We start from the raw sequence: 57671 nt of genomic DNA, 5'->3' as shown, positions 1-57671 counted from the left end.
GGAGTGCTTCGGGGACCCTACGGAGTGCATGACAGATGAGTCGAGAACCGTCCGGCAAGGCGGAAGACGCTGACACGGACCCCTTCGAGCGCGCCCAGGCGGGAACGACGGATCCGTCGAAACACCCGCTTCTCACCGCGTCGAAACCCTTGGTCGTACCGCCCAAACCGGTCCCTGCCCGACCGGCGTACCGGGCTCGCTATGGTCCTCACGTGACCAACCCGACCTCACGCGACTACAACAAGGCATCAGTCCTCGACGTGGTCGTCTCCCACGCGCCCTTGACGCGGAACAAGCTCATCGAGCTGACCGGCCTGAGCAAGGCCACGGTGTCCAGAGCGGTGGAGGAGCTCCGTGCCGACGGCTTCGTCGTCGACGGCGGCATCGACGACATCACCGGCCGCGGTCGCCGCTCCACCTATCTGGACCTGCCCGGCACGACCGGACACGTCGCCGGTGTCAGCTTCGGCGCCCAGACCACCGGTGTACTGGTGACCGACCTGAGGGGGCGTGAGATCCAGCAGCTGACGGTTCCCACCGCCGATCACCAGGAGATCGAGGACGCCGCGCGATGGCTGGTCGATCTGATCGCGCAGGCCGCACAGTCTGCGCAGGGGCCTCTGCGTCAGATCGTCGCCGCCGTGCCAGGCCGGGTCCGGGGCGGCACGGAGATCTTCGGCCCCGCGGAGTCGATGAAAATCTTCGCGGGCTCAGGCCTCCAGCAAGCCGTCGAGAACCTGATCGAGTCCCCCGTGCTCCTCGACAGCGATGCCAACGCGTCCCTGCTCGGAATCCTCACCGACGACGCAACCATCAGGAACGCCGCGCTCTTCAGCGTCAGCACCATACTGAACTTCGCCAGCTGCACGAATCACGAGCTCGCCCGCGGCAGTACGCCCACCTTCGGCGACATCGGTGTGCTCTCCTCCGGCGTCGGCGACGAGAACCTCGACGAGCTGCTGAGCACCAGAGGTCTCCTCCAGTTCGCTCGCAAACGGGGTCTCGACCTGGAGCGCATCGAGGATCTCTGGCTGCGACCGCACACCGAGGCGCCGCACGCCGAAGTGGTGCAGGCGTTCACCACGGCGATCGTGACCGCTGTCAGCGTCGTCGCGGTGACGCTCGACCCGGCGTCGGTCTACTTCGTGGGCCGGCTGCGCCCGCTCGTCGACGTCGTCCTTCCCCAGGTGCGCGAGCGGCTCGACCAGAGCCTTTCGGCGGTGCCAGAGATCAGGACGGGTCCGCATCAGATCGGTCTGTCGACGGCACAAGGAGCGGTCTACGCATGTCTGACGATCGCTCGAGAACGGCTGCGTGACGCCGTGCTCGGAGCACGGCAGCAGAACCGGCTCACGGAGCAGTCCGCACCCGCCTTCTGAGCCGACCGCGTCACGGTGGCGAGCGGGCTTGGGCACTTCACGCAGGCGGCATGACCTTCATGCGTGCCGGGGCGCGCGTTCCCCTTGATCTCCCGTCGGTCCTCGCAGCGCCGATTGGAAATGGGCAGCCAGTTCCTGGCGGAACGCGTCGGTGTCGCCTTCCAGGGCAACCGCGGCCAACCTCTCGTGCTCGACGACCAATTGATGCGGGTCGTCGCTGTAAGTGCGGTGATCGACGCTGAGGTAGAGGCGCAGCTTGGTCTCCCAGCCGTTCCAGAGACTCTGCAGGACGCCGTGCCCCGAGAGCTCGTAGAAGAGCCCGTGGAAGCGAAGGTGTGCGTCGATGCCGGCCGGGATGTCGTTCTTCTCAGTCGCCCGGTGAAGATCCTCGACGGTTTGCATCAACCGTGGCCGCTCAGGACCGCGCAGTGCTTCGGCCGAGAGTTCAGCGGCGTACGGCTCGACTCGTAGGCGGATCGAGGCGATTTCGGCGACGTCACGAGCGCTCACCTCTACGACGAACGCCCCACGGAAGGGGATCTTTACGACGAGCCCTTCCTCCTCCAGCTTGGTCAGCGCCTCGCGCAGCGGGGACCGGCTGATCCCGAGATCTGCGGCGATGTGTGCCTCACGCAGCTGGCCACCAGGAGGTACGGTCCCGTCGAGGATGGCGGCACGCAGTGTGCGGTAGACGCCGTCCGGCGTCGTCGTCCGTTGCTCCTGCCACTCGAACTTGTGGTCCAACCCGTCGCCCTCCCTGGCCATTGTCGACCACTTGGTCGTTTGTCGACTATACCTCCGCTGATTTTGCATCGACCTCATCCGTCTCGCCGGATCGCACCCGGTCTGCGGGGGGAGACCGGCCAGCGATCGACGGGCCCTTACGCCACGACGCCTCCAACTACCGTCTGCTGCCCGGGCCGTGGCCTTCCCGCGCACCACCGACCACGTGGTCGGCACCTTGGGAAGCAACGGTATCGGCAGCGTGCGAGGCGAAAGGCCGTGACAGGACTACGAGTTCACGAGGCAGCAGTGTTATGGCGCCATGCTGTCCATGCTGAAGTCGATCCCGTCCTGGCCCAGTTCCGCGAGCCATTCCTCGGAGCGCTCCGGTGTCTCGGCAGCGCGGCTCAGCCCGGGCGGGAGAGTTCCGGCAAGGACCTTGCGGATGCCCAGCGCCAGCGTGCGCGATACACACCGGGCCATCGCGCTCTCCTGTGCGTCGCCCTGCATGTCCAGCAGGTAGCGGCCCGACCAGCTGCGGCCCGCGTCCGTGCGTACGTCGAGGGAGACGGCCAGGACGACGCGGTCGCGGTCGGCGTCCGTGGTGGGGTAGCGGGCGGCCAGCTCCTGGGCGAGCTCGGCGATGCGCTCGTCGTCGCCGCGCCGGAGTTCCTCGAAGACGGGTTGCCAGGCGTCGAGCCAGCCGGAGAGGCGGAGGGTGCCGCGGATGAAGGTCTGGGGTTTCCACGCCGGAGGCAGGGCGTACTGGTCGACGAACGGGATGCTGTCGCGGTTCGGGTAGACCTCGAAGGGTTCGTCGTCCACCAGGTGGGTGCGCGTGGCTTCCCAGGGGCGGGCGGCCGTCGTCTCCGCGCCGTTCTCGATGTAGCGGGCGGGTGAGCGCAGGGCGTTGAGAACGCCTGCCGGGGCCCAACTGAAGCGGTATTTGAAGTCGTTGGGGATGGCGGGGATGCCGCCGCAGTACGAGGTGAGGCCGGCCTCGGCGGCCGTGTCGGCGCCGATCTCCGTCTGCGCGCGGGCGATGAGGCTGTGGGCGAAGAGGTGGTCGATGCCCGGGTCCAGGCCCGACTCGGTGAGGACGACGATGCCTGCCGCGGTGGCCGCGGGGACATGGTCCAGGACCGCATCGGATACGTAGCTCGAGCAGGCGAAGTGGGCCTGGTGGGCCACGCAGGTGGCCAGCAGCGGGCCGTGTTCCGGGGCCGGGAGCATGGAGACCACGATGTCGCCGGGTGCCAGTTCGGCGGCGAGTGCGGGGAGCGTGTACGCGCGGGGTTCGGCGCGGCCGGTGAGGCCGAGGGCCGAGAGGCTCTGAGCCGCCCGTTCCTCGGTGCGGTGCCACAGGCGTACGCGGTCGGCGGTGTCGCACAGCGCGGTGAGGCCGCTGCCTGTGGACAGGCCCGCGCCGATCCAGTGGACGGTGCCGGACGCGGGCACGACGGCGTTCGCATGCTCAGCCATGGTTGAACTCCCCATTCTCCAGGCCCAGTTCACGGCATGTCTCGTGGAAGCGGTCCAGGCAACGCCCCCAAGCCCCGGCCACCCCGAACTCCATCAGCTGTGGCGTCAGCAAGGCCGAGAAGTCCGTGCTCGCCTCCTCGGGCAGCAGGGACGGCAGGTTGTCGATGGCGATGAGGTCGAGGGCGGGCCGCTCGTAGAGGCGGCGTACGGGGTCCGTCCAGTCGGTGACCGTGTCGTACACCGGAAGAACGTTGTACGGGGAGCCGACGTCGCAGGTCACATCGCACACCGTGCGCAGGCTCCGGCGCGGCTCGTCCAGGTCCTTGTCGGTGAGGAAGGGGGTGACGGGGCCGGTGCTGAGCACGCAGTTGACCATCAACTCGTGGTCCAGCAGGGCCTGTCGGTCCAGTTCGCGGGTCTCGGCGAGGTCCCAGCACGTGGGGTCGAGCCGGGCCTCCATCAGCGCGGCCCGCGCGCCGCGACCGGAGCGGCCCAGTGCGCCGATCACGAGGGAGCCGAACTGGGCGTCGTCCGGGCGGGGTTGGAGGAGGGCGTCCAGTTCGTCCTTCGACGTCGGCCGCAGCGGGGCCGTCAGCCTGCCCCGGTGGTGGAGTACGGCGAGGGCGGCGCCGACATAGCCGGCCCAGTAGCCGAAGGCGGCGAGCCGGCGGCCGTTGTCGTCCACCAGGTACTCGAGGTCGAACAGCGCCCCTCCCCCGGCGACGAACCGGCGCAACAGCGTCTCGGCTCCGGGCTGCCCCTTGTAGGCGTGCCCGAAGAAGACATGCCGGTGCCGCAACTCGCCCGGTTCCTCGGGGAGTTCCTTGAGACCGACGACGACCGCGTCGAGCGGTGCGACGGTCCAGGAGTGCGGCTCGACGACACGGCACCCGGCCGCCTCGTACGCCTCGACGGGGAAGATCCGCTGCGGGGACCGCTCGACGGTCACCGTCACGCCGTTCTCGACGAGCCGCCGCGCGTCGGACGGCACGATCAGGGTGCGCCGCTCGGTCGTACGGGTCTCGTGGCGCAGCCACAGGTGGAGCTCGGTCATACGCGGTTGACCTCCGGTCGCGGGGCGTCGGCGGCGAACCCTTCGGCACGCAGCGGGGTGATGTCCACGAAGGGATCATGCCTCAGGAAGAGTTCGCGTACGACCTGGGGGCGGCGGCCCTGGTGTCCGGGATCCCGGGCCGCCGTACCCGTCAGGACCAGTGGATCACCGTGTCCAGATGCGGCAGGTGGTGGTCCATGCGCTCCCGCTTGGTGCGCAGGTAGCTGATGTTGTGCTCGCGCGGCGGTATCAACAGCGGGACGTGCTCGCTGACTTCGATGCCGTGATGCCGCAGGGCCTCGCTCTTGCGCGGGTTGTTGGAGAGCAGGCGTACGGAGGGCACGCCGAGGTCGTGCAGCATGTCCGCGGCGACGCCGTAGTCGCGGGCGTCGACCGGGAGACCGAGGGCGAGGTTCGCCTCGACCGTGTCCAGGCCCTCCGACTGGAGCTTCATGGCCTGGAGTTTGGCGAGGAGACCGATTCCTCTGCCCTCGTGGCCACGGAGGTAGAGGAGGATGCCGCGGCCCTCCGCCACAATGGTGCGCAGGGCGGTCGACAGCTGGTCGCCGCACTCGCAGTGCGTGGAGCCGAAGGCGTCTCCGGTGAGGCACTCCGAATGCAGTCGGGTGAGCGTGTCCTCCGTTCCGTCGATATCGCCGTATATGAGGGCCACTTGTTCATCCCCGCGTTCGAGGTCCAAATAGCCGACGGCGTAGAAATCTCCGTACACGGTGTGCAGTTGGAGATCCACCACACGCTGGACACCCGACTGAACGTCTGCTGCCTTGGGGCGGGCACTTCGACCGAGCACGCCTTTGCTTTCCTTCATTTTCTCCTGCATCCAATCTGCCGTTGCCGCGTTAGCCTGCTCTCGTCGGTGCCTACGGAACGAAAGGCCTCAACACCATGACCGGTTCGGGAACACAGCTGACCACCCCCGGCTTGTTGCCGCTGGACACCACGGAGGACGTGAGGGCCCGTCGGCCCGGCGTCGCCGTCCTTCCCATCGGCAGCTTCGAACAGCACGGCCCCTTTCTACCGCTGGCCACTGACACCGTCATCGCCTGCACCATCGCCCGCGAGGTCGCCGCCGCGTACCCGGTGCATCTCCTCCCTCCGCTGACCATCGCCTGCTCGCACGAACATGCCGCCTGGCCGGGGACGGTCAGTATTTCCGCGGTGACACTCCACGCGGTGGTACGGGACATAGCCGACTCGCTTCGTCGCTCGGGCATCGACGCCCTGGTACTGGTCAACGGACATGGCGGGAACTACGTGCTGGGCAATGTGGTGCAGGAGTCCGCGGGTTGCGGCACGCGCATGGCGCTGTTCCCGGCACCGGAGGACTGGGAGGAGGCGCGGCAGCGGGCCGGTGTGCGGACCTCGCTGCTCAGCGATATGCATGCCGGGGAATTGGAGACGTCCGTCCTGCTGCACGCTCATCCGGAAATGGTGCGTCCCGGATATGAGTCCTCCGACTTCCTCGCCGACGACCGACGGCATCTTCTCACCCTCGATATGTCCGCTTACACGGAGTCCGGTGTCATCGGCCGTCCTTCGCTGGCTACCGCCGAAAAAGGCAAGGAGCTGCTCGCGGGCCTGGTGGACTGCTTCGGTTCGTATTTCTCGATCCTCAGTCCGGAAGCGGCGAATTCCGCTCCGGGCGCCGAGGACGCCATGCAGAAGGGGGCCGGGCAGGACGGCACGGAGAGCAGCAAGCCCTGACCGTGGGCTGTGTCCTCCGCGTATCCCGCGTTCGCCGGTGGTGAGCGCGGGACATGGCCGTTGTGGCGCTGCGGTACGCCCTTCTCGTACGCGGGTTGAGGGCGCCGCAGGCCCATGGCCCACCTGGCGACGAGTACGCCGACGCCGGGCAGGCTCGCCACCATGCTGAGCACTCCGTAGACGACGGCGACCGAGAGGCCGGTGCTCGCGCCGAGTCCGGCGGCGCCGAAGGCCCAGGCGGTGGCGCCTTCGCGGGGGCCCCAGCCGCCCACGTTCAGCGGCAGTCCCATGGCCAGGAGGGCGAGCACCGCCAGGGGCAGCAACACGACTGGGGACGCGTCGGATCCCGCGACCCTGGCGGCGAGCAGGAACATCACGAGGTGGCCCGCCAGCACGACGGCCGACGAGACGACGACACCTGGCCAGGTGTGGCGGGCCACCAGTCCTTCACGCGCCTCGGCGAGCGCGTTGCGCAGGCGGGGCATGCGTCGCGACGAGGGCGACGAGCCCTTCAGCCGGACCGCGACCACGGCCGCGATCATCGCGGCGACCGCCAGCGCGATGGCGGACGCCTCGACGAGGTGCTGTGTCTGTGCCTGAACCGGCGAGGGCAGCGTCAGCAGGACGACCCCGCCGGCGGCCATCAGCGCCACCTGGCCCGCGACCCGTTCGAGGACGACGGCGCGTACGCCCCGGCCGAGGTCACCGGCGCTCTGCCCGTGGCGTACGGCGCGGTGCACGTCGCCGAGTACTCCGCCGGGCAGCGCCGCGTTGAGGAAAAGCGAGCGGTAGTAGTCCGCGACGGCCGGACCCAGCGGCAGCCGGATCTTCAGCCCGCGGGCCACCAGGCACCAGCGCCAGGCGCTGAACACCGTGGTGACCACGCCGATGCCGAGGGCCGCCAGCACGGTGGGCCCGTCGACCCGGCGCAGTCCGTCCACGAAGACGCCGGTGCCCATCCGCCAGACGAGGACGCTGAGAATGGCGACGCCCGCGACGGTGCCGAAGTGGGTGCGCACGGCGCGGGAGTTGATACGAGCCCAGAGCGTACGAAGAGTGCGGCGCGCGTCCGTGACCGGCTTGGGAGCCCGGGCCGCCCGTGCGCCCCGTATCGCCTGCTCGTCGCCACCGTCCAGGACCGGCCTCGGTTTCGGCTCGGCCCGGACGGCGCGTGGCTGCGCGTCGGCTGCCACCGCCTGCGCACTCATGCCGCTCCTCCCGTCGGACGGGCGAGGGCGAGGAGATCGCTGTGGTGCACGACCACCCTCAGCTCCCCCGCCGCGCACTGCGCGAGCCGCTCCCGCAGATAGGCGCCCGCGCGCTCGGCGAGTTCGGGTCGCTCCTCGACGGCCGCGCCGACCCAGCCGCGCAGCCACTCGGCCGTCAGCGCGGATTCGTCGGGGCCGAGCCGCCAGGCACTGGGGTGCACTCGTACGGTCGCGCCGTGCCGGGCGAAGGCGTCGCAGGCGATGGTGACCGCGTCGGGTCCGAGCAGGTCGCCGCGGCGCTGGTGGGCGTTGAACGCCTCGGTGATCTCGTCGTCCAGCGGATGGGCGGGCGTGAGTTCGACGCGCCCCACCACCGACAGCGTCAGCAGGGCCGGGCAGCCGGCTCCGGCACAGGCCGCCGCGAGCGCCTCGATCTGCTCGGCCGTGAGTACGTCGAGCAGGGCGGAGGCGGTCACCAGCGAGGCACCGGCCAGCGCGTCCGCCGTCAGCCGGGAGACATCGCCGCGCTGTGTCTCGACGGTGACACGGCTGCCGTCGGCGGCCGTACGGGGCGAGCCGACGGCCGCGAAGTGCAGCAGGTACGGGTCGTGGTCGTTCAGCACCCAGTGCTGGGGGCCGTCGAGCCGCGGGGCGAGCCAGCGGCCCATGGAGCCGGTGCCGCAGCCGAGGTCGTGGATGATCAGGCCGTTGGACCGGCGCTGCGGCAGGTTCGCGAGCCGGATCCGCAGCGGATCGAGGAGCTCGACCGACCGCGCGGCGGCGTCGGCGGGCTCGCGCAGCTCCAGCCACTCGGGGGCGTACCGCGTCACCTCGTCGTCGGCTTCCGTGTCGGCGCCGCGCCTGCGGTCACCCAGCCGGATCGTTCCCACCTCGGGCGCCGGGACCTTCGTCGTCGCGCGTCCGGGCGGCGTCATGCTCGTACTCACGCTGCCCCCTTCCTTTCGTCCCGCCCAAGTCGCCCCAGCACACCGGCCAGGCTCCGGGCCGTGGCGGCCCAGCCGTCCAGTGCTGCCCTGCGTCCGCGGGCGGAGGCCCGCAGCCGGCGTCGTACATCGGTGTCCGTGAACCAGCCGCGCAGTTCCGCCGCGAGTGCCGCCGCGTTCTCCGGCGGTACGAGGACGCCGGGCATCCCGCCGTCGGGCGCGCGCCCGACCGCCTCGGGGAGCCCGCCGACGTCGGTGGCCAGGACGGGGATGCCCCGGGCCAGCGCTTCGGTGACGGCCATGCCGTACGTCTCCGCGTACGAGGTCAGCACCATGAGGTCCGCGGAGGAGTAGCTCGCGTCGAGTTCGGCTCCGGCCTGCGGGCCGACGAGTTGCAGCCGGTCGCCGATGCCGTGGAGGTCGATGAGCTCCCTCAGTTCGGCGACGTAGCCGGGGTCCTGGCCCAGGCCGCCGACGCAGACGCAGCTCCAGTTCAGGTCGGTGAGGGTCGCGAGGGCCTCGACGAGGACGTGCTGCGCCTTGCGCGGGGTGACCGAGGCGACGCACAGCAGCCGCGAGACGCCGTCGGTGCCGGCGGCCAGGGGCGCGATGTCGGCGCCGGGCGCGGCGACGTGGACCCGGTCGGGGGCCAGCCCGTGGTGGGCGACCAGCCTGCGGGCCGCCCACTCGCTGGTGGCCACGATCGCGGGCACGGAGCGCAGCGTGCGGCGCTCGCGGGCGTCGAGTTCCGCCGCGAGGCCGGGGTCGAGGCCCGTCTCGTCGCCGAGCGGCAGATGGACGAGGACGACCAGGCGCAGCCGCTCGGTCTCGGCGGCGATGATCTCGGGGGCGGCGCAGGCGACGAGTCCGTCGAGGAGTACGCGGCTGCCGTCCGGGATCTCACCGAGGGTGCGGGCCAGTTCCGCGCGGGCCGCGGCTCCGGGCCGGGGCCAGCTGCCGTCGATCGCGTGCTTGTGCACCTGCCAGCCGAAGGCGGGGAGGTCGAGGCAGACCCGGGCGTCGTAGGTGTTGCCGCCGCTGGGCTTGCTCGGGTCGTCCACTGTGCCGGGCATCACGAAGTGCATGGCGCGCAGGGACATGGGGATGATGTCGGCGTGCTTGTTCACAGGGCACGCTCGTAACTCGCCCAGGCGATGTGCGACTCGTGCAGGGTGACCGTGATGCCGGACAGTCCGCGGGCGCCCTCGCCCAGCGCTCCCTTGTGCACCTTCTCCGCGAGGCGGTCGGCGATGACCTTGGCCAGGAACTCCGTGGAGGTGTTCGTGTTGGCGAAGTCGGGCTCGTTGTCGAGGTTGCGGTAGTTCAACTCGCTCACCACCCCGCCCAGTTCCTGTGTGGCCAGTCCGATGTCGACGACGATGTTGTCGTCGTCCAGCTCTGCGCGCCGGAAGGTGGCGTCCACGAGGAACGTCGCACCGTGCAGGCGCTGCGCGGGTCCGAAGACCTCCCCGCGGAAGCTGTGGGCGATCATGAGGTGATCGCGGACGGTGATGCTGAACAACGGACGACCCTCCAGGTGCGGCGCGTCTGATCCCTCTGCCGGGCGTGCCGTGTAGTACGGCAGGTCCGTTCTCCGTGTTCAGGCGGTACGGGAGGAAGTTTCGGCGGGTTTTCGTTTCTGGTTTTCGATTCTGGCGCGCCTCGGACGCGTCGTTCGGTGGACCGGTCGCCGAGCGTGGTTCCGAACCGATCCGGGGCGGTCAGACCCCTCAGTCGCCTCCTCAGTCCCCTTCAGTGTCGTACTGAACCAGGTGGCACAGCGCCTGCGTCTCACCCGCGGCGAGCGCGGCCATCGCCTCCGGCAGTTCCTCGAAGGCGCACGAGCCGGTGATCAGCGCGTCCAGGGCGGGGTCGGCGAGCAGTTCGAGCGAGAGGGCGAGCCGGTCGGCGTACGTACGGCGCCCGCTCCTGGCCGGGGACACGGTACCCACCTGGCTGCTGCGGACGACCAGGCGGCGGGAGTGGAAGGCCTCACCCAGCGGCAGGCTGACCCGCCGGTCGCCGTACCAGCTCAGCTCGAGGACGGTGCCCTCCGGGGCGAGGAGTTCGAGAGAGCGGGTGAGTCCGGCCTCGGTGGCGCTGGCGTGCACGACCAGGTCGCAGTCGCCGGCGGCGTCCGCCGGGAGCGCGAAGTCGACGCCGAGTGCTCGCGCGAGTTCGGCGCGCGCCGGGTTGGCGTCCACGAGCTGGACGCGGACGGCGGGGTACCGGGCGAGAAGGGCGGCGACACTCGCGCCGACCATCCCGGCGCCGACCACCGCGATCCGGTCGCCGATGAGCGGGGCGGCGTCCCACAGGGCGTTGACCGCGGTCTCCACGGTGCCGGCGAGGACGGCGCGCGAGGCGGGCACGGACTCGGGTAGGGGGGTCACGGCGGCGGCCGGGACCACATACCGCGTCTGATGCGGATAGAGACAGAAGACGGTCCGCCCGACGAGCGACGCCGGGCCCTCCTCCACCAGGCCCACGTTCAAGTACCCGTACTTGACCGGCCCCGGGAACTCACCCTCCTGGAACGGCGCCCGCATCGAGCCGTACTGGCTCTCGGGCACGCCGCCGCGGAAGACGAGGGTCTCGGTCCCCCGGCTCACTCCGGAGAAGAGGGTGCGCACCTGCACCTCGCCCTCGACGGGACTCGGGAGATCGACGTTCCGTATCCCTCCCTGCCCCGGAGACTCCAGCCAGAAGGCGCGCGCTGCGCGGTCCATCGGCATCTCATCCTCCTGAAATTTCGTGCTGCAATTGTGCCGCTCAGTCGTGCCCGAGCTGTGAACCTGCTGAGTCCCGCTGAACGATCCGGCGACCGTGCACGTACCGACCGTTGCGAAGCCGCGGACAACGTAAGCGGCAGTGATCGACTTTGTCATCTGGCCGGAGGATGTGCGGTGGCCCTGAACAACACGTACGACGCGAGGCTCATGCAGGTGCAGCAGGAGACGGCGGTGGGAGCGGGCGCGATGCTGCTCCTGCTGACCGTCCTCGGCACGGCGATAGGCATGGGTCCTGCGGGCTGGCTCACGGGCCTGGCCTTCGCGTTCGCCACCTGGGCCGTGCTCGCCCGCGCCCTGCACCGCACCCGCCCCCGCTCCTTCGGCCCCGCGAACCGCGTCACCCTCGGCCGCGCCACGCTCGTCGCAGGCGTCACGGCCCTGGTCGCGGACTCCTTCCAGAGCCCGCCGCCGGTCACGCTCCTGGTCGCCCTGACCGCGGTCGCGTTGATCCTCGACGCGGTCGACGGCAAGGTCGCCCGCCGCACCGGTTCCTCGACCGCGCTGGGCGCCCGCTTCGACATGGAGGTCGACGCGTTCCTGATCCTGGTGCTGAGCGTGTACGTCTCCACGCAGCTCGGCCCGTGGGTGTTGCTGATCGGCGGAATGCGGTACGCCTTCGTCGCCGCGGCCCGGTTCTTCCCTTGGCTGAACGCCGCCCTGCCCCCGAGCACAGGCCGCAAGACGGTGGCAGCACTCCAGGGCGTGGCTCTGCTGATCGCAGGCGCGCAGATCCTCCCGTACGTGGCGACCCTCGCGACGGTCGTCCTGGCACTGGGCTCGCTGGTGTGGTCGTTCGGCCGGGACATCGGGTGGCTGTGGCGGAACCGCGAGGGCCGGACGACGCCTCGCGAGACGAGCGAGCCCACCGGCGCCGAGGCCTACGCCTCCGTGTCCTCTCCGCGTCCCGTACTCGCCACGTCGGGCAAGGCAGCCGGTTCATCGCGGCTCTGACACCGCAGGGCCGTGGTCAGCCCCGGTCCTTCAGACGTCGCCGGTCCTCCTCGTCCCACTTGCGGGTGTCGCGTGGTTCGACGTACGGCTCCTCCTGTTCGGGATGGCCGCCGGCCACGGCCCGCTGCCGCGAGGTCTCGGCATCGAATTCCAGGCCCAGGAGGATCGCCAGGTTGGTGATCCAGAGCCACACCAGGAAGACGATGACGCCGGCGAACGTGCCGTAGGTCTTGTTGTACGAGGCGAAGTTGGCCACGTAGACCGCGAAGCCGCCCGAGGCGATCAGCCAGATCAGCAGGGCCAGGAAGCTGCCCGGAGTAACCCAGCGGAAGCCTCGGACCCGTGCGTTCGGAGTTGCCCAGTACAAGATCGCGATCATGATCGTGACCAGCACCACCAACACCGGCCACTTGGCGATCGACCATACAGCCAGGGCGGTGTCCCCGATGCCCAGCGCGGTGCCCACCTGACGCGCCAGACCGCCGGTGAAGACCACGATCAGCGCGCTGACCACCGCCAGGAACATCAGCACAACGGTCACACCGATGCGGACCGGCAGCACCTTCCACACCGGGCGGCCCTCGGGGATGTCATAGACGGCGTTGGAGGTACGGATGAACGCCGCGACGTAACCGGAGGCCGACCACACGGCCAGGACCAGACCGACGATCGCCATCACCGAGCCGATCCCGGCGTTGCCCTGCAGTTGCTGCACCGCACTCGTGATCACATCGCGTGCGGCCCCGGGCGCGAACTGGCGGGTGTTGTCCAGTACGGCGTCCGTCGCCGACCTGCCGACGATGCCGAGCAACGAGATCAGGACCAGCAGCGCCGGGAACAGCGCCAGAATCGCGTAGTAGGTCAGTGCCGCCGCCCGGTCGGTGAGCTCGTCCTTCTTGAACTCGGTCACCGTCCGGCGCAGCACCGCCCACCAGGACTTCTTCGGCAACTCCGTCGGAGCGTCCGGCGCCCGGCGCTCCACCTCCGGCGCAGGACCGTACTCTTCCGCATCCTGCGCCTGTTCCTTGTACCGGTGTTTCAGTAGCCGTGGCATAGACGCACGAGTACCCGAACCCCACGAACCAGACATCGCCCAGGTGTCAGTGCCCGTGTCCGTCCGAACCATGCTCCTCCGCGGTCGTCGGCTCCGCCGCCGGCGCACCCCCCGCGTAGACCGTGAAGGCCGCCGTACGGACCTTGCCCTCGTGCTTGAAGTCGAGGAAGAGGCGGTACGCGCCCTTGCTGGGGGCCGTTGCCGTGAAGGACACCTGAGGGCCGGGCTGCGTCTTGCCGTCGCCGGGCTCGCCGTTGGGGTGGACGTGGAGGTAGGCGAGGTCTCCTGAGCGGAGGGCGACGAGGTGGCCGTATGCGCCGAGGTAGGGCTGGAGGTTGCGTACGGGCTTGCCGTCCTTCGTGACGTTCAGCTGCAGTTCGCTGCCCGCCCCGGGGCGGAGTTCGCCGTTGAGGGTGACCTTGTAGTCGTCGACGATCGCGGTAGGGGCGGGCTTCGGCAGTTCAGCCGGCTTGTACGGGCCCGACACCGCGAGGTCGGAGCCGAGGGTCAGGCCCTCCGCGGCACCCTTGGGCTTGAAGTCGGCGAAGACGCGGTAGCCGCCCGCCTTCGGCAGCTCGACCGGGATGGACCAGGTGCCGTCGGCTGCACGGGCGGGGTGCAGGTGGCGATAGACCGTGAGGTCGCGTGAGGCGACGATGAGGTGCAGTTCCTTCTCGTGTTCGCGCTGGTACGCGGTTACGTTCCGTCCGGTGCTGTCCTTGACGATGGCGAAGCTCAGCTCGGTGGCCGCGCCGGCCTCGATGCGCGAGGTCTTCAGGTCGAGCGTGTAGCCGCCCTCGGAGGTCTGCAGCCCGCCGGGCAGTTCCGCGGCGTGCCCGCCGGCCGCTTCCCCGCCTTCGCCATGGCCGCCTCCCCCGCCCTTCTCCGCGCCCGCCGCGTGGCCGCCGTGCTGCGCGGCCTCGGCCGTCTTGTCGTCGTCGGACACCACGGGGTCGATGGCGTTGCCCACTCCGTAGGCCGTGCCGAAGGTGGCGGCGAGCGCGGCGGCGAAGGTCGTGAGCTTCAGTGCGGTGTGCATGGCGTGGTCCCTTCTGCAGGGCCGCCGCGTGCGGGCGACCGACGCTTTTCAAGATACCCCCAGGGGGTACACAGTCAAGTCGAATCAGACCTTGAATCGAATACGGGCCGGGGGTATACATGGAGACGCAGAACCTCATACCCCCTAGGGGTACTATGGAATCCACCCGACACGCCACGAGGAGCGGACATGGCCACCACCACCCCCGGCGCCGCCGAGGTCGAACTCGCCATCGGCGGCATGACCTGCGCCTCGTGCGCGGCCAGGATCGAGAAGAAGCTCAACCGCATGGACGGTGTCGAGGCGACCGTCAACTACGCCACGGAGAAGGCCAAGGTCACGTACCGGGACGAGGACGTCTCCGTCCAGGACCTGATCGCCAAGGTCGAGGCCACCGGCTACACCGCTCACGAGCCCGCACCCGTACGCCCCGAGTCCACACCCGGCGGCGAGGACGGGCCCGGCTCCGGTGCGTACGACGAACTGCGGCCGCTCCGCGAGCGCCTGATCACCGCCGTCACCCTCGCCGTGCCGGTCGTCGCGATGGCGATGATCCCGGCCCTCCAGTTCGAGTACTGGCAGTGGCTGTCCCTGACGCTGGCGGCGCCGGTCGTCACGTATGCCGCCTGGCCCTTCCATCGCGCAGCCTGGACCAATGCCCGGCACGGTGCGGCCACCATGGACACGCTGATCTCGGTCGGTACGTCGGCCGCGTTCCTGTGGTCGGTATGGGCCCTCTTCTTCGGCACGGCCGGCACGCCCGGCATGACGCACCCCTTCGAGCTGACCATCGCCCGCGGTGACGGCGCCGGGAACATCTACCTCGAAGCCGCCGCCGGAGTTACCGCCTTCATCCTCGCGGGCCGCTACTTCGAGGCCCGGTCCAAGCGGAAGGCGGGCGCGGCCCTCAGGGCGCTGCTGGAGCTCGGCGCGAAGGAGGTGACGGTGCTGCGGGCCGACGGTCGCGAACTGACCGTCTCCATCGCCGAGTTGAAGGTCGGCGACCGCTTCCTGGTGCGCCCCGGCGAGAAGATCGCCACCGACGGTGTCGTCGTCCAGGGCTCCTCCGCCGTGGACGCCTCCATGCTGACCGGCGAGTCCGTACCGGTCGAGGTCGAGGCCGGCGAAGGCGTCACCGGTGCCACGCTGAACGTCGGCGGACGGCTTGTCGTCGAGGCCACTCGTGTCGGCTCGGACACCCAGCTCGCCCGTATGGCCAAGCTGGTGGAGGACGCGCAGAACGGCAAGGCCGCCGCCCAGCGGCTCGCCGACCGGATCTCCGCGGTCTTCGTACCGGTCGTGATCGGCCTCGCCCTGGCCACCCTCGGCTTCTGGCTCGGCAACGGTTCCGGGCTGACCGCCGCCTTCACCGCCGCGGTCGCCGTCCTGATCATCGCCTGCCCGTGCGCCCTGGGGCTCGCGACACCGACGGCGCTGATGGTCGGCACCGGGCGCGGCGCGCAGCTCGGCATCCTGATCAAGGGCCCCGAGGTACTGGAGAACACGCGCAAGGTCGACACGATCGTCCTCGACAAGACCGGCACGGTGACCACCGGACGGATGACCCTGCTGGCCGTGCACGCCGCCGACGGCACCCCCGAGGACGAAGTGCTGCGGCTGGCCGGTGCGTTGGAGCACTCCTCGGAGCACCCCATCGCTAAGGCGGTGGCCGCGGGCGCCGCGCAGAAGGTCGGCGAGCTGCCCACCCCGGAGGACTTCGCGAACGTCGCGGGTCTCGGCGTTCAGGGCATCGTCGAGGGGCACGCGGTTCTGGTCGGCCGCGAGAAGTTGCTGGCCGAGTGGGAGATCCGGTTGCCCGTGAACCTGGAGCGCGCCAAGGCGGAGGCCGAGGCGGCCGGACGTACGGCGATCGCGGTCGCCTGGGACGGCGAGGCCCGTGCGGTTCTCGAGGTGGCCGACGCCGTCAAGGACACCAGCCCCGAGGCGATCACCCGGCTGCGGGCGCTCGGCCTGACCCCGATCCTGCTGACCGGCGACAACGAGGCGGTCGCGCGGTCGGTCGCCGCCGAGGTCGGCATCGACGAGGTCATCGCCGAGGTCCTCCCCCAGGACAAGGTGGACGTGGTCAAGCGCCTTCAGACAGAGGGCCGTTCGGTGGCGATGGTCGGCGACGGCGTCAACGACGCGGCCGCGCTGGCGCAGGCGGACCTGGGCCTGGCCATGGGTACGGGCACGGACGCGGCCATCGAGGCCGGCGACCTCACTCTCGTACGGGGCGATCTGCGGGCCGCGCCCGACGCGATCCGCCTCGCACGCCGCACCCTCGGCACCATCAGGTCCAACCTGTTCTGGGCCTTCGCCTACAACCTCGCCGCCCTCCCCCTCGCAGCGGCCGGCCTGCTCAACCCGATGATCGCGGGAGCGGCGATGGCGTTCTCGTCGGTCTTCGTGGTGGGCAACAGCCTGCGCCTGCGGGGGTTTCAGGCGGCGAGCTGAGACAGATACGGCTCGCTAGACCGCCATCAGCAGGAGCATCGCCGCCATCGTGCCGCCCATGCCGACATGGGCGGCCAGCGCGGCCTCGGGTGCGGCGCCGGGGCGGCGGCGGTGGGTGCCGCCCTTCACGGTCCGGGCCCGGTCCCGGACCGCGAGCGTCAGCGAGGCCAGGAAGACGACGACCGTGTCCGGCATGGCGAGCAGCCAGCGGCTCCAGTTGTGGCGGCGGCTGCCTGCGCGGCCCTCGGCGAGGCGGTGACTCGGGTTCGCGTCCCGGACCTGCGCCCACATGGACGCGGCGATCGACAACAGGAAGCAGACCGCGAGCACGACGACCACGAGACGCCAGACGGCGGCACCCGATGACGCCGATGCGCCGACATCGCCGGCAGCGGCCAGGTCGGACGACTCCGTCCCGTGACCGTGCCCCTCTACGACACTCCCGTGCCCGTGACCGTCCATGGCCTCCGTATGCGAGTGCCCTGCCGACTCCGAGCCCGCCGCCATGTGCTCCATCCCCGGCATGTGCGCCATGTGAGAGCCGCCCAGAGCGAGCACCGGCCCGGAGGACGTACTCGTCATGGCGAGCGTCATGATCACCACGCCCGCGCTGCCGACGATCAGACGCACCCAGTGCCCACCGTGCCTCCACCCGCCCTCACGCGTGTGCTTCACGGCCAGCGCGACCCCGGCGAGCCCCAGCAGCGCGAACACCACCGCCCATCCCATGCCGTACTCCGCGTACCAACTCACCGTCAGCGGCAGGGACATGGCGGCCATGCACACGCTCATCAGCAGATCGCCGCCCGCCGCGAACCGGGCCCCGCCTCTGCTGGTCACCATCCGCACCGAGCTGACCGCGGCCACAAGCCCGGCGAGCACCGCGATGGACCAGGTCAAGGCCAGGATTCCCATCGACACCTCCGCATCGACCGACTGCGGCACGTACTGGTGCCCTTAGTACGTGCCGGGGAAGCGGGCCGTCAGCCCTTGCAAGCCCTTGACAACACTTATACCCCCTAGGGGTATGATGGGCTCCATCAGGAACAAGCAGGAAAGCCAAGCAGCCAGAGGAGCAGAGTCATGGTGCAGGACATTTACGAGGTCAAGGGCATGACGTGCGACCACTGCGTCAAGGCCGTCTCCTCCGAGGTCGGCGCCCTCGACGGCGTCACGGGCGTAGAGGTCGATCTGAAGACCGGCCACGTGACCGTGTCCAGTGGCGAGCGCCTGGCCTACGACGCGGTCGCCGAGGCCGTGGACGAGGCCGGCTACGACCTGATAGGCCGCCGCGAGCAGTGAGCGGCAGGGCACGCGGCCATGCGCAGCAGCCCGGAACGGTCCCGCCCGTGTACTTCGCGTACGGGCGGGACCGTCTTTGTTGCCGGCTGCCCTCGAACCACCGTCCTTGAAGCTGCCAGCGGCCTTGGAGCCACGGGCCGGAACCCTGTCGGATACCGCGCTCGGTGCGGGATCTCCCGGCAGCGATGCCCGGCCCGGGGCATGAAGCGCGTCAGTCGTGGGCGACGACGGCGACGGGTGAGGTGGCGTGGTGCAGCACCGCGTGGGTGACGGCACCGATGTGGGCGCCGAAGGGGTTACGGCGCACGCGCCGGCCGACAACGACCAGGGAGGCGTCACGGGAGGCGTCGATCAGGAGGCCGGCGGCGCTGCCGGGGCGGGACACCTCGACGACCTCGACGTCCGGGTACTTCTGCCTCCAGGCACGCAACGCCTCGGTGAGTACGGCAGCCTTCTCGCGGGCGAACTCCTCGTGGGGCTCGAATCCGGATCCCATGGTGTAGACGGAATAGGGCGACTGGTTCCAGGCCTGGAGGACGTGCAGCTCGGTGTCGCGGTGCCGTGCCTCCTCAAAGGCGAAGGCGACCACAGCCTCGTCGGGGCTGCCTGCGGCGAGGCCGAGGACGACGGGCCGGAACGCGGTGGCGGCCGACGGGACGCCGGCGGGATCCATGGCGTGTTCGTCGGCAGACTGTTCACCGGCGCGCACGAGGACCACGGGCACCTCGGTCCGGGCGACCACGCCCTGGCCGACGGAACCGACCAGGAAGCCACCGAGCCCGCTCAGCGCGCGGGAGCCGATGACCAGCAGCTCCGCATCACGGGCGGCTTCCGCGAGTACGTCGGAGCGCGTGCCGGTACGTTGCTCGGTGCTCACCTCGACTCCGGGGTGACGCAGTCTCAGGCCCTCGGCGGCCTCGCGGGGAATCCGCTCGGTCCAGTATTGGTGGGTCTCGGCTCCGAGGAGCGACGCCTGAGCCATGCGCTCCGGCACCGGCTGCCACACATGGACCAGCTTGACCGGCAGGCCGCGCAGCTTCGCCTCGCGGGCCGCCCACTCAGCGGCTGCCAGGCTCTCGGCAGAGCCGTCGAGTCCTACGGTGATCGTGCGGGCCATGGTGTCCTCCTCTTGTGTCGGGTGATGCGGTTTCAGCGTCTCGTTCAGCGGGTTTCCGGGGCAGGGGCCACTGGTCCCGGGCACGGTCCGACCGGCCCCATCGCGGACCGGTGCGGCGGGCCCGCCGCACCGGTGGTGTTCAGCGCAGCCATCCGTTGCCGCGGACGAACGGCAGCCGGGCCCGCATCCAGTCGGCCGGGGCGCCTCCGGTCACCTTCTTGAGCCTCGCGAGCCGGCGAAGTCGTGGTGTCTCCCAGGCTCAGTTCTCGTGCTTCACGTCGGCCGGGTGGCTGAACCGTGCCTGTGCGGCCCGCCAGACATGCTCGGTCAGCAGCACGGTCGAGGCGGTGGCGAGGCAGATCGCCCACTGGGCCGGGCTGAGGGAGACGGTGTCGAAGACTCCCTGGGCGAAGGGCACCTGTACGGCGATGACCTGGAGGGTGAGGACGGCGGCCAGGCAGATCCACAGGACGCGGTTGTGCAGTTGGTGACGACCTAGGACGGGGCCGTCCTCGTTGCGCGCGGCCAGGGCGTTGCAGAGCTGGAAGAGGACGAACGTGGTGAAGGCCATGGTGGCGGCTGTCGCGGTGTCGGTGAGGTGGCGGGCGCCGGTGAAGACGGCCAGGGTGCCGGCGGCCATGACCGTGCCGGAGCGGGTGATGGCGGCCAGGCGGCGGGCGTTCAGGATGCGTTCGCCGGGTGGGCGGGGCGGACGCCGCATCACGTTGTCCCGCGGGGCATCGATGGCCAGGGCCATGGCGGGCGGCCCGTCCATGATGATGTTGACCCACAGCAGCTGGATCGCGGACATGGGGGCGGGCAGTCCGGCCAGCACGGTGGCGAGCAGGGTGAGGATGGCGCCGATGTTGGTGGACAGCTGGAAGCGGACGAACGTGACGATGTTGTCGTAGATGGAGCGGCCCTCGCGGACCGCGCGGACGATGGTGGAGAAGTCGTCGTCGGTGAGCACCATGTCGGCGGCCTCTTTGGCCACGTCAGTGCCGGTGACGCCCATCGCGACGCCGATGTGGGCGGCGCGCAGGGCAGCGGCGTCGTTGACGCCGTCCCCGGTCATGGCCACGATGTGGCCGCGCCGCGCCAGGGCGTGGACGATGGTCACCTTGTGTTCGGGGGCGACGCGGGCGAAGACGCCGATGTCGTCGATCCGGTCCGCGAGCTCCTGGTCGCTCATCCGGGCCAGTTCGGTGCCGGAGACGACGTCTCCGGTGAAGCCGAGTTCGCGGGCGATGGCGGCTGCGGTGTCAGCATGGTCCCCGGTGATCATCTTGACGGTCATACCGGCCGCCTGCGCCAAGGCAACCGCCTCGCGCGCCTGGGGGCGGGGCGGGTCGGCGATCCCGGCGATGGCGGTCAAGGTCAGCCCTGTCACCTCTTCCGGGTGGGGCCGGCCGGTGGTGGCGGTGGTGGCAGTGGCGGCGCCGAGGACGCGCAAGCCCTGGCTGCCCATCCGCCGGGCGGCGTCGGCGACCTCCCGGCGGCGCTCGGCGTCGAGGGGCGCCGGCCCGTGTTCGGTCAGGACATGGGTGCAGCGGTCCAGCAGGACGTCGACGGCTCCCTTGGCGTGGACGCGGACGCGGCCGTCGGCGTCACCGTGGAAGGTGGCCATGTACTTGGCGGCCGGATCGAAGGGCACCTCACCCGTACGCGTCATGTGCGTGCGCAGTTCGGCGTGGAGACCGGCTTTGTGGGCGAGCACGATCAGGGCGGCCTCGGTGGGGTCTCCGATGACGCCGTCCGGAGTGAGGCGGGCGTCGTTGCACAGCGCGAACGGCAACACCGCGTCGCGCACGTCCACGCCGCTCTCCCCGTTCGCGGGGAGCACGGTGCCGGTGGTGTCGTAGCCTTCGCCGGTCACCTCGTAGTCGCGTCCGGCGGCCCACAGAGCGCGGGCCGTCATCTCGTTCATGGTCAGGGTGCCGGTCTTGTCGCTGCACACCACGGTCGCGGAGCCGAGCGCCTCGACGGAGGCCAGGCGCTTGACGATGGCACCGCGGCGGGCCATGCGGTAGACGCCCAGGGCCAGGGTGAGCGCGAGGACGGCGGGCAGCCCTTCGGGGATCGCGGCGACCGCCAGGGCCACTGCCCGCAGGGCGAGGTCTGCGAGTTCCTCACCGCGCAGGAGGGACACGAGCACGTAGGCGGCCACGGCGACGCCGCTGACCAGGGCCAGACGTCGGCCCAGGCTGTCCATCTGGACCTGGAGCGGGCTGGACGGTTCCGCGCCGGTGCGCAGCGCCTCGGCGATCGCACCGACCTCGGTGCGCATCCCGGTCGCTGTGACGATCACCTCGGCGCGGCCGCGGGTCAGCGCGGTGTTCATGAAGAGCATGCCGGAGCGCTCGGCGACGGGTACGGGCTCGTCGCCGTCGGCCGCGGCGGGCGCGGTCGTCTTGGCCACGGGGTGGGACTCGCCGGTCAGCGCGGCCTCGGCGGCCTCGACCGACTCGGCGACCACCAGACGCCCGTCCGCCGGGACACGGTCGCCGGCTTCCAGAAGGACGACATCCCCGGGCACCAGTGTGCCGGCCGGGATCACCCTCACCTGACCGTCGCGGCGCACGCGCGCGGTGGGGACCAGCATCTGGCGCAGAGCCTCCAGGCTGCGCTCGGCACGGCGTTCCTGCAGGTAGCCGATGGTGGCGTTGATGAGCAGGACGACGGCGATGACGAGGGCGTCCTTGATCTCGCCGATGATTCCGGCGATGACGGCGGCGGCGAGCAGGATGCCGATCAGCCAGCTGCGGAACTGGTCCAGCAGGCGCAGCCACTGCGGCCGGCGGGCCGGTTCGGCCAGTTCGTTGGCTCCCCAGGCGGCGGCCCGCCGCTCGGCGTCCGCCGTGGCCAGGCCCGTGGCCGGGACCACGGCGAGCAAGTCCGCCACCTCGGCCGCGTCGCGTCGGTAGGCGTCGGGCTGCGAGGGCGTCTGTACCGGCAGGGGGTGGTTCCCTGCCATGGTCTGCTGAGGCACGGTCACTCCTTGCCGCGGACGACGGTGACGGGGCAGTGGGCGTGGTGCAGCAGGGCCTGGCTTACGGAGCCGAGCAGCAGGCCGGTGAAGCCGCCGCGTCCCCGGGCGCCGGCCACCACCAGCTGGGACCCCCGACTCGCGTCGATCAGAGCCGGACGGATCCGGGAGCGCACCAGGCGCCGCTCCACCGCGACCTGTGGAAAGACTTCCTGCCAGGCGGTGACCGTCTCGTCCAGCAGGTGCTGCTCGGCCTCACGGAGGTGGTCGACGTCCGCCACCATGGCGTTCAGGGGGTCGCCGGGGCCTTCGTAGGCGCGCTCGCTCCACGTGTTCCACACGTGCAGGGCCACCAGCGGCGCCTTGCGCAGTGCCGCCTCGGAAAACGCGAACTCCACCGCCGCCTCGCCGGCTTCGGAGCCGTCCACGGCCATGACCACCGCACCGGCCGGATCGGGACGGCCGCGCACCACCATCAACGGGCAGCGGCCGTGCGTTGCCAGACGCACCGCCGTCGAGCCCAGCAGCAGCCCCGAAAAGCCGCTCAGGCCCCGGCTGCCGACCACGGCCAGCGATGCCGACCGCGACTCGATCTCCAGTACCTGGAGCGCCTCCCCGGCCACCACCGACCGGGTGATGGCCGTGCCCGGCGCGACCCCGTACGCCCGTTCCTCGGCGCGGGCCAGGACTCCCTGTGTCATCGGCTCCAGACCGTGGTCGGCCGGGCTCCACGTCGGCCCACCGGTCGGCAGGTGTCCGGGGGCTTGGCCGAAGGCATGCACGATCCGCAGCGGGGCGCCACGCAGGTGCGCCTCACGGGCCGCGACGTCGACCGCCTCAAGACTGGAGGCGGAGCCGTCCACACCTACGATCACCGGATCAGTCACTGGGTTCTCCGTCCCGGAACGCCGCCGATGCGCGGCTCTTCGGCTCCTCAGCCTCGGCGCAGCCACCCTTTTGCGCCTAGGGGCCACCGGGCCGTCGCGTGGGCCACTCGGCCCTTCCGGGTCCTCCCGGGCGGTCAGGACACTGGCCGCAACCGAGCGGGTCGTACACCCGCTGTACGGGAACTTGAGCCCCCCGCGACGCCTGCCGAAGACATGGGCACGGCGGGCCGCGACCACGGGTCCGCGCGGGAGATCCGAATTGATGACTGGCGGGGAGATCCACATGGACGTCAACGAGGTGCTGCTGCCCGGCGTGGGGCTGCGGTACGAGTTCGTCAACCACGAGGGCGACCGGATCGGGGTCATCGCCCAGCGCTCGGGCGACTTCGAGCTGGTGGTCTACCCCGGTGACGACCCCGACGAGGCCCGGCCGGTGGTCCGGCTCACCCATCAGGAGGCCGACACTCTCGCCGAGATTCTCGGCGCCCCGCGCATCGCGGAGCGGTTCGCCGACCTGACTCGCGAGGTGCCCGGCCTGAGCTCCGGTCAGGTCACCGTGGGTCCGGGCAGCCCGTTCGCCGGACGCGTCCTGGGCGACACCCGGGCCCGGACCCGCACCGGCGCGTCGATCGTGGCCGTCGTCCGCGGCGAGGAGGTGATCGCCTCACCCGGGCCCGGCCAGGCCCTCCGCGCCGGTGACGTCTTGGTGGTGATCGGCACCCGCGAGGGCATCGCCGGCGTCCAGCGCATCGTCCAGGGCTGACCGGTGCACACACCCATCGCCCTGCTGCTGGAGCTGGGGGTCATCCTGACCGCGCTGAGTCTGCTCGGCACGGTCGCACGGCGCTTCGCCCTCTCTCCGGTGCCGCTGTACCTGGTGGCGGGGCTGGCGCTGGGCGACGGCGGCATCGCCCCGGTTCCCGCCGCCCGGGACTTCGTCGACGCGGGCGCCTCGATCGGCGTGATCCTCCTGCTGCTCGTCCTCGGCCTGGACTTCACCGTCCGCGAGTTCACCGTCAGCGTCCGACGTCACCGCGCTTCCGCCGTCGTCGATCTCGCCCTCAACGCCACCCCCGGCGCCGTGGCCGGCTGGCTGCTCGGTCTGGACGCGACCGGCATCCTCGCGCTCGCCGGCGCCACCTATATCTCCTCCTCCGGCATCATCGCCCGCCTGCTCGGCGACCTGCGCCGACTGGGCAACCGGGAGACCCCGGCGGTGCTGTCCGTGCTGGTGGTGGAGGACTTCGTGATGGCCGCCTACCTGCCACTGCTCGCCGTCGTCGTCTCCGGAGGTACCTGGTGGCAGGCTCTGCTAGCCGTCGCGGCCGCCATGGCGGCCGTCGTCGCGGCCATCGCCGTGTCCTGGCGCTGGGGCCACCATGTGAGCCGGATCCTGTCCCACCCCGATGCCGAGCAGGTACTGCTCCGGATCCTCGGCATCACCCTGATCGTCGCCGCGCTGGCCGAGATCATCCACGTCTCCGCCGCCGTCGGCGCCTTCCTGATCGGGCTCGCACTGACCGGAGCCGCCGCCGACCGGGCCAGAACTGTGCTCAGCCCGCTGCGCGATCTTTTCGCCGCCGTGTTCTTCCTGGCCCTCGGCATGTCCGTCGATCCGGGCGACCTGCTGCCGATGCTGCCCGCCGCCGTGGCGCTGGCGGTGGTCACCGGAGCCACCAAGCTGGCCACCGGCTGGTACGCGGCCCGCCGCGACGGCGCGGGCCGCCGCGGCGGACTGCGGGCCGGAACCGCGCTCATCGCCCGCGGCGAGTTCTCCGTCGTCATCATCGGCCTGGCCGCCCCCACGCAGGGCCGCCTCGCAGCGCTGGTCACCACCTACGTGATGCTCCTCGCCATCTGCGGCCCCGTCCTCACCCGCTTCGCCCCCACCCGGCCCGGGGCCCTCCGCCCGCCCGCACCGCGGAACAGGGCGGCGGGCCCCGGGCCGGGTGCGGTCAGTGATGCGTGCCCGCGGCCCGCACCACCGCGACAGGACAGTGGGCGTGGTGAAGCAGGGCCTGGCTGACCGAACCGAGCAACAACCCGGCGAAACCGCCGCGCCCCCGGGCACCCACCACCATCAGCTGCGCGGACCGGCTCGCGTCGATCAACGCCTCCCGCGTCCGACCGTGCACCACCCTGTGCTCCACCACCACACCCGGGTAGCGCGCCCGGTGGCCGGCGAGCGCCTCGGACAGCAAGCGCTCCTCCGCCTCGGCGAGAGCACCCGGCGGGTTCGCGTACGGCTCCGACGCGTCCTGCGGCGCGGGCAGCGGCGCATTCCACGTGGTCCAGGCATGCAGGGCCACCAGCGGTGCCTTCCGCAGCTCGGCCTCGGCGAAGGCGAACTCCACCGCCCGCTCTCCCCCGGCCGAACCGTCCACGCCCAGCACGACCGGCCCGTCCGCACTCGGCTGCTCACGGACCACCAGCACCGGACACCGGCTGTGCGCCGCAAGATGCGCCGCCGTCGACCCCACCAGCAGCCCGACGAACCCACCCATGCCCCGCGACCCCACCACCACCAGCTCGGCAGAACGCGACTGCGCCTCCAGGACCGTCAAAGGCTCACCGGTCACCACCGCGTGACTGACATCGACATCCGGCGCCGTCGCCCGCGCCCGCTCCACCGCCTCGGCCACCAGACGTTCCACCATGTTCCGGATCCCGCCCCCGGGCGGGCCCAGCGGCGATGGCTCCAATGCCACATGCATGGCCGGCCAGAGGAACGCATGCACCACGCGCAGCCCCGCTCCACGCGCCTGCGCCTCCCGTGCCGCCGCCTCCGCTGCGGCGAGACCCGACGCCGACCCGTCCACACCAACGACCACCAGACCACTCATCGTGCCTCCTACGTCCAGACGCTTTGCTCTCCCCTCCACTCCACCCCGGACACACCCTCGTTGTCATGGGGCCTAAGGGCCACTGTCAGGGCCGACCGGTCCTGTGACCGCTGTCCGGCCACCCCGGCCCTGGACATCACGGGTCGGACCGTGCCCTGTTCGGTCCGGCGCCGACCGCGCCTTGCTTTGTCCGAACATTCCCGGTGTGGCGGATACCTCAAGCCCCCGGGCGGCGCAGCGGTCGCCGGCCCGCTCGAAACACGGCCTGAGGCAACACAGCGTGTGTCCACAGAACACTGCTACGGCAGACCGGCAGGTCCGGGCCGGTCGCTCTCGTCCGGCCACACCCCCACATGGTCCGCCTCCGCCGTCAGGCGGGACCCGGCCGCGCAGTCCGTAGCGTTCCGCGTAGTCGCGTGGGCAGTCGGAGACGGCCCGTGCGGCCGAGGACCGTGTACTCCTCCGCGTCCGTGCCGTCGGGTGTGCGGAGTGTCTCCGTCGACGTACGGCCGTCGCGGATGCGGACCGTGCGGCGGACCTGGCCGGAGACGAGCGGGTCGTGGGTGACGACGAGGAGCGTTGGCCACGGGGCGGAATGCATGAGGCACGGGGCGGAACCGGAGGAATCCGGTTCCGCCCCGTGCCGTTCCGCGCTCAGCCCTGCTTCTCGCTGATGTTCACCATCCACGGGACGCCGAACCGGTCCGTACACATACCGAATACGTCGCCCCACATCTGCTTCTCCAGCGGCACGGACACCGAGCCGTCGGCGGACAGCTTCTCCCAGTAGCCGCGCAGCTCGGCGTCGTCGTCGCCGGTCAGAGCCACCGAGAAGTTGCCGCCAGGCTGCGCCTCCTGCCCCGGAGCACCGTCGGCACCCATCAGGGTAAAGCCGCTCGGAGTCTCCAGCATCCCGTGCATGATCTTGTCGGCGTCCGGCGTGTCCCCCTGCCCGAACTCGCCGTAGGTGTTCATCGCCAGCGTGCCGCCGAACACCTCCTTGTAGAACTCCAACGCCTGCCGGGCGTCACCGTTGAAGCTGAGATACGGATTGAGCTTCGAGGCCATCAAAACCTCCCTGATCGGGGAAATCGGTCAGATGCGCGCAGACTAACGCGAGGCACTGACAACGGCCCGCCAACGGCGACAGGGCTGGATGAAGCGCTGGTGACGACTGGGCGCGTACCGGCCTCAGTGCCTGCGCGGCCAGGCCACCCCTGAGATCCGAGGCCGGTCCACGATCAGCACCACCGAACGGCCTCTCGGTCAGTCCTCCAGGCGGACCGGCATCAGCATCGAGAACGTGTCCCGGGTGTCGGGACGGCGGATCGCCAAGGGCGCTGTGGGAGCGCCGAACTCCAGGACCAGTTGGTCCCTGGCTCCGGCGGCGAGCGCGTCCAGCAGGAACTCGCGGTTGACGGCGACCTGGTCCTGGCCGTCGTCACCGTCTTCGCAGATGGTCACCGTGCCGTCGTCGGTCACCTTGAGCACGCTCAGTTCGCATGACACGTCATCCGGCTTGCGCACCTCGCTCGCCCGGACGGGACCGGTCCGTACCGCCTCCTGGAAAGCCGGCACATCGACAAGGGCGCGGCGCCCAGCCGGCACGTGAACGAGGCGACGGTAGTCAGGAAAGTCGTGATCAAGGCACTGCCCGGCCGCCTGACGGCCCCCGTCCTCGGTCTCCAGCGTCACGCGGTCACCGTCCACGGCGAGTTGGACGGGCTCCTCGTCACTCAGCAGCGCTCGCATCGCATCGGCGAGCGGGGCAGGAACGATGACCTGCACACGGGTACCGCCGTGCCCGGCGGTATCCGCCCGCGCCACGGCCATCCGGTACCGGTCGGTGGCCACGACGTCGAGTGCCTCGCCCTCGATGTCGAAGAGGACACCACCGAGCATCGGCAACTCCGGGTCGGTACTGACGGCGAAACGAACGGCGTCCAACGCGGCGGCCAGCTCAAGCGCGGAGACGGACAGCTTGACGGTGGCGGTGCGGAGCGAAGTCATAGGGTTGTTCTCCCTGTGGTCGAGTAGTGCTCGGAGCGTGGAGAACTCACCGCGGGCATCGGACAGCCCCTGCTCAAGACGCCGCAGATGCGTCTGAAGGAGCTTGCGCACCAGGTCGGTGTCCGCACTGGACCAGCCGGCCAGCACCAGCCTGACGTCCGCCAACGGCATACCCGCCCGCCGCAACCGAGCCAGCAACCGAGCCTCTTCAAGCTGCTCGGGGCCATACCAGCGATAGCCACTCACCGGATCCACCCAGGCGGGCACAAGCACACCGGCACGGTCGTAAAACCGCAGGGCGCTCACGCCCAGTCCACTGTCCCGGGCCATCTCACCAATGCTGCGCATCTCGCTCTCCACACCCGGAACTCTGAGCCCTACACAAGGTCGAGGGTCAACAGACGGGCAGGCGACCCGTTTCAGGCCGTCGAGACAGATCCCACGAACCCCACGAACTGCGCCCACCCCTCACGCCCGACGGCGAAGTGAGGCCGCGCCGCGTCCTTGGAGTCCCGTACGTGGATGGCCTGTTCGGTGACGGCGACCTCTACGCAGTCGTCACCCTGGCTCCCGCTGTAACTGGACTTGAACCAGGCAAGTTCCGACGTGCTCATAGCTCTCCCCGCAGTCGCTCCAACAGGCCCCGGGAGTCTTTGGGGTTGAGGGCCTGCGAGCGCAGTGTGTCATAGCGCTGCTGGAGGAGGCTCACCTCTTTCACGTCAGCGATCAAGCGCCCGTTCTGCTGTCCCTCGCAGTACGCGAACCGCCGCCCTTCCGCCGTCTCGGCGAGCCGCACGGGGCCATCCAGACACGAGTGCAACCCACCTTCCAGCGGCACGATTTGAAGCGTCACGTTGCGCGGAGCACTGTGCTCAAGTACGTGGTCCAACGTGCCCCGCATCTGCTCCGCGTCCCCGTACCGACGCCGAAAGACATGCTCCTCGACGATGAAGCTGAAGGGGACGGTCGGCCGCTCGTACAGCATCCTCTGCCGCTCCGTCCTCACCGCGAGCAGAGCCTCCAGCCGCTCGTCCGAGACCACCGGAATCGTGCCCTCGAACACCGCCCGCGCGTACTCCTCCGACTGCAACAGCCCGGGCACCAGCCTGCACTCATACGTACACAAGCTGACCGCCAGCCTCTCCAGCCGAGCCCACCGCCGGAACCACGCCGCCAGCCCCGCCTCCCTCCGCGTAAGAAATCTCGCCGACTTCCGCAAAATGAGCTTCATTGGGCTCGCCAGCGTGCGAGGGCTGTACTTGGGGCGCGGCCGCCCTTGTACGGGCTTGGGACATCGGTACAGCCGTTGGCGCTGAGAATGATCATGGGCTTGGCCAGCAGCTTGGCGCCGGAGGGGAGGAGGACCCTCTCGGCCGATTCTGCTAGTCGCCCAGGCCCCTGGCCCAGAACTCGCTCGGGCCGTGGACGGCCTGGAGGTCGATCCCGACGCGGAGCGTGGTGCCGATGCCGGCCTGGACGGCCTGGACGACCTGGACGACCTGGTTGTAGTTCATCGCGAAGTCCTCGCGCGGCAGTTCCACGGTGGCCCGGAACGCGGCCCGTGGGCCGCCCCACGGGTCGGGACCTGTGCCGAGGTAGGCCAGGTCCAGGTCAACGACCCGGGCCGTGTTTGTTTCCTGACCGCCGACGCCGGCGCGGAGGCCGACGGCCCGGCGCGCACGCCACGGGTGGGTGGCGTTGTTGCCGGGCCGTCAGTCACTCACGCGGTCTCACTTCCCGTGCAAACCCCTGCGGCGACGTCCGCGAAGCACCAGCGCGCCGCCGGCAGCGATGACCAGCAGGCCACCGAGGGCGCTGTACGTGACAACAGCGTTGTTCGCCCCGGTGGAAGCCAGGTCGCCGGACGTGCTGTTCGGGGTCGGCTGGCCGACGCGTGCGCCGATCTCCCCCTGCGCACGGGTGCCGGTCGTGCCGGGGGCGGAGACAACCGGCGTGGGGGCGGTCGGCGTGGGGGCGGGCGTCGGCTTGTCAGCGCCAGCGGTCCCCGGCGCGGGCTTCAGCTGAAGAGTCGTGATCGAGTACGGCGGCAGCGTCTGTGCGACCGCCGTGCCCCGCTTCGCCGTCGTCAGGGCAGTGTCTCCCTTGGCATACGAAACGGTCGTGACCGCCCCTGCGGCCGGGGTGAATCCGGCGTACGAGAGCGACACCGGCGCCGCGTCCTTCGGGCTCTTGTTGATCAGCATGACGTTCAGACCGCCCTTGCTGCTCCGCACCGCGTGCACGGCGACCGACGAGTTGCGCGAGGACGACTTGACCATGGTGTCGCCAGGCTTCGCCAGTGCGGTCAGCGAGCGGATGCCCCAGTAGGTGGGGAAGGGCGTGTCGCGCGGCGGTTGGCACTTCCCCCCGGCGCAGGTTCCAGCGGAGAGCACACCCCCGTCCTGGTAGTCGGTCTGGCCGTGGACGGTGGTGGGTGCTTGGTCCGTGCCGTTGTGCAGGTTCCACCAGTCCACGTGGGTGGCGCCTTGCTCGAACCAGGTCATGTAGGTGTCCGGCGCGAACAGGGCTGCGGCCTGGCTGGTCTGGGCGGGCGAGCCGACGGCGCCGTTCTCGGTGACCGCGATCTCCACCGAAGCGGCGCGCGAGCCCGTGTACTTGGCGATCAGCGAGCGCAGCGAGGACCTGACACCGGCGATCCGGGAGGGGGTGTTCAGCAGGTCGGCAGTGGTGGTGCCGCCCGGATACCAGTGGACGATGACGAAGTCGATCGAGCGTCCCGCGATGGAGAGGACCGTGTTGTTCCAGTCGGCGGTGTCACCGGGAGCCTTCTCCGCATCCGGCCAGAAGCCGGGGGTGGTGAGCACCGCTCCGATCTTCACCTTCGGATCCACGGCCTTCATCGCCTTCGAGTAGGCGACGAGGTTCTTCCCGTACTCCTTCGGGCTCTTGTCGGCGTGGTTGTCGGTTTCCCAGCCCTTGCCGTCGCCGTAGTGCCCGTTGCCGTAGACCTCGTTGCCGATCTCCCAGTACTTCACGCCGTAACCCTTGTCGACGTTGGCGTACTTGACCCAGTCGGCGGCCTCCTGGGGGGTGCCGGAACCGTAGTTCGCGGTCAGGATCGGCTGGGCGCCGACCTTCTTCGCGGTGGCCATGAAGCGGTCGAAGTTGGTGTTGGAGGGGATCCAGCCGCTGCCGTCGCCGTAGGTGTGGGTCTTCCAGTGGTAGTCGTCCGCGCCGGAGCCGCCGGGATAGCGCAGCTGCCGAACGCCCGCGGCCTTCATCAGCGATGTCACCTTGGCGGTCCCCATGTGCTCGTCGCCGTAGCCCGTGTTGAGGCCGACACCACTGCTGGGCACCGTGCCCAGGGAGGTACCGGCATCCACACTGATGTCGACGGTCGGCGCTGCGCCCGCGCTGGGCGCCAGGGCGCCGACACCGGCCGAGGCGGCGAGCACCGCCACCGCCCCCGCGACAAAGCGCCGGCGCATCCGGCTACGGCGGGGCGTGCGACCCCAAGGCATCGGCTGCCATGCGGATCTCGGGTCGTCTGGTGACACGTGGGGCTCCGATCGGGTGTTGACACAGAGGGCGTAGCGCCGCTGACCACGGCTCGCCCTCGTCGGTACACCCCTGAGTGGCCACTCAGAGCGGAAAGGTTGCCAACTCAATCGTTTTTTTCGCCGAGACGCGGTCGCACCGTCTCACCGGACCCGGTGACCCCGTGACCCGGTGCCCCGGTGACACGCCCGGGCTCCCTTTCCACCTCGAGGCGCGGACCATCACATGCTTCCGGCCGCACACCGTCCCGCGGTGGCCGAGCGGCTGAAGCCGCACAGGAAGCACAGGAAAAGACAGACGGCGGCCGCCGCCACCGCGACGGCCCTGTTCTCGTACAGCTACCGCCAGGTGGTGTGTAGCGCTGAGTAACTACTTGGGGCTGCGGTCGCGCTGAAGTCCTGGTGCCGATCGAGGCATCGATACCGGCGTCGAGGAGGTGCGCGGTGAACGCGAACGACGTGTACTGCTCAGGTCTCCAGCGTCGATCCGGGTCTGCAGCGAGCCCAACTCCTCCGGGGCACGGGAGAACGCGATGCTCCGTTGCCGTCCGGTGACATTCGTTGCATATATGCAGCAAGAGCGCAGGGCAACGGAAGAGCACCTTGATGAGTCTTACGAGACGTCATGACCGGAAGGTTCTTGGCGGGCCGCACGAGCGCGTCCCCTCCTTCCGCATCCGGTCGTCTCGACACACAACGCATGGGGGAATCATGAACGTCCGCATCCGCGGTACCCGGCTCGCACTGACCGCGCTGGCCACCGGGGCCGCACTCACCCTGGCTGCCGCCCCGGCGATGGCTGCGGGCTCTCCCCGGTTCCTGGAACCGGGTGAGCTGCCGCCGCACCCGAAGTCGCCCTGGTACGCCGGTCCGGTCGTCGCCGGGCAGCCCGAGCACCCGCCGGTCTGCGTCGGGGAGGCGCTGCCGTCCATCTCCAGCCACCGTGAGTACTGGACCGAGTACGACACCAACGCGTTCCAGGTCACCGTGGTGGAGCGCAGTGAGCAGCGGGCCAAGGCGTTCGCCGCCCTGCTGCGCCAGAAGATCGCCGACTGTGCCGAGCGGCTCATGGAGGAGACTCCCGACCTCACGGCGACCGAGAAGAACTACGGCAAAATCGACGTCGAGGAGGGCGCGACCGTCCACGGCCTGCACACCGTCTCCGACTGGGGCTCCTCCGACGTCAGCCTGTTCTCGGTGGGCCGGGACGGCAGGACCGTGACCTACGTCCGGTGGGCCCAGATAGGCACCTTCGAACATGCGCAGGTCGCGGACTTCAAGGCGACCACGGTGACGGCTGTCAACAAGCTCTACTGAGCCCTGCCCGAGCCGCCCGTCCCGCAGAGGCGGGGCGGGCGGCTCCACCCGGCCGTCCCGAGCACCAGTCGATGCCGAGTTCCAGCGTGGAGGTGGAGACGATGACGCAGTCCCGCGCTTCGGCGAACGCGAGGGGGTGCACAGCCCTCTTCGCATGGGGGACACACGGCGGTTCAGGCCACAACTCACGCGTCAGGTCTTCGCCATTGTGCGAGGTAGCGCGTGACCGCGTCAGGCTCGGCGGCAGCGATATCGAAGCTCGGAGATGACGGCTTTCTCGCGCGCAGCGCGCTGCCGGTGGCGCGGCGCCGCGTGGTGTGGGACACCGTGCGGGAGTTCACGGCACGCCTGGCCGCCGACGGCCTGCGCACCTACCTCGACACTTGTGCGGAGGCCGCCGACCTGTTGGAGGCGGAGGGGCCGCGCTACCGGCACGTGGTGGTCGACGAGGCGCAGGACCTCCACCCGGCGCAGTGGCGCCTGCTGCGGGCCGCGGTCCCGGAACGCCCGGACGACCTGTTCATCGCGGGCGACCCGCACCAGCGCATCTATGACTCGAAGGTGTCGCTGAAGGCGGTCGGGATCAAAGTCACGGGCCGCTCGACGAAGATGCGCAAGAACTACCGCTCGACGCACGAGATCCTCAGCTGGGCCACCGGGCTCCTCATCGGCCGCCCCTTCGCGGAACTCGCCGACGACTCCCGCAACGACACCCTCCTCGGCTACCGCTCGACCCTGCACGGCAGCAGGCCGGAAACGTACGGCGCGACCGCGGAGGATGCCGAACTCGACGCCCTGGTCGCGCGGGTGCGCGGCTGGCTCGACGGCGGGGTTGCACCCGGCGAGATCGGCGTGTGCGCACGCCTCAACAGGACGTGCGAGCGGGTGGTGGAGCGGCTGAAGGCGGCGGGCGTTCCGGGGGCCCGGTTGAAGGGCGCGTCCACGGGGCGCGCGGACAAGGTGAGTGTGGGCACGATGCACGCGTTCAAGGGGCTGGAGTACCGGTGCGTCGCGGTGGTGGGGTTGCGCGACGAGGTGCTGCCGTTCCCCAAGGCGGTGACACCCGTGGAGGTGGACCGGCTGCAGCACGAGGCGGACCTGGCGGCGGAGCGGTGCCTGGTGTTCGTGGCCTGTACGCGCGCCAGGGACGGGTTGTACGTGTCGTGGTGGGGGGAACCGAGCGAGTTCCTGGTGGGAGCGGGGGTGTAGCGGCAGCAGGTACGGCCGTCTCCGCGTCCCTGTTACTGATCTCGATCATCAGGGCGCTGACCCGTGGATCGTTCGGAGATCAGTCGGTGCTGAGGCATCGGCGTGCGCTTCACCGCTTGCGGGAGCGCGGGTGCGGGTGCGGGTGCGGAATGTGGTGCGGTTCGTGGAGGTACCAGTAGCGGCCGACCAGGGCGCCGCCGAAGACGACGAAGCCGACGCCTACCAGCCAGGACGTCACTATCAGGACGGTACCGACCGCGCCGTACGAGACCGCGTTGCTCACGATGAGTGGGGAGAAGACCAGGGAGGAGAACACCCGTAGGCCGCCCAGGCCCGCCATCGTGGCGATGGCGCCCGGCAGGAGGGCGCGCCAGGAGACGCGTCCGCCCAGCAGGAAGCGCTGGCCCCACCAGAAGAAGAGCGCGCCCAGCAGCGAGGACAGTCCGATGCGGGCCCATGTGCCCAGGGCTCCCGACCCCAGGATGGTCTCGCTGTGCGCTACGGCGAAGAGGTAGGCCGTCAGCGCGACGAGCCACGCCACGCGTCTCCATACGGTGTGCCAGCGTCCGGCCGCCAGGCCCCACACCTTCTCGTAACCGGTCTGGACGCTGCCCGCGAACGGCACGCCGAAGAGCGCGAGCAGCACCACGCTCAGGACGCTGATCGTGCTGAGGACCTTGCCGGGTGCGGAGAAGAGCTCCTGTACGGCGTCGGAGGAACGCCCGGACAGTCCCATGCCGTCCACGACCCACGTGGAGAAGCCGCGCTCCTGGATAGGGGCGGCCGCCGCGACCACGATCAGCAGCGGGGCGATCGTCACCAGTCCCAGGGCCGCGAAGCCCATGGCCCGGTGCATCAGCTCCACTTCCCTGCCGCGCTGCCAGACGCGCGTACTCCTGACGTGGACGAAGCGGCCCAGTTCGCGCCTGCGGTGCCCGCGGCTGCGCACGGGCTCTACGGGTGGCACGGGTGCTGCGGGCTCCGCGGGTTCTGCAGGTTCCACAGGTTCTGCGGGTTCCACGGGCGCGCCAGGCCGGTCATGCCCGCCAGGCCCGTCGTGCCCGCCGCTCCGCTCCTCTCCGGACGGGACGCGGCCCCGCCGAACCAGGCGCAGTGGTGACACGACCCCGTGGCGCATCCGTGGTCACCTCGTCCTGTTCCCTCTGTTCCCTTGCACCGGCGTATGGGCTCGTCCCCGCACGGGCGGGCCCGTGTGCAGCGTGAGTGGCTGATTCCAGCGTGCCCCGCCCGCTCCGGATGTGCGACCGGCCCCAGGACACAGTGCTGCTCTCGTCCTCTCAGGCGTCCCGCTTGGTGAACAGGGCCCCCACAGGGCGAGCGCAGGGCGGCGCCGGAGGCGGTGAAGACCAGGCCGCCCGGGCGCGCCCCGGCTCGTACGGCTTCTCACGGCCTGCCGGCTCTTATTGCCTGCCGGCGCGTAACGGGCGTCGAGTTTCTGTTATCGGCCGTCGCTCTCTCACGTCTCCTGTGCGTCCCCCCAACCGCGACGACAAGGAATGCGCACGTGAACGTGACACCCCCCATCAGCCGCCGGAGCGTGCTGAAAGCCACGGGCACGGCAGTCGGGGCCGTCGCCATCGGTGCGACCCTCGCCCCGACTCCCGCCGGCGCGGCGGGCGCCGCCTTCGCCCACCCGGGCCTGCTGCACACCCGCGCCGACCTGGACCGTATGGCCGCCAAGGTGAAGGCGGGCGCCGAACCGTACACGGCCGGCTTCGCCAAGCTGACCGCCAACCGGCATGCGCAGAGCAGCTGGGGGGCCAACCCCCAGACCATCGTGTACCGGGGGCTGAACAGCCCCAGCCCCCAGAACTACACGATCCTCTACAACGACATCCACGCCGCCTACCAGAACGCCCTGCGCTACCACGTCAGCGGCGACACCGCGCACGCCGACACCGCCGTGGCGATCCTCAACGCCTGGTCGGCGAAGCTGACGAAAATCGACGGCGACGCCGACCGGTTCCTGGCTGCCGGAATTTACGGCTATCAGGCCGCCAACGCCGCTGAACTCGTTCGCGACCACGACGACTTCGAACTCGAGAGATTCCAGAAGACGATGCTCGACGTCTTCTGCAAGGTGAGTCAGGCATTCATCGTCGACCACAACGGCACCTACCCCAAGCACTACTGGGCCAACTGGGACCTCTGCAACCTCGCCTGCGTGATGGCCACCGGCATCTTCTGCGACGACCGGGCCAGGTTCGAGCAGGCCGTCGAGTACTTCAAGAACGGCGATGGTCTGGCCGCGGTCAAGAACGCCATCCCGGTCGTGCACGATGACGGGCTCGCCGAGTGGCATGAGGCCGGGCGCGACCAGGCGCACTCGCTGATGGGCGTCGGGCTGATGGCCACCGTCTGCGAGATGGCCTGGAACCAGGGCATCGACCTGTACGGCTACGACGACAACCGCTTCCTCAAGGGCGCTCAGTACGTGGCCAAGTGGAGCCTGGGGGGTGATGTGCCGTACACGCCCAGCACCCGCGAGAGGGGCCCGATGATCCGCCGGTCGGTGCCCGAGACCACCGCAAGGGTCGCCCCCGCCGACCCGGCCATGACGCGGCCGGTCTGGGCCATGATCGCCAACCACTACACCAAGCGGCGGGGGTTGTCCGCCACGTACCTCACCCAGGCCGCCGCCAAGGTCGCGCCCGAGGGCGGGGGCGGGGACTACGGAGGGAACAGCGGAGGATTCGACCAACTGGGCTTCGGCACACTGGCGTTCACGCGGGACAGGGCGGCGGATACGGCGGCTTCGCCCGGGTCGGCTGCGGCTGCCTCCGGCGGGGCGGGCGAGGGGGCCGGCTCAGGCTCCGGAGCGTCCCCTCAGGGTGGGACGCCGTCCACTTCCGCCTCCCCGGCGGCGGACGGCGATCTCGCCGCGACCGGGTCCGACGACATAGTCGGCTGGACCGCTGCGGCGGGTGTCACGGCGATCGCCGGCGGACTGCTGTTCCTGCGCCGCCGCGACCGGATACGGCGCGACGGCACGCAGTAGTCGGCCGACCGGGCCCGAGCGGCACCACTGCCTGCGGCCGGGCAGCCGGTGCCGCCTGCCCGGCCGTACGCAGTACCGGTCGCTGTGCGTGTCAGCCCCGGGGACCGACCACGAGGAAGGAGCGGCTGGCTCGGTATGCGGCGGTGTTCTCGGAGGGGTCGATCCAGAGTTGGAGGTTTTCCCGGTGGCGGAGGTAGCGGCCTGGGTAGTTGTACGACTCCAGGGAGAGTGACCCGGTGGCGGTACCGGAGCGGGGGCAGAAGGTGGCGTCCTTCTGGAAGAGGGCGGATCCGTCGCTGGTGTCCACCTTGATGCGGAAGGCGTAGTGCCGCAGGTATCGGCCCTTGGCGTCCCTGAGTGAGTAGCAGTCCGAGTCTGCGAGACCGGGGACGAACCTGAAAGTGGCGTCCTGTCGGGCGGCTGTGGAGCTGGTGGAGCCGACCGGAGTCAGGACACCGAAGCGGGCGGCGGCCTGGCTGACGTAGTGGCCGGGGACGTCGACCGACCGCAGGGCATGGCGCCCCGACAACCGCGCCGTGGCCGATGGGGTCGGGGTGGGCGAGGCCGACAGCGTAGGAGAGGCGGACGCGCTCGGGGCCGACCGGGCAGGAGGGGACTGCGGGGCCGCTGCGGCGGGTCGCGGGGCCGGCTCGTCCGATCGCGTGCCGGCGTACCAGGCCACTGCGGCGGCCGTGACCACCACCGCACCCGCGGTCACCGCAGCCACCGGCTTGGCGGCCAGCCGGCCGAGATGGCGCGCCACCCGCCCGGCACCGCCCGCCGCCTGCGCGCCCGCGCCCGCACCCGCTGTCGCCCCGCTCGAGCCCGCCGTTAGCGCCTTTGTCAGCACCAGCCCCGTCAGGCCGATCGGTACGGGCACCAGTGCGAAGCCGCTCAGCAGTCTCTGCGCCGGTATCAGGTCGGAGCCACGGGACGAGCACTGCGGGCAGTCGCGGACGTGGCGGGCCAGCCGCTTGCGCCACAGTGCGGCCGGCCGGCCGTCCCACGAGGTGAGCACGGCGGCCAGTTCCGGGCAGCGTGGCGCGGCGGCCACGGCCCGTACCACGGCGCGGGCGGTCTCCAGCCGTTCCTTGACCCGTTGGACGCGCACCGCGGCATGCTGGGGGGTGAGGCCGCAGGCCGCCGCCAGTTCGCCGCGGGTCAGTTCACCGGCGGCCTCCATCCACCACAGCGCGAGCACCTCGCGTTCCTCGTCCTCCAGCCAGCGGGTCGCCTCCACCACTTCGCGACGCTGGCCCGACAGCGTCAGCCGGAGGATCGCCAGATCGGCGAAGTCGGCCTGCGGATCCGCCTCATGGACGGTCTCCTCCAGTGGTGCCGCGACCGGCCGGCTCTGCCGGCTGCGCCACCGGTCGCGGACCTGCCGTATGGCGATCGCGACCAGCCACGAGCGGAAACGGTCCGGTTGTTCCAAGCCGGGCAACCCGTCCAGGACGCGCAGCATCGTCTCCTGGACCACGTCGTCGACGTCGCTGTGTCCGTCCAGCGCTCGCCCGACGATGTTGTAAACCAGCGGCAGGCTGTCCCGTATCAGCTGTTCCGACGCCTGCCGGTCCCCGGCGCGCGCAGCCACGACGACGGCCACGTCCGGCCGCTGCTGCACGTCCTGCGAAGGCACCCGTCCCCCTGTCTCATCGCCGCGCCGATGTGTCCAGAGGCGACAGTGTGCCAGGAGCGAATCCGGAGGACTCCCGTGGGTCGCACGTGGGTCGTTCGTGCGGTTGCCCCTGGCCCGCAAGAACCGGCACGCCGGGCCGACGTCTTCGCCGGTTCCTCCGCCCTTCGGGCTGCCGCACACGCCCCGGCCAACAGGCCACTGTTCTGGCGCCGCCCGCTCGGGCACACACTTCTGCGGTCGCGGTGCCCCTCCGGCCGGGTGTCCACGGTTCCGGCTCCAGAAGTGGCCGATCGGACGATGCGGACGCGTCCCGGGCCAGGGAGAAGTGTCCATTCGCCCGAGGCGGTCCTCACCCCTCGGGCGAAAGGGTCGGGGAGGGCGGACGGCACAAGTGCCGGCCGCCGTCCCCGAGCCCGGCCGGCCAGCAGTGTGCCGGCTTTCCCTTCCCGGAGGCCGCGATCACCACCGCACAGCCGCAGGTGCGCCGACGCCTGCACTCCGCCCGTCCTTCCTCCGCACTCCGCTGGTCCGCGGTCCGCCGGGGGCTGACGGCAGTCCTGTCGGCGATGGCGCTGACGCTCGCCCTGGGCCTGTGGGGCATACGCCGGCAGAACAGCATGTGGGGCGACGAGGCCGTCACGTACGAACTCGCGCAGCGCAGCCTGGCGGACATCTGGCGCACCGCACTGCACATAGACCTGGTGCACGCCCTGTACTACAGCCTCATGCACGGGCTGTTCGCCTTGTTCGGCGACGGACTGCTCACCCTGCGGCTGCCATCCGTGCCGGCGATGGCCCTCGCGGCAGCGGGCGTCGCTGTGCTGGGGCTCCGCCTGGCCGGACCGCGGGCCGGGCTGCTGGCCGGGCTGGTCTTCGCGCTGATCCCCCAGGTGCAGCTGTACGAGCAGGAGGGGCGCTCGTACGCCATGGTCTGCGCCCTGGCCACCTGGTCTACGGTCCTGCTGCTCGCGGCCGTCTCCCGCCGCACCCGGCGGTGGTGGTGGGCCGGTTATGGGGTGGTGATGCTGACCGCCTGCCTGCTCCATGAGTTCGCGGTCCTGGTCCTGCCCGCCCACGGCGTCACCCTGATCCTGTCCGGCGTCGAGCGCCGGGTGATCCGGAGGTGGGCCGGGGCCGCGGGGTGCGTGGTGGCCGGGACGCTGCCGCTCGTGGTGCTCAGTGCCTGCCAGTCGGGGCAGGTGGCGTGGATCGGCTTTCCCGACCCGACGCAGTTGCTCGGCCTGGCCGCCATGGCCCTGGTGGGCGTGTGGTGCGCCCGGCACCTTGTCCGGGGCGGACGCGGGCCGGTCCCGCTGCCCGCCCTCGCGCTGCCGATCCTCCTCCTGCCCGGCCTGCTGCTGCTCCTGTTCTCCCCGGTCAAGCCGCTGTTCGTCGACCGGTACGTCCTGTACAGCACGATCGGGTTCGCCCTGCTGCTGGGCGCCGGGCTCGCCCGGGCCCGGACCCTGCCATCACCGACGTGGCCCGCCTGGCTGGCACTGACGGCGGTGCTGGCTGCCCTGGTCCCGGTGAGCATCCACCTGCGCACCCCGGAGAGCCGCCGCGACGACGTCATCGCCATCGGCCGCGCCGTACGCGAGGCGGCAGAGCCCGGCGACGGACTGCTGTACGTTCCCGAACGCCGCCGGGTGTGGACCCAGACCCGCCCCCAGGACACCCGGAACCTGACCGACCTCGCGCTGGCGCAGGACCCCGTCTCCGCCGACAACCTGGCGGGCACCGAACTCCCCACGCGCGACATCCCCGACCGCATACGGTCCTTCCGCCGGATCATCGTGGTGCACGAGGCCAGGGCGAGCCACTGGACATGAGCCGCGGGGGACGCGCGAAACGCCGGACCCTCGACCGCTACTTCCACGAGTGCGGCACCACCACCGTGAACGGCGCACGCGTCACCGTCCACGTGCGCGACGAGGCGCCTTGCTGGGGGTGACGTGACTCTGCTTGCGGGATTGCCCGGTCTGATGCGGAGGCCGAAGCGGAGGCGGAGGCGGAGGTTCACACTACATATGTGCAAATTCTCTTGATTGCTCGTTCCCTCGGAACAGTCCTGCGTGCCCGGGCGTCTTATGGGTCAAGAGTGCAATTCACGCACAACTCACGGGGAATACGGGGGTATTCGCATGAGTGATCGTCGTTTTGCCGCGCGCGACGCGCGGATCCGGGCCGCCGAGGCGGAGTTCCAGCGCCACGTACCGGCCCACACCGCCAACGGGGAAGAGACGGACCACCCGTTCGTCGCCACCTACTCCAAGGCGTTACCGCACAACAAGTACGGAGAGGTCGACCCGGCCGCCTACCACCTGCTGCGCCGGGCACTGGCCACCGGCAGCTACGAGGACTTCGAGCGCATCCCACTCGGAGACACCCGCAAGCTGACCAACCCGCAGTCCGGACTGGCCTTCGACCCGCAGGGCCCGGACGCCCAGGCCCTGGCCATCGCTCCCGCGCCGCGTATCGACAGCGCGCGGAACTCCGCCGAGGCGGTCGAGCTGTACTGGATGGCGCTGTGCCGCGACGTGCTGTTCACCCGGTTCGGCGACAGCGAACTGGTCGCCGAGGCGGCCGTCGAACTGAGCGGTCTTTCGGACTTCCGGGCGCCCAAGCAGAACGGGCAGGTCACGCCGCAGACCCTCTTCCGCGGCGACACCCGCGGCGATCTGGTCGGGCCGTATCTCTCGCAGTTCCTGCTCAAGGACATCCCGTACGGCACGCTGCTGATCCCGCAGCGGCAGGACACCCTGGTCCGCCCGGTCGACCACATGACCACCTGGGGCGACTGGCTGGAGGTGCAGAACGGCTCCGAACCCGAGCCGGACGAGCGGGACTACGCGACGCGGCGGTACATCCAGACGCCGCGCGATCTGGCCCACTACGTGCACTTCGACGCGCTGTACGAGGCCTACCTCAACGCCACCCTCATCCTGCTGGGCCAGAACGCGCCTGCGGACGCGGGCAACCCGTACAACTTCTCCCGCAACCAGATCGGCTTCGGGACGTACGGCGGCCCGCACATCCTCTCGCTCGTCACCGAGGTGGCCACGCGGGCCCTGAAGGCGGTGTGGTTCCAGAAGTGGTACGTGCACCGTCGGCTGCGGCCGGAGGAGTTCGGCGGCCGGGTGCACCAGCAGCTGCGCGGGCAGCGCGAGTACCCGATCGACGGCGAAGTGCTGGACTCCGTCGCCGTCAAGCGGGTCTTCGAGAAGTACGGCAGCTACCTGCTTCCGCAGGCGTTCCCCGAGGGCAGCCCGACGCACCCCTCCTACGGCTCCGGACACGCCACGGTGGCGGGAGCATGCGTGACGATCCTCAAGGCGTGGTTCGACGAGTCGCACATCCTGGCCGACCCGGTGGTGCCGAGCACCGATGGCACCGCTCTGGAGCCGTACACCGGCCCGGACGCCGACGGGCTCACCGTCGGCGGCGAGCTCAACAAGGTCGCCGCCAACATCGCCACCGGCCGGAACATGGCCGGCGTGCACTGGCGTACCGACTACACCGAGGCGGTCCGGCTGGGCGAGGAGATCGCCATCGGCGTGCTGCGCGAGGCCAAGGAGTCGACGCTGGAGGACGCCGTCTTCACCCTCAGCCGCTTCGACGGCACCACCATGACCGTCTGACCTCTGCTGCCCCCAACTCAGGGGATGGTGCTGGGAGTTGACCGCGTACCGGTGTCCGCACCGGGTGACCGGCGGGCCCCTCGGGCCCGCCGGAAGCGGACGAGCACCAATGCCGTGACGACCAGGGCCGCGAGGACGAGGGCGATCACCGCGGGGCCGGCGGCGTCCAGCGGCTCGGCGATGCCGCGCTGGACGGCTCCGGCCGCGTCGATGACCGGGTCCTGGTGGGTGGGGTCGCGCTGGACGCGGATCTCGTACCAGCCGTAGTACGCGACGTACCCGCCCACGCCCAGGAGCAGTGCGCCGCCGAGCCGGGGCGCGACCGCGCCGAGGCGGCGCAGGCGGGTTACGGCCGTGGCGCGGGTGAGGGCGACGGTCAGTGAGGCGGCGCCGACGATCAGGCCCATCCCGGCGGCGTACGCGGCGAACAGGGCGATGCCTTCGCCGGTCGAGCCGCTGCGGAAGGCGGAGACGACGATGGCGAGGAACGGGGCGATGGTGCAGCCGAGGGAGGCGGTCGCGTACGCCATGCCGAAGAGCGCCATCGAGGGGAGGGAGCGGGTGACGGTCGGCGCGCGGCGCAGTTTCGGGGCCAGGGTGGGGAGTTGGCGCCCGGCGAGCAGCCAGGTGCCGGCCAGCGCCATGAGGAGCCCGAAGGCGATGGTGAACCAGGGCAGCTGCTCCTGCACCTGTCCCGCGACGGGCTGGACGGCCAGGCCGAACACGCCGAAGAGCGCGGCGAATCCGACCGTCATCGCCGCGGTGGCGGTCAGAGCCCGTCCGAGAGCGACGGTACGGCTCGGAGAGTCGTCGCCGAGTACGAGCAGCGACAGGTAGGCGGGGAGCAGAGCGAAGCCGCAGGGGTTGACGGCGGCGAGCATGCCCGCGGTCAGGGCGAGGGCCAGGGGCAGATCGGACATGGCCGGTTCAGCCGACGAGCGGGCTGACTTTGCCGGCGAGGCCCTTGCCGGCCGGGAGGCTGCCGGTGAAGACGGTCTTGCCGTCCTTGTCGAGGATCACGTAGACGCTCTGCTGGGTGATCTTGAACTTCTTCCAGACGTCTCCGGCCTCGTCGGCGAGGTTCGGGAAGGTGCCGACCCCTGTGTCGGTGACGAAGTCCTTCATGGCCTTGGTCTTGTCGAGTCCGGCCACCCCGAGCACGTGCGCCTGGCCTTCGAACTGGGCGGCGACCTTGGCGGTTTCGGGACCCTGAGCCTTGCAGGTGGGGCACCAAGGAGCCCAGAACCACAGCACGGTGGGCTTGCCCGCCAGCGTGGCCGCGTCGAACGGTTTGCCGTCCACGGTCGTACCGGTGAACCGCAGCGCCTCCGGGACCGCCCCGGCACCGGCCCCGTCCTGCGCCGGCGCGGAGGACCCGGAAGCGGGAGAGCTGGTCTTCTCCGCGGCGCTGCCGGAGGAGGCGGACTTCTCCGCACCGCAGCCGACGAGGGTGAGCGCGGTGGCGGCCAGCAGGCCGGGGAGGATCAGGCGGGCACGCATGAAGGGACAGCTCCTGATGACGGGCTCGGGACCGGGTCGGCTGAACTGTAGGCCGGGCGGCGGGCGATATGGGCCGGGGTGGGTGCTTACGGTTCGGTGACGTCAGCCTGCGTGGTCGGCGAGCCGATCTGGGGCAAGTTCGGTGACACGCCCCCGGGCCAGGCAGTGGTCCACAACGCGGCCGGTCCGCGGCGGGCGACAACGCCGCCCTGGTCGCCGCCTGTCCGCGCGCCCTCTCAGCGTTGCGGCCTGCTTCCGGGATCGGCGCCGCCGGCTCGCCGCCACTGTGCGGGGCTCGTTCCGTGCACCTTGCCGAAGGTGCGGGCGAAGTAGCCGGCGTCCGGGAAGCCCACGCGCCTGCCTATCTCGCTGATCGGCAGGTCGGTCGCCGCGAGCAAGCGCCGGGCTTGCACCATGCGCCGCTCGGTAATCCACTCCTGCACGGTACGTCCGGTCCGTCGGCGTACCGTCGAGGTGAGGTGGCCCGGGGAGATGCTGACTGCGGCGGCCACGTCGCGCAGTGACAGCGGTTGTGGGTAGCGCCGCTCGATGACCTCGAACACCTCGGCGAGCAGTGGTTCCCGGTTCTCACGCAGGTCGCCCACGACGTCGGCGGCGAGCCGGGACACCCCGACCAGCAGCAGTGTCAGGTGGGCCAGCGCGGCCTCCCGGTAGCCGTCCCGGCGTTGCGCCAGCTCCTCGTGCAGGGCCTGGATCCGGGCAGCCCACTCGGGCCGGTCCGGTTCGGGCACCCGCATCCGCAGGGCGCCGATCGCTCCGCCGCGGACGAACGGGAACAGCAGCGGGTGCGTGCGCCAGGCCAGGTGGGCGCCGGGGACGTCCGGGCCGAGCGCGTCGGCGGTGAAGAACACGCCCCAGCCGTGGGCCTGGGCCAGGTCGCTGGCGTGGACTTGGCCCATCACATCGCCGGGCGCGATGACGAACAGGTCACCGGCCTCGATCTGCCAGGTCCGCCGGCCGGTGCGCAGCAGCCCGCCGGCGGACTGGAAGTACGCCAGGCCGGGGAAGTCGTGCGCGTGCTCCTCGAAGCTGTCGGTGCTCTGCCAGCCGGTGCTCTCCCAGCCGTGCTCCAGCCGCCAGGTCGCCACGGGCAGCTCGCCGGGTGCCGGCAACAACGAGTAGGTCGCCGGCCGCTCCCGGCTGGGCGCCTTTCGCACGGTCCTCACCGTCGAATCGTCCCATTGGAGCCACGGATCGGTACAGGTCCGCAGCTTCGGACGCGGCCAGACTGATGGCATGACCGAAAAACTGTCTCAGACGCGTGCCGAGCGGGAGTACATCCCGGGCTTGGGCAAGCACTTCCTGACGCCGCTCTACGACGTGGCACACCACGTGTTCGGGCTGCGCCCGATCCACCAGGAGATGATCACGCTGGCCGACTTGCGGGACGGGCACCGGGTGCTGGACGTCGGCTGCGGCACCGGGAACCTGCTGCGGGCGACCGGTCAGCGGCACCGGAACGTGGACCTCATCGGCCTTGACCCTGACCCGCAGGCACTGGCCCGCGCCGGACGCAAAGCCCGGCGGGCGGGCCTCGTCATACGGCTGGACCGCGGGTTCGCCCAGGAACTGCCTTATGACGACGGCTCGTTCGACCGAGTCTTCTCCAGCCTGATGCTGCACCACCTGGACAGCACGTCGAAGGACGCGCTGCTGGCCGAGGTGCGCCGGGTGCTACGGCCCGACGGCCTGCTGGTCCTGGCCGACGCGGTGCTCGACGAGCACGGGCATGACCACGAGCACGGCCGAGGGCGCCGGCAGGCCGGGATGCGCGGCCGGATGCGCGAACAACTGCGCGACAACGCCGCCGACGCCGTATCGCAGCGGATCACCGCGGCCGGCTTCACCGTGGAGCCGACCCGCACCAAGGCACTGCGGATCGGCGGACGAGTCGGCATCGAGGTCGCCCGCCCCAGCGGGTCAGCCCAGAAATAGCCCGGGTTCACGGGCAGACGGCTAGCGTGCCTCGCGCCCCGGCCGCCGGGCCAACAGCCTCGGCTTGACTGCCCGCTCAGCTCTGCCCGCTCAGCTCGGCCCGCTCAGCCCTGCGCGGCGGACACCTGCGCCCTGTCCGCCGCGAGCAGCGTCGCGAACCGTGCCAACCGGGCTCCCTGGAAACGAGCGCAGTCCAGCGTGACCTCGTCCGGTGCCGTCGAGGGGAATCCCGCGGGCCACGAGGTCCCGTAGGGGTTTCCACCGGCGGCGTAGACGATGTCGTCCGTGTAGCCGAGAGGGACGATGACCGCGCCCCAGTGGTAGAAGACGTTGTTCAGCGACAGGATCGTCGACTCCTGGCCGCCGTGCTGCTCGGCCGAGGAGACGAAGGTCGTCACCGGCTTGTCCGACAGCTTCCCCTCCTGCCAGAGACCTCCGGCGGTGTCGATGAACTGCTTCAGCTGCGCCGCCGGAGCGCCGTAACGCGTCGGTGTGCCGAAGGCGTATCCGTCGGCCCACTCCAGGTCGGCGAGTTCGACGACCTCGACGGTCGATTCGGTCTCCTGCCGATGCGCGGCCCAGTCCGGATTCGCTGCTATCGCCTCGGCGGGAGCGAGTTCGGCGACCCTGCGGAGCCGTACCTCGGCGCCCGCGGATTCAGCTCCTTCGGCCACTGCCTTCGCCAGCCGATGCACGGACCCCGTAGCGCTGTAGTAGACGACCAACACGTGTGCTGACACGGAAATCCCCTTCCGAGGGATGATGCTCGATCACGAAGTAGAAGTAGGCGACTGGCGCCGGTTCACTTGTCCGGTGTGTACGAGTTCACTTGTCCGGTGTGTACGAGAGGACGGCGGTGACCGTCTTCTCCTCGGTGTTCGCTTCGATACCGGCCCAGCCGAGTTCCCGCCCCTGACCGCTGAGCTTGGAACCGCCCCACGGCAGGCGGGGGTCGAGGGGCGCCCAGCCGTTGATCGCGACAGCCCCGGCCTTCACGCGGCGAGCGACCACGTGCGCCCTGCTCACGTCGGACGTCCACAGGGTGGCGGCCAGCGCGTAATCGCTGTCGTTGGCCGTCGCGACCGCCTCGGACTCCGAGTCGAACGCGATGATCGCCCCCACGGGCCCGAAGATCTCCCGCCGGGCGATCGCCATGGTGTTGTCCACGTCGGCGAACAGTGTCGGCTCGATGAAGAACCCTTTGCCCTCGGGTCGGCCGCCCCCGGCGACCAGGCAGGCGCCGTCGTCGATTCCTGCCGCGACGTACTGGGAAACCCGCTCCAACTGCCGTGAGTTGATCAACGCGCCCATCGTGGTGCCTTCGTCGAACGGGTCGCCGACCTTGATGTCGCGGGCACGCGCCACCAGACGTTCGACGAATTCTTCGTACACGGAACGAGCGACCAGGATGCGGCTGCCCGCGGCACACACCTCGCCCTGATTGGCGAAGATTCCGACCGCCACACCCATCGCGGCTTCGTCCAGATCGGCGTCCCCGAAAACGATCTGAGGGCTCTTGCCGCCGAGTTCCAGAGTCGTACGCCGAAATCCCTTCGCGGCCGCCACTGCCACCTTGTATCCCGTCTCGGGGCTTCCCGTGAACGAGATCTTGTCTACCCCCGGGTGATCGATGAGCGCCTGGCCCGTCACGGCTCCGAGCCCCGGAAGCACACTGAACGCCCCTGCCGGGAACCCGGCTTCCTCGATCAGCGACGCGAGGAGAAGGGAGGTGAGGGGCGCGTCCTCCGGAGGCTTCAGGACGACGGCGCATCCCGCTGCGAGCGCGGGCGCGATCTTCCACGATCCGATCATGGTCGGCGAGTTCCAGGGCGTGATGGCCGCGACGACTCCGACCGGCTCGCGCACGGTGTAGCTGTGCGTGGGCCGGCCCATGTACGAGGACGTCGGGACGGAGCGGCCCTCCAGCTTGTCGGCCCAGCCGGCGAAGTACCGGAAGGCCCCGATCGCCTGGGGCAGGTCGATGGCCCGCGGCTCGAAGCCGGGCTTGCCGATGTCCAGCGACTCCAGCGTCGCGAACTCCTCGCTCCGGGCCTCGATGAGATCGGCCAGCCGGTGCAGCAGGAGCGCCCTGGCGCTTCCGTCCGTTCTCCCCCACTCACCCTCGTCCAGAGCGGACCGGGCGTGGGTTACGGCCTCGTCTACTTCCCGGGCTCCGGCGGCGGCAACGGTGGTGAGCCGTCGTTCGGTCACCGGGTCGGTCACGTCGAAGGTGTCGATGCTCTGACCGCTGCCCCATCGCCCGGCGAAGTAGGGCTCCGTCGGAACCGTGCTGACCAGCTGTTCGGCTTCTGTGCGTGCTAGCATGAGTACGATTACCGTTCTCTGTGGACGATATTCGAAACCATAGGGATGAGGGTGACGCCGGGTCAAGGGGTCGGCGCCATACGACCGTTCTGACCGGCGTGACATGATGTGCGGCACGGTTAGGCAGGAGGCGAGAGAAGATCGTGGCGGCGACCGGCGGGGAAACGTCCCTGACTCTTGACCGTGGGCTGACGGTGCTGTCCTTGCTCGCGAGGAACGCCGACGGTCTCACGGCGGCAGAGCTCGCCGAGCGGCTGAGCATCGCCCGGGCGGCCGTCTACCGTCTTCTGCGCACGCTGGAGGCGCACAGCCTCGTCGCCCGTATCGGCACGCGCTACATCCTCGGGTTCGGCGTGGCCGAATTGGCCGGGCAACTCAAACCACGGCTGCAGGCCACCGTCCTGCCGATTCTGCGACGGCTCAGCGAACAGACCAACAGCACGGCGCTGTTGAGCGTCGCCGACGGCGACCAGGCCCTGATCCTGCTGACGGCGGAGCCGCCGAACTCCACCATGCACCTCGCCATGCGGGAAGGCGCCCGGCACGCCCTGACCATCGGCGCGGACGGCATCGCCATCCTCGCCGGCAGGCCGGAGAGCGACGAGGACACCGACGACGTCCGCGAGGCCCGTCGTCGCGGCTACGCCGTCAGCGTGGGCTCGATCCAGGAAGGTGCGATCGGCATCGCGGCCCCCATCCGGGTCTCGGACTGGTCGACCGCGAGCCTCGGAGTGGTGCAACTCGGCCTCAAGCTCGTCGACGACCAGGTTCCCCGTCTGGTGACGGAGGCCGCGGGGACGGCCGCGACCCAGTTGGTCGGCGCGGCCGGCCCGGAAGCGGTCAGTCGATAGCGCCCCACGCCGGTGCGTCACCCCTGCGGGACAGCCTGAAGCCCACGCCGGTGCGTCACCCCGGCGGAACAGCCGGAAACCCGCACGCGTCCGGTGTACGGGTGCGGGCCCGGCAAGGTCACTCGCCGTGCCGGTCGCCGTCGCCCTGCTGCGGTGTGGAGTGACAGCTCTTCGCGCCATGCCCGGCCGGGGGCGGCACGTCCAACGAGGGGTTGCGGTCGAAGAACCCGACCGGCTTCAGCGCGAACCCGACGTACTCGCACGGCATGATGGGCCAGTCCTCGGGCCGTGGCAGATGCGAGGTGCCGAAGGTGTGCCAGAGCACCACGTCCGTGTCGGCCAGATCGCGCCCCTGCTCGATCCACTGGCCGATCCCGTCCCCCGGGTGCTGGTTCGGGTAGTCACCCGCCGCATGCAGTTCGTCCGGGCTGTACCGGGTCACCCACAGATGCGCCCGCGCGAACTCGGCGCGCCGCGCGAGATCGCTTTCGGGAGCGGCGAGCAGCGTCGGGCCGACGAAGGGGACCAGTTTGTAGGCGACGGGCTCGTCGAAGCGGTTGCGCACACCGGGATTGGTGATCTTCCAGCTGCGCGCGGTGAGCGGGTCGCACATCCTGCGGCCATCACGTTCGTTGGTGATCTCCGTGCGGCGGGCGACGATCGCGTTTCCGTACGGGTTGTCCGGCCCCATCGGAAGACCCACCGCGTCGACCTCCACGACCGTGTTGCGTGGCCCGTCGACTTCCATGTCCAGTCGCATGTTGAACAGGTGTTGGTGGTTCGGCGCGTCCAACTGGGGCGCCACGAGCGTTCCGTAGGCGGGTTGCTCGCCGGGAGCCACGGCCCGCGTCTGGACGATCCCGGTCAGCTTGGCTTCGAACTGGATCGTCCCGTCGAGGTAGAAGTACCAGAAGAAGCCGTACTCGTAGTTGCCGATCGTGTGGATCGACGACACGACGAGACGCCGGGAGCGCCTGACCTCCGCCTGCTCGACGTAGCGGAAGTCCCAGTGCTTCCAGAGGATTCCGTAGTCCTCCTCATGCAGACAGATGGCGTTGGTGATGGTGTGCGGGGTGCCCGACTCGTCGGAGAGCACGGCGTCGAGGTACCGGATCTCCCCGAGGCAGTCGCATCCGAGACTGAGCGAACCGACTGTCTTTCCCAGGCTGTATTCGCCCGCGTCGAAGACGTTCCGGAAGTAGAAGTCGTCGCTGGTGTCGCCGTAGGGCACCACCATCTCGCTGATCCCGGCCCGGTGCACGATCGAGCGCCGACGGCCCTCGTCCAGGTAGGAGACATCGCTGATGACGAGGCCCTCCACCACGTCGATGTGGGCGTGCAGCCGCCATCGCTGCCACTCGATGACATTGCCGGACACCGTGAAGGAGGGTCCTTCCGGCTGCGTGATCTCGATGGGGCGGAGGTCGTCGCGCAGCGGTCCCACGCTGCCCGAGTCGTAGTTCCCGCTCTCCGGCGGAAGCGGCAGCGGATCCCCCTCCGAGATGGCCACCACCGAACGGCTGTCGCAGTCGATGACGAAGACGAGGTTCCCTACGGGCCTGGCGTAGCCGTTGTCCTCGGTGAAGTGCCGGACGTACGCGGTCGAGCGGATCACGCGTCGTCGCGCGTCCACACCCTCGATCGGCAGGGTGCCGGTGGACCAGGGGTCGAACTGCACTTGCGAGAGGTCGTCGACTCCGTGCCGTGCCAGGGCCTCCACGGCGGCCGGGTCGTTCTTGATGATCTCGTCGAGCGCCATCAACTCGTCGATCATGATGGGCGGTTGCAGGCCCGGGAGGTGCTTGAAGGAGACCAGGCTGTCGTCCGTGAGATCGACCCGGGCCTCGAACATGGCACTGGCCTCGGGGTCGTAGACGACGAGGAAGGCCACGCGGGGGATCGGGCGCGAGGGGTCGTACGCCCGCACCTGCTCCTTGTCCGGGAGGTCCAGCCGCACCAGGGGGAACTTCATCGCCCCCCGCTGAGAATGGCCGGCACGCACCACACCGACGGCCTTTTCTATTTCCTCGGCGGTCAGCGGATCGTACGGGTGCGCCGTGGTGGTGGTCGTGGTGGTGGTCACTGCCTTTCCTCCTGATGGCATGGGGGATGAAGGGTGAGGTGAGTGGTGGTCCGGGGCGTCGTCACAGTGGGGTCACTTCACTGGTGTCTTCCGCCGCCTGGTCCGTCAAGGGTTCTCCCGTACGGGACGACCGGCCGAGCGCGAAGAAGGACCAGACCGCACCCAGTGCCACCCACACGAGCAAAGCCCAGGGAACGGTGTTGAGAGGGCTGGCCGCCTGGTAGACCGCGCCGAACACAGCGCCGGCGGCCACTGCTACACCGGTGCTTCCGGCGATGAGCAGTTTGGTGCGGCTGACATGGTTCCAGAGGCCCTTCACACCCGCGGCACCGACGACGAGATACATGATCGCCATGCCTGTTCCGCCGAAGCCGGCCATCCAGCCGAACGCCGACGACCATCGCGGCTGCCCGGCCGCCTCGCCGAACATCCGGTCGCCCGCCAGGTGCACACCGATGATGGCGACGCACGAAACGGCGCCCAGGAGCGCGGCGCCCCACACAGGGGTACGGAACCGGTGGTGCAGAACAGCCAGCTTCGACGGCAGCCGGCCACTGCGGGCCATCGAGAGCATTCCCCGAGTCGATGCGACGCCGATTCCGATCGCGACCGCGAGGATGTCGAGAATGATCAGGACCGCCAGGATGTTTCCGAACGCGGCAGAGCCGAACTCCTCACCGTACGAGAGCTTCTCCAGCGGGAAGACACTGTTCTTCCACGCGTCCGCGTCGAGGCCAAAACCCATGACCTGCGCGTAGGCCACCACCACGTAATAGACCCCGACGATGATCAACGAGAGCATGACCGCCCGCGGCACATGGCGTTTGGGATCCGAGGTCTCCTCAGCGAGGTTGGCCGCCGACTCGAACCCGATGAACATGTTGATGCCGTACAGCACGCCGAAGAGCAGATTAAGACCCCCTACGGCGAAGGGGTTGAAGGGTTCGGCGGACCAGCTCTCGCCGTTCTGGCCGCCGCGGAAGATGATGACCAGCGAGAAAGCGAGGACGACGATCATGGCGCCCAGGGCGAGGATGAGCTGCGCCCGGATCGAGACGTGAACGCCGACCACGAGAATCGTCGAGGTGACGGCGGCGTACATCAGGGACAGCGGCCACCACGGCACGTCCACGGACAGGGCGCTCTTGAGCCACGTCTGCGTGAGTCCGCCGAGGACGAGGTACGTCGAGGCTCCTAGAACCAACATGGCTCCGTAGTAGAGCCATCCGGCGATCACGCCGGTGCGAGGTCCGGCGCTGTCACTCACGTATTCGTAGAGAGAGCCGCACAGATGGATGCGCTTCGCGTACTGGGCGATGATCCATCCCACGCCGCACATGCCGATACCGGCGATGAGGATCGCGACCGGGGTGGCGACGCCGGCGCCGCGTCCCGTGGCCGACAGGCCCACGACCAGGGGCAGGAGGGCCGCGACCGAGAAGACCGGTCCCATGAAGCCGAGTGATTGAGTGAGGACGCCGATCAGGGACAGGCGGCCGTGGGCCAGGGTGGTGCGATCAGGGCTTGTCATCCCGATCAGCCTCCAGTTTCACCACTGTGCGATATTCGTACGCGCTGTACGTTTGTTGAGAGCACATCGTGTTGTGGCTCGTGGCGGGTGTCAAGGCCCGGCGGACACAAATGCGGCCGCCCCCGCCGAAGTGCTTCGGCAGGGGCGGCGGTTGACCAGCGAGGAACGCGGGATGGGCGGCTCTAGCGCGGACCCAGCAAGAACGCTCGGGCCGCTCGCGCGGCGGAGACCACTTCCGGTGTGGCCTCGTCGACGCGGTCCTGCCGGTGCGAGACGAACATGACGCAGGCGTCCAGTACGTCTCCGTCGCGGGCCAGCGGAGCGGCGACCGCGTGGGCTCCCGGTTCCACCGCGCCGTGACTGGTGACCCAGCCCTTGCGACGGGCCTCACGGACGGCGTCCGAGTCGTCGCCAGAAGGCGCTCGTCCGGCCCGGATCGCGCACGGGGCGGCCCCCCGGTCCAGCGGCTGGCGAGACCCCTTGCGGTAGGCGAGGTGATAGTCGGCGTCCTGGGGAACCGCCGTGGCCACGGCGACGACACAGTCCGGTTCCGGGAAGAACAGGATCGCCGTACCGCCGTACCGGTCCGCGAGCTGTTGCAGCAGTGGCTGGATGAACTCCGCGAGGGTGGGCCGCGAAGTGCCCGCCAGCGTGTGCAGTTCTCCCCCGGGTACGTACGCGCCGTCCGCGCTCTTGGCCAGGAATCCCTCCGCGGCCAGCGTGCCCGCGAGGCGGTGCACGACCGTCCGGTGCAGCCCCGTCCGGGCTGCGATCTCGGCGACCGTCAGGCCACGGGGCTGGTGAGCGACGGCCCGTAGAACGGCCAGGCCTCTGACGAGCGTCTGCGACGGCGGCTGGCTGGGGCGCTTCGCCTTCTCTTCGGGTCCGTCACCCGCGCCGCCCTCCGCGTCGTTCGCGGCCTCTGCCCGCACGCCGCCTACCGCCTTCCCGGTTCCGCTCACGCGTTCAGCGTATGGCACGGGTCTGTTGGCTCCGGGGGTTGACGCCGGAGCCGCACCACGCCAATGCTGTGCACTATACGCACGGACGGTGCGCATAGTGCACGGAGGAATGTCCATGACCCACGCCACCACCGTCTGGCAGGCGAACCGGTCCGGCGGCCTGACCGGGGCCGAGGCCCTGGTCGAGACCTCGCTCGCCGCCGGAGTGGACGTCTGCTTCGCCAACCCGGGGACCACGGAGATGCCCCTGGTCGCCGCCTTGGACTCGGTTCCCGGCACCCGCGCGGTGCTCGGGCTCTTCGAGGGTGTCTGCACCGGCGCGGCCGACGGCTACGCCCGGATCGCCGGCCGGCCGGCGATGACGCTGCTGCACCTGGGCCCCGGTTTCGCCAACGGCATCGCGAACCTGCACAACGCACGACGGGCCCACTCCCCCGTCTTCAACGTCATCGGAGATCACGCCAGTTGGCATCTCGTTCATGACGCTCCGCTGACCTCGGACATCGTCTCGCTCGCGAGCCCCGTCTCCGGCTGGGTCGGCACCGCCGCCTCCGGCGCGGGCCTCGCCCAGCTCACCGCCCGCGCCGTCGCGGCCGCCACCGCCGCGCCCGGCTGCGGGGCCACGCTCATCGCCCCGGCCGACTTCCAGCAGGAAGTGCTCAAGGCCCCCGTGGACGTCGAGTTGCCCCGGCCCCGGAGCCGGCCGGAAGTGGCGGTGGACGTCATCGACGCGATCGCCAAGCGGCTGCGTGCCGGCGAGCGGGCTGTCCTTCTGCTGGGCGGTGCGGCACTCGATGAGCGCGGCCAAAGGGCGGCGGCCCGGATCGCCTCCGCCACCGGGGCCGTCCTGTACAGCGAGACCTTCCCGGCCGCCGCCGAGCGCGGTGGCGGCCTTCCCGACCTGGACCGGCTCCCGTATTTCCCGGAGAAGGCGATCGAGGCCCTCGCCGGGGCTCAACTGGTCGTGCTGGCCGGTGCGTTGGAGCCTGTGTCGTACTTCGGCTACGAAGGGGTTCCCAGCCTGCTGGCTCCCTACGGCACCGTGGAGGTGCTGAGCACCCCGGAGGAGGACGGCGCACTCGCGCTCGAAGCCCTCGCGGACGCGCTCGGTGCTCCCGAACCGGCCCCACAGCGGCCCCGCCCGGACGACGAAGGACTCCCGGACGGAGCGCTCACGCCGCAGTCGGTCGGCCGGATCGTGGCCCGGCTCCTGCCCGAACACGCCATCGTCTCGGTCGAGGGCGGCACCTGCGGCTACCCCTTCTTCACCGCGTCGTCGCGCGCCGCCCGCCACACCACCCTCACCAACACCGGCGGAGCCATCGGCCAGGGCCTGCCCGCCGCTGCCGGCGCCGCGATCGCCGCACCCGGCCGCAAGGTCGTCGCCCTGCAGTCCGACGGAAGCGCGCAGTACACCATCCAGTCGCTGTGGACGATGGCCCGCGAGCAGCTGCCCGTCGTCACCCTCATCGCCTCCAACCGCGCCTACAACGTACTGCGCACCGAACTCGGCCGGCACGGACAGAGCCGGCCAGGGCCCAACGCGATGGCGCTCACCAGCCTGGACGAACCGGCCTTCGACTGGCCCGCGCTGGCCCGGGGTTACGGCGTTCCCGGCACCCGGGTGGAGACGGGCGAGGCGCTGCGGCGCGAACTCGGCCGTGCGCTAGCCGCCGACGGCCCTCAGCTCATCGAGATGGCCCTGTGAGAGGAGCCACCATGCACAGCGCAGCAGCCCCGGTCACCGGCGCGGCGGAAGCGGTCACTCGCTTCCTGGCCGAACCGCGGACCATGTTCATCGGCGGCCACTGGGTCGGGGCCCTGAGCGGCCGCTCGTTCGAGAGCGTCGACCCCGCCACCGGTACCGTGCTCACCGCCGTTCCCGACGGCGACGCCGCCGACGTCGACCGGGCCGTCACCGCGGCGCGCCGTGCCTTCGACGACCCCGGCTGGCGTCGGATGAGCCCCATGGAGCGGGGCGCGCTGCTGAACCGCATCGCCGACGTCATCGAGGCGCATGCCGAGGAACTGGCCCTGCTGGAGTCACACGACAACGGCAAGCCGGTCTCGGTGGCGCGGGCCGTGGACGTGGGCACCAGCGTCAAACTCTTCCGGTACTTCGCGGGCTGGCCGAGCAAGCTGGAAGGCAGCACGATCCCCGTGTCGCCGCGCGGCGGGCTGCGGGTGCTGAACTACACCACACGTCAGCCGGTGGGCGTGGCCGGTCTGATCGTGCCGTGGAACTTCCCCGTGTCGATGGCCTGTTGGAAGCTCGCGCCCGCCCTGGCCACCGGCTGCACGGTCGTCCTCAAGCCGGCCGAGGAGACCCCGCTGTCCACGCTGCGGCTCGCCGAGCTGCTCCAGGAGGCGGGGGTGCCGGACGGCGTCGTCAATGTCGTCACCGGGCGCGGTGCCACGGCGGGCGCCGCCCTCGCCGCGCACGACGGAGTCGACAAGATCGCTTTCACCGGGTCCACCGAGACGGGCCGCGCCATCGTCCGTGCCGCCGCCGGGAACCTGAAGAAGGTCTCCCTCGAACTCGGCGGCAAGTCCCCGAACATCGTGCTTCCCGACGCCGATCCGCAGGCCGTCGCCGAGGCCGCCGCCCAGGCCGTCTTCTTCAACCAGGGCCAGGTCTGCACGGCCGGCTCCCGGCTGTACGTACACCGCAAGATCTTCGACGAGGTGCTGGACGCCGTCGCGGAGCGCGCCCGCGGCATCGTCGTGGGGCCCGGCAGCGACCCGGCCACCGAGATGGGGCCGCTGGTCTCCGCGAGACATCACGAGAGGGTCGCCGGGTTCATCGCCGCCGGCCGGGAGCAGGGTGCCCGGCTGGCCGCGGGCGGCGGGCGGCCCGACCTCGACGCGCCGTACGACGGCGGCTTCTTCGTCCAGCCGACGGTGTTCGTGGCGCCCGACGACGGCCTGCGCATCGTCCAGGAAGAGATCTTCGGTCCCGTACTGGCGGCGATGAGCTGGGACGACGTGGACGATCTGGTCGAGCGTGCCAACGACTCGCCCTTCGGACTCTCGGCCGGCATCTGGACCTCCGACCTGGGCCATGCCCACCGCATCGCGGACGAACTGCAGGCGGGCACGGTGTGGATCAACTGCTACAACCTCACGGATCCCGCGTCGCCCTTCGGCGGGTTCAAGCAGTCCGGCTGGGGCCGGGAGATGGGCCGGACCGTGCTCGACCACTACACCGAGGTCAAGAGCGTCTGGGTCAACCTCAGCTGACGTCCGAAGGCCCTTGTCGCCGAAGGCTCTTGTCGCCGCAACACCCTGTCGCTGAAGCCCCTTGTCGCTGAAGCCCCTTATTGCCCATCACCTCTGTGGGAGACACGCATGCACCTGGAACTGGGCGGCAGGACCGCCATCGTCACCGGCGGCAGCCTGGGCATCGGCAAAGCCACCGCCCGCGAACTCGCCGCCGAGGGCGCGACCGTCGTCATCACCGCCCGTCGGCTGCCCCTGCTGGAACGCACCGCCAAGGAACTCGAGGCCGAGACCGGCGGCCGCGTCGTTCCCTACACCTCGGACACCAACGACACCGAGTCCGTACGCGCCATGGTGCGGCGTGTGGCCGACGACCTCGGGCGGATCGACATCCTCGTCAACGGCGCGGCCGCCCCTTCCGGGCTGGTCCGCAACTCGGTCGAGGAAGCCGACCCCGAACTGCTGCTGGCCGACATCAACACCAAGGTCGTCGGCTACTTCCGCTGCGCGCAGGCCGTCACCCCGCACATGAAGGCGGGCGGCTACGGCCGCATCATCAACATCGGCGGACTGACCGGGCGTTCCAGCCACGCGCTCTCCGGCCTGCGCAACGTCGCGATCGTCCACATGACCAAGGCCCTCTCCGACCAGCTCGGCCCGTCCGGCATCACCGTCAACACCCTGCATCCCGGTGTGGTGGAGACCGAGCACATCCACGAGCTCTACGAGAAGGAGGCCGCCAAGCGCGGCATCACCGCGGCCGAGGTCGAGGCGGACTTCATCGCCCGCACACCGATCCGCCGGGTTCTGGAGGCGGACGAGATCGCCCAGGCCGTCTGCTTCCTCGCCTCCCCCAGGGCCGCCGCGATCACCGGCGAGTCCCTGGGCATCGACGGCGGTCTCACGCGCGGCATCTTCCTCTAGCCCACGGCCACCACCCCCTCACCC

Annotated in this window: 47 protein-coding genes and 5 pseudogenes; 18 read left to right on the top strand and 34 right to left on the bottom strand. The window is 70.4% G+C overall.

Going from position 1 to position 57671, the window contains the following annotated elements:
- The first annotated feature begins 212 nt into the window (after nucleotides 1–212).
- Complete coding sequence (locus G6048_RS11085; protein ID WP_165339312.1) at nucleotides 213–1379, top strand: ROK family transcriptional regulator; 1167 nt, start codon at nucleotides 213–215, stop codon at nucleotides 1377–1379.
- Between the two features lie 57 nt (nucleotides 1380–1436).
- On the opposite strand, the gene G6048_RS11080 is transcribed toward G6048_RS11085, so the two are convergent.
- From G6048_RS11080 to ribA, 5 genes and pseudogenes are all read right to left on the bottom strand, one after another.
- Nucleotides 1437–2123: a GntR family transcriptional regulator gene (locus G6048_RS11080; protein ID WP_165339311.1), complete on the bottom strand. Its 687-nt coding sequence runs from the start codon at nucleotides 2121–2123 to the stop codon at nucleotides 1437–1439.
- Between the two features lie 291 nt (nucleotides 2124–2414).
- The gene (locus G6048_RS11075) at nucleotides 2415–3584 is read right to left on the bottom strand and encodes a saccharopine dehydrogenase family protein (RefSeq protein ID WP_165339310.1); all 1170 of its coding nucleotides are present in this window, start codon (nucleotides 3582–3584) and stop codon (nucleotides 2415–2417) included.
- On the bottom strand, nucleotides 3577–4638 hold the full coding sequence (locus G6048_RS11070; protein ID WP_165339309.1) for a saccharopine dehydrogenase: 1062 nt from the start codon (nucleotides 4636–4638) through the stop codon (nucleotides 3577–3579). The genes G6048_RS11075 and G6048_RS11070 overlap by 8 nt, the downstream gene beginning before the upstream one ends.
- Nucleotides 4635–4745, bottom strand: a pseudogene (locus G6048_RS49385) (NAD(P)/FAD-dependent oxidoreductase); the annotation flags it as partial. The gene G6048_RS11070 and the pseudogene G6048_RS49385, both read right to left, overlap by 4 nt.
- A gap of 44 nt (nucleotides 4746–4789) precedes the next feature.
- Nucleotides 4790–5467, bottom strand: coding sequence for a GTP cyclohydrolase II (ribA, locus tag G6048_RS11065; protein WP_165339308.1), 678 nt, complete (start codon nucleotides 5465–5467; stop codon nucleotides 4790–4792).
- A gap of 77 nt (nucleotides 5468–5544) precedes the next feature.
- On the opposite strand from ribA, the gene G6048_RS11060 reads away from it, so the two are divergent.
- Nucleotides 5545–6363 (top strand): creatininase family protein, encoded by an 819-nt coding sequence (locus G6048_RS11060; RefSeq protein WP_165339307.1) that lies wholly within the window; start codon nucleotides 5545–5547, stop codon nucleotides 6361–6363.
- 155 nt (nucleotides 6364–6518) lie between these two features.
- Here G6048_RS11060 and G6048_RS11055 read toward each other — a convergent pair.
- The 5 genes and pseudogenes from G6048_RS11055 to G6048_RS11035 all read right to left on the bottom strand — a co-directional run.
- Nucleotides 6519–7571 (bottom strand): annotated as a pseudogene (locus G6048_RS11055) (lysylphosphatidylglycerol synthase transmembrane domain-containing protein); the annotation flags it as partial.
- Nucleotides 7568–8506, bottom strand: a complete 939-nt coding sequence (locus G6048_RS11050) for a class I SAM-dependent methyltransferase (RefSeq protein ID WP_235989606.1) — start codon at nucleotides 8504–8506, stop codon at nucleotides 7568–7570. The pseudogene G6048_RS11055 and the gene G6048_RS11050, both read right to left, overlap by 4 nt.
- Nucleotides 8507–8514: 8 nt before the next feature.
- On the bottom strand, nucleotides 8515–9615 hold the full coding sequence (locus G6048_RS11045; protein ID WP_165339330.1) for a glycosyltransferase family 4 protein: 1101 nt from the start codon (nucleotides 9613–9615) through the stop codon (nucleotides 8515–8517).
- Nucleotides 9616–9638: 23 nt separating this feature from the next.
- Nucleotides 9639–10037, bottom strand: a complete 399-nt coding sequence (locus tag G6048_RS11040; RefSeq protein WP_165339306.1) for a 6-pyruvoyl trahydropterin synthase family protein — start codon at nucleotides 10035–10037, stop codon at nucleotides 9639–9641.
- 220 nt (nucleotides 10038–10257) lie between these two features.
- A complete protein-coding gene (locus tag G6048_RS11035) occupies nucleotides 10258–11244 on the bottom strand; it encodes a zinc-dependent alcohol dehydrogenase (RefSeq protein ID WP_165339305.1) in 987 nt (328 codons plus the stop codon).
- Between the two features lie 177 nt (nucleotides 11245–11421).
- Here G6048_RS11035 and G6048_RS11030 point away from each other — a divergent pair, with 177 nt between their 5' ends.
- Nucleotides 11422–12258 (top strand): CDP-alcohol phosphatidyltransferase family protein, encoded by an 837-nt coding sequence (locus G6048_RS11030; RefSeq protein ID WP_165339304.1) that lies wholly within the window; start codon nucleotides 11422–11424, stop codon nucleotides 12256–12258.
- Between the two features lie 16 nt (nucleotides 12259–12274).
- Here the strand turns inward: G6048_RS11030 and G6048_RS11025 are convergent, their stop codons facing one another.
- The gene (locus G6048_RS11025) at nucleotides 12275–13312 is read right to left on the bottom strand and encodes a YihY/virulence factor BrkB family protein (protein ID WP_165339303.1); all 1038 of its coding nucleotides are present in this window, start codon (nucleotides 13310–13312) and stop codon (nucleotides 12275–12277) included.
- Nucleotides 13313–13358: 46 nt separating this feature from the next.
- Nucleotides 13359–14351, bottom strand: coding sequence for a hypothetical protein (locus G6048_RS11020; protein WP_165339302.1), 993 nt, complete (start codon nucleotides 14349–14351; stop codon nucleotides 13359–13361).
- A gap of 189 nt (nucleotides 14352–14540) precedes the next feature.
- On the opposite strand from G6048_RS11020, the gene G6048_RS11015 reads away from it, so the two are divergent.
- Entirely contained in the window at nucleotides 14541–16808 is a 2268-nt protein-coding gene (locus G6048_RS11015) for a heavy metal translocating P-type ATPase (protein WP_165339301.1), read from the top strand.
- A gap of 15 nt (nucleotides 16809–16823) precedes the next feature.
- Here G6048_RS11015 and G6048_RS11010 read toward each other — a convergent pair whose 3' ends face one another.
- The gene (locus tag G6048_RS11010; protein ID WP_165339300.1) at nucleotides 16824–17723 is read right to left on the bottom strand and encodes a DUF5134 domain-containing protein; all 900 of its coding nucleotides are present in this window, start codon (nucleotides 17721–17723) and stop codon (nucleotides 16824–16826) included.
- Nucleotides 17724–17891: 168 nt separating this feature from the next.
- Here G6048_RS11010 and G6048_RS11005 point away from each other — a divergent pair, with 168 nt between their 5' ends.
- A complete protein-coding gene (locus G6048_RS11005) occupies nucleotides 17892–18110 on the top strand; it encodes a heavy-metal-associated domain-containing protein (RefSeq protein WP_165339299.1) in 219 nt (72 codons plus the stop codon).
- A gap of 211 nt (nucleotides 18111–18321) precedes the next feature.
- Here the strand turns inward: G6048_RS11005 and G6048_RS11000 are convergent, their stop codons facing one another.
- The 3 genes from G6048_RS11000 to G6048_RS10990 all read right to left on the bottom strand — a co-directional run bounded on the left by G6048_RS11000 (nucleotide 18322) and on the right by G6048_RS10990 (nucleotide 23100).
- Nucleotides 18322–19227: a universal stress protein gene (locus G6048_RS11000; RefSeq protein WP_165339298.1), complete on the bottom strand. Its 906-nt coding sequence runs from the start codon at nucleotides 19225–19227 to the stop codon at nucleotides 18322–18324.
- Between the two features lie 259 nt (nucleotides 19228–19486).
- Complete coding sequence (locus tag G6048_RS10995; protein WP_328825739.1) at nucleotides 19487–22216, bottom strand: cation-translocating P-type ATPase; 2730 nt, start codon at nucleotides 22214–22216, stop codon at nucleotides 19487–19489.
- Between the two features lie 2 nt (nucleotides 22217–22218).
- Complete coding sequence (locus G6048_RS10990) at nucleotides 22219–23100, bottom strand: universal stress protein (RefSeq protein WP_328825738.1); 882 nt, start codon at nucleotides 23098–23100, stop codon at nucleotides 22219–22221.
- 283 nt (nucleotides 23101–23383) lie between these two features.
- Between G6048_RS10990 and G6048_RS10985 the strand changes: the two genes are divergently transcribed.
- Complete coding sequence (locus tag G6048_RS10985; protein WP_165339297.1) at nucleotides 23384–23863, top strand: cation:proton antiporter regulatory subunit; 480 nt, start codon at nucleotides 23384–23386, stop codon at nucleotides 23861–23863.
- Nucleotides 23864–23866: 3 nt separating this feature from the next.
- Nucleotides 23867–25126, top strand: coding sequence for a cation:proton antiporter (locus tag G6048_RS10980; protein ID WP_165339296.1), 1260 nt, complete (start codon nucleotides 23867–23869; stop codon nucleotides 25124–25126).
- On the opposite strand, the gene G6048_RS10975 is transcribed toward G6048_RS10980, so the two are convergent.
- The 8 genes and pseudogenes from G6048_RS10975 to G6048_RS10940 form a co-directional block, all read right to left on the bottom strand.
- The gene (locus G6048_RS10975; protein WP_165339295.1) at nucleotides 25056–25943 is read right to left on the bottom strand and encodes a universal stress protein; all 888 of its coding nucleotides are present in this window, start codon (nucleotides 25941–25943) and stop codon (nucleotides 25056–25058) included. The genes G6048_RS10980 and G6048_RS10975 overlap by 71 nt on opposite strands.
- Before the next feature lie 370 nt (nucleotides 25944–26313).
- Complete coding sequence (locus G6048_RS10970) at nucleotides 26314–26544, bottom strand: hypothetical protein (RefSeq protein WP_235989596.1); 231 nt, start codon at nucleotides 26542–26544, stop codon at nucleotides 26314–26316.
- 53 nt (nucleotides 26545–26597) lie between these two features.
- A complete protein-coding gene (locus G6048_RS10965) occupies nucleotides 26598–27011 on the bottom strand; it encodes a VOC family protein (protein ID WP_165339294.1) in 414 nt (137 codons plus the stop codon).
- 198 nt (nucleotides 27012–27209) lie between these two features.
- Complete coding sequence (locus G6048_RS10960) at nucleotides 27210–28301, bottom strand: DNA polymerase III subunit beta family protein (RefSeq protein ID WP_165339293.1); 1092 nt, start codon at nucleotides 28299–28301, stop codon at nucleotides 27210–27212.
- 71 nt (nucleotides 28302–28372) lie between these two features.
- Nucleotides 28373–28567, bottom strand: coding sequence for a DUF397 domain-containing protein (locus tag G6048_RS10955; protein WP_165339292.1), 195 nt, complete (start codon nucleotides 28565–28567; stop codon nucleotides 28373–28375).
- Nucleotides 28564–29172 (bottom strand): annotated as a pseudogene (locus G6048_RS10950) (DUF5753 domain-containing protein); the annotation flags it as partial. The gene G6048_RS10955 and the pseudogene G6048_RS10950, both read right to left, overlap by 4 nt.
- 163 nt (nucleotides 29173–29335) lie before the next feature.
- Nucleotides 29336–29575 (bottom strand): annotated as a pseudogene (locus G6048_RS10945) (hypothetical protein); the annotation flags it as partial.
- Nucleotides 29576–29683: 108 nt separating this feature from the next.
- Nucleotides 29684–31402, bottom strand: a complete 1719-nt coding sequence (locus tag G6048_RS10940; protein WP_206341452.1) for a cellulose-binding protein — start codon at nucleotides 31400–31402, stop codon at nucleotides 29684–29686.
- A 780-nt stretch (nucleotides 31403–32182) separates the two neighbouring features.
- Here G6048_RS10940 and G6048_RS10935 point away from each other — a divergent pair.
- Nucleotides 32183–32788 carry a hypothetical protein gene (locus G6048_RS10935; RefSeq protein ID WP_165339291.1) on the top strand — a complete coding sequence of 202 codons (606 nt, stop codon included), beginning with the start codon at nucleotides 32183–32185 and terminating at the stop codon, nucleotides 32786–32788.
- 285 nt (nucleotides 32789–33073) lie between these two features.
- Nucleotides 33074–33997: pseudogene (locus tag G6048_RS10930) on the top strand (3'-5' exonuclease); the annotation flags it as partial.
- A 109-nt stretch (nucleotides 33998–34106) separates the two neighbouring features.
- Here the strand turns inward: G6048_RS10930 and G6048_RS10925 are convergent.
- The gene (locus G6048_RS10925; RefSeq protein ID WP_408056127.1) at nucleotides 34107–34946 is read right to left on the bottom strand and encodes a ribonuclease BN; all 840 of its coding nucleotides are present in this window, start codon (nucleotides 34944–34946) and stop codon (nucleotides 34107–34109) included.
- 582 nt (nucleotides 34947–35528) lie between these two features.
- Here G6048_RS10925 and G6048_RS10920 point away from each other — a divergent pair.
- The gene (locus G6048_RS10920) at nucleotides 35529–37016 is read left to right on the top strand and encodes an alginate lyase family protein (protein WP_328825741.1); all 1488 of its coding nucleotides are present in this window, start codon (nucleotides 35529–35531) and stop codon (nucleotides 37014–37016) included.
- A gap of 91 nt (nucleotides 37017–37107) precedes the next feature.
- Here the strand turns inward: G6048_RS10920 and G6048_RS10915 are convergent, their stop codons facing one another.
- The gene (locus G6048_RS10915; protein ID WP_165339289.1) at nucleotides 37108–38655 is read right to left on the bottom strand and encodes a sigma-70 family RNA polymerase sigma factor; all 1548 of its coding nucleotides are present in this window, start codon (nucleotides 38653–38655) and stop codon (nucleotides 37108–37110) included.
- A gap of 479 nt (nucleotides 38656–39134) precedes the next feature.
- On the opposite strand from G6048_RS10915, the gene G6048_RS10910 reads away from it, so the two are divergent.
- From G6048_RS10910 to G6048_RS10905, 3 genes are all read left to right on the top strand, one after another.
- Complete coding sequence (locus tag G6048_RS10910) at nucleotides 39135–40487, top strand: glycosyltransferase family 39 protein (protein WP_328825737.1); 1353 nt, start codon at nucleotides 39135–39137, stop codon at nucleotides 40485–40487.
- Entirely contained in the window at nucleotides 40484–40609 is a 126-nt protein-coding gene (locus G6048_RS50880) for a hypothetical protein (protein ID WP_268978720.1), read from the top strand. Before G6048_RS10910 ends, G6048_RS50880 begins: the two co-directional genes overlap by 4 nt.
- Before the next feature lie 190 nt (nucleotides 40610–40799).
- Entirely contained in the window at nucleotides 40800–42296 is a 1497-nt protein-coding gene (locus G6048_RS10905; RefSeq protein ID WP_206341450.1) for a vanadium-dependent haloperoxidase, read from the top strand.
- 17 nt (nucleotides 42297–42313) lie between these two features.
- Here the strand turns inward: G6048_RS10905 and G6048_RS10900 are convergent, their stop codons facing one another.
- The 3 genes from G6048_RS10900 to G6048_RS10890 form a co-directional block, all read right to left on the bottom strand.
- Nucleotides 42314–43216 (bottom strand): cytochrome c biogenesis CcdA family protein, encoded by a 903-nt coding sequence (locus G6048_RS10900; protein WP_165339288.1) that lies wholly within the window; start codon nucleotides 43214–43216, stop codon nucleotides 42314–42316.
- 7 nt (nucleotides 43217–43223) lie between these two features.
- Complete coding sequence (locus tag G6048_RS10895; protein ID WP_165339287.1) at nucleotides 43224–43796, bottom strand: redoxin domain-containing protein; 573 nt, start codon at nucleotides 43794–43796, stop codon at nucleotides 43224–43226.
- Between the two features lie 236 nt (nucleotides 43797–44032).
- A complete protein-coding gene (locus G6048_RS10890; RefSeq protein ID WP_206341449.1) occupies nucleotides 44033–44983 on the bottom strand; it encodes a helix-turn-helix domain-containing protein in 951 nt (316 codons plus the stop codon).
- A gap of 70 nt (nucleotides 44984–45053) precedes the next feature.
- On the opposite strand from G6048_RS10890, the gene G6048_RS10885 reads away from it, so the two are divergent.
- Complete coding sequence (locus G6048_RS10885; RefSeq protein ID WP_165339285.1) at nucleotides 45054–45752, top strand: class I SAM-dependent methyltransferase; 699 nt, start codon at nucleotides 45054–45056, stop codon at nucleotides 45750–45752.
- Between the two features lie 104 nt (nucleotides 45753–45856).
- On the opposite strand, the gene wrbA is transcribed toward G6048_RS10885, so the two are convergent.
- Both wrbA and G6048_RS10875 read right to left on the bottom strand, forming a co-directional pair.
- Nucleotides 45857–46492 (bottom strand): NAD(P)H:quinone oxidoreductase, encoded by a 636-nt coding sequence (gene wrbA / locus G6048_RS10880; RefSeq protein WP_165339284.1) that lies wholly within the window; start codon nucleotides 46490–46492, stop codon nucleotides 45857–45859.
- Nucleotides 46493–46577: 85 nt separating this feature from the next.
- On the bottom strand, nucleotides 46578–48077 hold the full coding sequence (locus G6048_RS10875) for an aldehyde dehydrogenase family protein (RefSeq protein ID WP_165339283.1): 1500 nt from the start codon (nucleotides 48075–48077) through the stop codon (nucleotides 46578–46580).
- Nucleotides 48078–48220: 143 nt separating this feature from the next.
- Between G6048_RS10875 and G6048_RS10870 the strand changes: the two genes are divergently transcribed.
- Nucleotides 48221–48928: an IclR family transcriptional regulator gene (locus G6048_RS10870; RefSeq protein WP_328825736.1), complete on the top strand. Its 708-nt coding sequence runs from the start codon at nucleotides 48221–48223 to the stop codon at nucleotides 48926–48928.
- Between the two features lie 118 nt (nucleotides 48929–49046).
- On the opposite strand, the gene G6048_RS10865 is transcribed toward G6048_RS10870, so the two are convergent.
- The 3 genes from G6048_RS10865 to G6048_RS10855 form a co-directional block, all read right to left on the bottom strand.
- Complete coding sequence (locus tag G6048_RS10865; protein WP_206341448.1) at nucleotides 49047–51011, bottom strand: primary-amine oxidase; 1965 nt, start codon at nucleotides 51009–51011, stop codon at nucleotides 49047–49049.
- Between the two features lie 61 nt (nucleotides 51012–51072).
- Nucleotides 51073–52542 (bottom strand): APC family permease, encoded by a 1470-nt coding sequence (locus G6048_RS10860; RefSeq protein ID WP_165339280.1) that lies wholly within the window; start codon nucleotides 52540–52542, stop codon nucleotides 51073–51075.
- Between the two features lie 182 nt (nucleotides 52543–52724).
- Complete coding sequence (locus G6048_RS10855) at nucleotides 52725–53504, bottom strand: IclR family transcriptional regulator (RefSeq protein ID WP_165339279.1); 780 nt, start codon at nucleotides 53502–53504, stop codon at nucleotides 52725–52727.
- A 115-nt stretch (nucleotides 53505–53619) separates the two neighbouring features.
- Here G6048_RS10855 and G6048_RS10850 point away from each other — a divergent pair, with 115 nt between their 5' ends.
- The 3 genes from G6048_RS10850 to G6048_RS10840 all read left to right on the top strand — a co-directional run bounded on the left by G6048_RS10850 (nucleotide 53620) and on the right by G6048_RS10840 (nucleotide 57647).
- On the top strand, nucleotides 53620–55212 hold the full coding sequence (locus tag G6048_RS10850) for an acetolactate synthase large subunit (RefSeq protein ID WP_165339278.1): 1593 nt from the start codon (nucleotides 53620–53622) through the stop codon (nucleotides 55210–55212).
- 11 nt (nucleotides 55213–55223) lie between these two features.
- A complete protein-coding gene (locus G6048_RS10845) occupies nucleotides 55224–56744 on the top strand; it encodes an aldehyde dehydrogenase family protein (RefSeq protein ID WP_165339277.1) in 1521 nt (506 codons plus the stop codon).
- Nucleotides 56745–56852: 108 nt separating this feature from the next.
- A complete protein-coding gene (locus G6048_RS10840) occupies nucleotides 56853–57647 on the top strand; it encodes an SDR family NAD(P)-dependent oxidoreductase (RefSeq protein ID WP_165339276.1) in 795 nt (264 codons plus the stop codon).
- The last annotated feature ends 24 nt before the right edge of the window (nucleotides 57648–57671 follow it).

The sequence above is a fragment of the Streptomyces ureilyticus genome (assembly GCF_011045025.1).
Lineage (GTDB): Bacteria > Actinomycetota > Actinomycetes > Streptomycetales > Streptomycetaceae > Streptomyces > Streptomyces ureilyticus.
Note: the sequence above shows the minus strand (reverse complement) of the source record. Positions and strands in the feature narration are given on the sequence as shown.

Excerpts from the sequence above, each read along its gene's own strand:
- G6048_RS11075 (WP_165339310.1), bottom strand. The coding sequence starts at position 3,584 with ATGGCTGAGCATGCGAACGCCGTCGTGCCCGCGTCCGGCACCGTCCAC.
- G6048_RS11070 (WP_165339309.1), bottom strand. The coding sequence starts at position 4,638 with ATGACCGAGCTCCACCTGTGGCTGCGCCACGAGACCCGTACGACCGAG.
- ribA (WP_165339308.1), bottom strand. The coding sequence starts at position 5,467 with ATGAAGGAAAGCAAAGGCGTGCTCGGTCGAAGTGCCCGCCCCAAGGCA.
- G6048_RS11060 (WP_165339307.1), top strand. The coding sequence starts at position 5,545 with ATGACCGGTTCGGGAACACAGCTGACCACCCCCGGCTTGTTGCCGCTG.
- G6048_RS11050 (WP_235989606.1), bottom strand. The coding sequence starts at position 8,506 with ATGACGCCGCCCGGACGCGCGACGACGAAGGTCCCGGCGCCCGAGGTG.
- G6048_RS11045 (WP_165339330.1), bottom strand. The coding sequence starts at position 9,615 with ATGTCCCTGCGCGCCATGCACTTCGTGATGCCCGGCACAGTGGACGAC.
- G6048_RS11035 (WP_165339305.1), bottom strand. The coding sequence starts at position 11,244 with ATGGACCGCGCAGCGCGCGCCTTCTGGCTGGAGTCTCCGGGGCAGGGA.
- G6048_RS11025 (WP_165339303.1), bottom strand. The coding sequence starts at position 13,312 with ATGCCACGGCTACTGAAACACCGGTACAAGGAACAGGCGCAGGATGCG.
- G6048_RS11020 (WP_165339302.1), bottom strand. The coding sequence starts at position 14,351 with ATGCACACCGCACTGAAGCTCACGACCTTCGCCGCCGCGCTCGCCGCC.
- G6048_RS11015 (WP_165339301.1), top strand. The coding sequence starts at position 14,541 with ATGGCCACCACCACCCCCGGCGCCGCCGAGGTCGAACTCGCCATCGGC.
- G6048_RS11010 (WP_165339300.1), bottom strand. The coding sequence starts at position 17,723 with ATGGGAATCCTGGCCTTGACCTGGTCCATCGCGGTGCTCGCCGGGCTT.
- G6048_RS11005 (WP_165339299.1), top strand. The coding sequence starts at position 17,892 with ATGGTGCAGGACATTTACGAGGTCAAGGGCATGACGTGCGACCACTGC.
- G6048_RS11000 (WP_165339298.1), bottom strand. The coding sequence starts at position 19,227 with ATGGCCCGCACGATCACCGTAGGACTCGACGGCTCTGCCGAGAGCCTG.
- G6048_RS10985 (WP_165339297.1), top strand. The coding sequence starts at position 23,384 with ATGGACGTCAACGAGGTGCTGCTGCCCGGCGTGGGGCTGCGGTACGAG.
- G6048_RS10975 (WP_165339295.1), bottom strand. The coding sequence starts at position 25,943 with ATGAGTGGTCTGGTGGTCGTTGGTGTGGACGGGTCGGCGTCGGGTCTC.
- G6048_RS10970 (WP_235989596.1), bottom strand. The coding sequence starts at position 26,544 with ATGCATTCCGCCCCGTGGCCAACGCTCCTCGTCGTCACCCACGACCCG.
- G6048_RS10965 (WP_165339294.1), bottom strand. The coding sequence starts at position 27,011 with ATGGCCTCGAAGCTCAATCCGTATCTCAGCTTCAACGGTGACGCCCGG.
- G6048_RS10960 (WP_165339293.1), bottom strand. The coding sequence starts at position 28,301 with ATGCGCAGCATTGGTGAGATGGCCCGGGACAGTGGACTGGGCGTGAGC.
- G6048_RS10955 (WP_165339292.1), bottom strand. The coding sequence starts at position 28,567 with ATGAGCACGTCGGAACTTGCCTGGTTCAAGTCCAGTTACAGCGGGAGC.
- G6048_RS10940 (WP_206341452.1), bottom strand. The coding sequence starts at position 31,402 with ATGCGCCGGCGCTTTGTCGCGGGGGCGGTGGCGGTGCTCGCCGCCTCG.
- G6048_RS10935 (WP_165339291.1), top strand. The coding sequence starts at position 32,183 with ATGAACGTCCGCATCCGCGGTACCCGGCTCGCACTGACCGCGCTGGCC.
- G6048_RS50880 (WP_268978720.1), top strand. The coding sequence starts at position 40,484 with ATGAGCCGCGGGGGACGCGCGAAACGCCGGACCCTCGACCGCTACTTC.
- G6048_RS10905 (WP_206341450.1), top strand. The coding sequence starts at position 40,800 with ATGAGTGATCGTCGTTTTGCCGCGCGCGACGCGCGGATCCGGGCCGCC.
- G6048_RS10900 (WP_165339288.1), bottom strand. The coding sequence starts at position 43,216 with ATGTCCGATCTGCCCCTGGCCCTCGCCCTGACCGCGGGCATGCTCGCC.
- G6048_RS10895 (WP_165339287.1), bottom strand. The coding sequence starts at position 43,796 with ATGCGTGCCCGCCTGATCCTCCCCGGCCTGCTGGCCGCCACCGCGCTC.
- G6048_RS10885 (WP_165339285.1), top strand. The coding sequence starts at position 45,054 with ATGACCGAAAAACTGTCTCAGACGCGTGCCGAGCGGGAGTACATCCCG.
- G6048_RS10875 (WP_165339283.1), bottom strand. The coding sequence starts at position 48,077 with ATGCTAGCACGCACAGAAGCCGAACAGCTGGTCAGCACGGTTCCGACG.
- G6048_RS10860 (WP_165339280.1), bottom strand. The coding sequence starts at position 52,542 with ATGACAAGCCCTGATCGCACCACCCTGGCCCACGGCCGCCTGTCCCTG.
- G6048_RS10850 (WP_165339278.1), top strand. The coding sequence starts at position 53,620 with ATGACCCACGCCACCACCGTCTGGCAGGCGAACCGGTCCGGCGGCCTG.
- G6048_RS10845 (WP_165339277.1), top strand. The coding sequence starts at position 55,224 with ATGCACAGCGCAGCAGCCCCGGTCACCGGCGCGGCGGAAGCGGTCACT.
- G6048_RS10840 (WP_165339276.1), top strand. The coding sequence starts at position 56,853 with ATGCACCTGGAACTGGGCGGCAGGACCGCCATCGTCACCGGCGGCAGC.